The sequence below is a fragment of the Aeromonas diversa CDC 2478-85 genome (genome assembly GCF_000819805.1).
Classification (GTDB): domain Bacteria; phylum Pseudomonadota; class Gammaproteobacteria; order Enterobacterales; family Aeromonadaceae; genus Aeromonas; species Aeromonas diversa.
Window position 1 is genome coordinate 2,833 of the sequence record NZ_CDCE01000029.1, and the last position, 57,239, is coordinate 60,071.

General features: G+C 61.5%; 45 protein-coding genes, 2 tRNA genes and 1 pseudogene. 16 read left to right on the top strand and 32 right to left on the bottom strand.

The window, feature by feature from the left end:
* Nucleotides 1–262 precede the first annotated feature (262 nt).
* Nucleotides 263–559, top strand: coding sequence for a YciI family protein (locus BN1121_RS09435; protein ID WP_005363748.1), 297 nt, complete (start codon nt 263–265; stop codon nt 557–559).
* A gap of 42 nt (nt 560–601) precedes the next feature.
* Here the strand turns inward: BN1121_RS09435 and BN1121_RS09440 are convergent, their stop codons facing one another.
* From BN1121_RS09440 to BN1121_RS09500, 13 genes are all read right to left on the bottom strand, one after another.
* The gene (locus BN1121_RS09440) at nt 602–1,531 is read right to left on the bottom strand and encodes a helix-turn-helix domain-containing protein (RefSeq protein WP_005363746.1); all 930 of its coding nucleotides are present in this window, start codon (nt 1,529–1,531) and stop codon (nt 602–604) included.
* On the bottom strand, nt 1,509–2,366 hold the full coding sequence (locus BN1121_RS09445; RefSeq protein WP_005363744.1) for an oxidoreductase: 858 nt from the start codon (nt 2,364–2,366) through the stop codon (nt 1,509–1,511). Before BN1121_RS09445 ends, BN1121_RS09440 begins: the two co-directional genes overlap by 23 nt.
* A 291-nt stretch (nt 2,367–2,657) precedes the next feature.
* Nucleotides 2,658–3,071 (bottom strand): GNAT family N-acetyltransferase, encoded by a 414-nt coding sequence (locus tag BN1121_RS09450; protein ID WP_005363742.1) that lies wholly within the window; start codon nt 3,069–3,071, stop codon nt 2,658–2,660.
* A gap of 872 nt (nt 3,072–3,943) precedes the next feature.
* On the bottom strand, nt 3,944–6,034 hold the full coding sequence (locus BN1121_RS09460) for a hypothetical protein (RefSeq protein ID WP_005356895.1): 2,091 nt from the start codon (nt 6,032–6,034) through the stop codon (nt 3,944–3,946).
* A 163-nt stretch (nt 6,035–6,197) separates the two neighbouring features.
* Entirely contained in the window at nt 6,198–7,352 is a 1,155-nt protein-coding gene (locus tag BN1121_RS09465; protein WP_005356896.1) for a sodium dependent phosphate pump, read from the bottom strand.
* A gap of 140 nt (nt 7,353–7,492) precedes the next feature.
* The gene (locus BN1121_RS09470; RefSeq protein WP_005356898.1) at nt 7,493–8,629 is read right to left on the bottom strand and encodes a Na/Pi symporter; all 1,137 of its coding nucleotides are present in this window, start codon (nt 8,627–8,629) and stop codon (nt 7,493–7,495) included.
* Between the two features lie 258 nt (nt 8,630–8,887).
* The gene (locus BN1121_RS09475) at nt 8,888–9,217 is read right to left on the bottom strand and encodes a hypothetical protein (RefSeq protein WP_005356900.1); all 330 of its coding nucleotides are present in this window, start codon (nt 9,215–9,217) and stop codon (nt 8,888–8,890) included.
* Nucleotides 9,218–9,499: 282 nt separating this feature from the next.
* Nucleotides 9,500–10,846, bottom strand: coding sequence for an APC family permease (locus tag BN1121_RS09480; RefSeq protein WP_005356901.1), 1,347 nt, complete (start codon nt 10,844–10,846; stop codon nt 9,500–9,502).
* Nucleotides 10,846–10,977: a hypothetical protein gene (locus tag BN1121_RS20265; RefSeq protein ID WP_268744125.1), complete on the bottom strand. Its 132-nt coding sequence runs from the start codon at nt 10,975–10,977 to the stop codon at nt 10,846–10,848. Before BN1121_RS20265 ends, BN1121_RS09480 begins: the two co-directional genes overlap by 1 nt.
* 251 nt (nt 10,978–11,228) lie before the next feature.
* On the bottom strand, nt 11,229–12,578 hold the full coding sequence (locus BN1121_RS09485; RefSeq protein ID WP_005356904.1) for an APC family permease: 1,350 nt from the start codon (nt 12,576–12,578) through the stop codon (nt 11,229–11,231).
* Between the two features lie 365 nt (nt 12,579–12,943).
* Nucleotides 12,944–14,230, bottom strand: a complete 1,287-nt coding sequence (gene gabT / locus BN1121_RS09490) for a 4-aminobutyrate--2-oxoglutarate transaminase (RefSeq protein ID WP_005356906.1) — start codon at nt 14,228–14,230, stop codon at nt 12,944–12,946.
* A gap of 48 nt (nt 14,231–14,278) precedes the next feature.
* Entirely contained in the window at nt 14,279–15,727 is a 1,449-nt protein-coding gene (locus tag BN1121_RS09495) for an NAD-dependent succinate-semialdehyde dehydrogenase (RefSeq protein ID WP_005356907.1), read from the bottom strand.
* A gap of 7 nt (nt 15,728–15,734) precedes the next feature.
* Nucleotides 15,735–17,123 carry a glutamine synthetase family protein gene (locus tag BN1121_RS09500; protein ID WP_043157886.1) on the bottom strand — a complete coding sequence of 463 codons (1,389 nt, stop codon included), beginning with the start codon at nt 17,121–17,123 and terminating at the stop codon, nt 15,735–15,737.
* 235 nt (nt 17,124–17,358) lie between these two features.
* On the opposite strand from BN1121_RS09500, the gene BN1121_RS09505 reads away from it, so the two are divergent.
* The 4 genes from BN1121_RS09505 (at nt 17,359) to BN1121_RS09520 (ending at nt 22,502) form a co-directional block, all read left to right on the top strand.
* Nucleotides 17,359–18,636: an NAD(P)/FAD-dependent oxidoreductase gene (locus BN1121_RS09505; protein ID WP_005356914.1), complete on the top strand. Its 1,278-nt coding sequence runs from the start codon at nt 17,359–17,361 to the stop codon at nt 18,634–18,636.
* 132 nt (nt 18,637–18,768) lie between these two features.
* Nucleotides 18,769–19,692: a Gfo/Idh/MocA family protein gene (locus BN1121_RS09510; protein ID WP_005356916.1), complete on the top strand. Its 924-nt coding sequence runs from the start codon at nt 18,769–18,771 to the stop codon at nt 19,690–19,692.
* A gap of 277 nt (nt 19,693–19,969) precedes the next feature.
* The gene (locus BN1121_RS09515) at nt 19,970–21,706 is read left to right on the top strand and encodes an ABC transporter substrate-binding protein (protein ID WP_082038237.1); all 1,737 of its coding nucleotides are present in this window, start codon (nt 19,970–19,972) and stop codon (nt 21,704–21,706) included.
* Nucleotides 21,707–21,767: 61 nt separating this feature from the next.
* Complete coding sequence (locus BN1121_RS09520) at nt 21,768–22,502, top strand: RNA methyltransferase (RefSeq protein ID WP_005356921.1); 735 nt, start codon at nt 21,768–21,770, stop codon at nt 22,500–22,502.
* 66 nt (nt 22,503–22,568) lie between these two features.
* On the opposite strand, the gene fdxA is transcribed toward BN1121_RS09520, so the two are convergent.
* Nucleotides 22,569–22,892, bottom strand: coding sequence for a ferredoxin FdxA (fdxA, locus tag BN1121_RS09525; RefSeq protein ID WP_005356923.1), 324 nt, complete (start codon nt 22,890–22,892; stop codon nt 22,569–22,571).
* Between the two features lie 310 nt (nt 22,893–23,202).
* Here fdxA and BN1121_RS09530 point away from each other — a divergent pair, with 310 nt between their 5' ends.
* Complete coding sequence (locus BN1121_RS09530) at nt 23,203–24,819, top strand: NAD(P)/FAD-dependent oxidoreductase (protein WP_005356925.1); 1,617 nt, start codon at nt 23,203–23,205, stop codon at nt 24,817–24,819.
* Between the two features lie 56 nt (nt 24,820–24,875).
* On the opposite strand, the gene BN1121_RS09535 is transcribed toward BN1121_RS09530, so the two are convergent.
* The 8 genes from BN1121_RS09535 to cysK all read right to left on the bottom strand — a co-directional run bounded on the left by BN1121_RS09535 (nt 24,876) and on the right by cysK (nt 36,644).
* Entirely contained in the window at nt 24,876–25,664 is a 789-nt protein-coding gene (locus BN1121_RS09535; protein ID WP_005356926.1) for a hypothetical protein, read from the bottom strand.
* Nucleotides 25,665–26,257: 593 nt separating this feature from the next.
* Nucleotides 26,258–27,523, bottom strand: a complete 1,266-nt coding sequence (locus tag BN1121_RS09540) for a RidA family protein (RefSeq protein ID WP_005356929.1) — start codon at nt 27,521–27,523, stop codon at nt 26,258–26,260.
* A gap of 799 nt (nt 27,524–28,322) precedes the next feature.
* Complete coding sequence (locus BN1121_RS09545) at nt 28,323–28,853, bottom strand: SRPBCC family protein (RefSeq protein WP_005356932.1); 531 nt, start codon at nt 28,851–28,853, stop codon at nt 28,323–28,325.
* A 311-nt stretch (nt 28,854–29,164) separates the two neighbouring features.
* A complete protein-coding gene (gene mscK, locus BN1121_RS09550; RefSeq protein WP_005356935.1) occupies nt 29,165–32,482 on the bottom strand; it encodes a mechanosensitive channel MscK in 3,318 nt (1,105 codons plus the stop codon).
* 150 nt (nt 32,483–32,632) lie between these two features.
* A complete protein-coding gene (gene crr / locus BN1121_RS09555; RefSeq protein ID WP_005356937.1) occupies nt 32,633–33,142 on the bottom strand; it encodes a PTS glucose transporter subunit IIA in 510 nt (169 codons plus the stop codon).
* A gap of 44 nt (nt 33,143–33,186) precedes the next feature.
* Nucleotides 33,187–34,914 (bottom strand): phosphoenolpyruvate-protein phosphotransferase PtsI, encoded by a 1,728-nt coding sequence (gene ptsI / locus BN1121_RS09560; RefSeq protein WP_005356940.1) that lies wholly within the window; start codon nt 34,912–34,914, stop codon nt 33,187–33,189.
* A gap of 49 nt (nt 34,915–34,963) precedes the next feature.
* Nucleotides 34,964–35,221 carry an HPr family phosphocarrier protein gene (locus tag BN1121_RS09565; RefSeq protein WP_005356942.1) on the bottom strand — a complete coding sequence of 86 codons (258 nt, stop codon included), beginning with the start codon at nt 35,219–35,221 and terminating at the stop codon, nt 34,964–34,966.
* Nucleotides 35,222–35,675: 454 nt separating this feature from the next.
* On the bottom strand, nt 35,676–36,644 hold the full coding sequence (gene cysK, locus BN1121_RS09570; protein WP_005356945.1) for a cysteine synthase A: 969 nt from the start codon (nt 36,642–36,644) through the stop codon (nt 35,676–35,678).
* Between the two features lie 150 nt (nt 36,645–36,794).
* Here cysK and BN1121_RS09575 point away from each other — a divergent pair, with 150 nt between their 5' ends.
* The 5 genes and pseudogenes from BN1121_RS09575 to BN1121_RS20380 all read left to right on the top strand — a co-directional run bounded on the left by BN1121_RS09575 (nt 36,795) and on the right by BN1121_RS20380 (nt 41,460).
* On the top strand, nt 36,795–37,637 hold the full coding sequence (locus tag BN1121_RS09575; protein WP_005356948.1) for an AAA family ATPase: 843 nt from the start codon (nt 36,795–36,797) through the stop codon (nt 37,635–37,637).
* A gap of 2 nt (nt 37,638–37,639) precedes the next feature.
* Entirely contained in the window at nt 37,640–38,803 is a 1,164-nt protein-coding gene (locus tag BN1121_RS09580; protein WP_005356950.1) for a vWA domain-containing protein, read from the top strand.
* A gap of 35 nt (nt 38,804–38,838) precedes the next feature.
* Entirely contained in the window at nt 38,839–39,975 is a 1,137-nt protein-coding gene (locus BN1121_RS09585; RefSeq protein ID WP_005356953.1) for a beta-ketoacyl-ACP synthase III, read from the top strand.
* A 49-nt stretch (nt 39,976–40,024) separates the two neighbouring features.
* Nucleotides 40,025–40,743 (top strand): annotated as a pseudogene (locus BN1121_RS20375) (hypothetical protein); the annotation flags it as partial.
* Nucleotides 40,744–40,785: 42 nt separating this feature from the next.
* Complete coding sequence (locus BN1121_RS20380; protein ID WP_503487618.1) at nt 40,786–41,460, top strand: HD-GYP domain-containing protein; 675 nt, start codon at nt 40,786–40,788, stop codon at nt 41,458–41,460.
* A 33-nt stretch (nt 41,461–41,493) separates the two neighbouring features.
* On the opposite strand, the gene tsaA is transcribed toward BN1121_RS20380, so the two are convergent.
* The 5 genes from tsaA to cydD form a co-directional block, all read right to left on the bottom strand.
* Nucleotides 41,494–42,201, bottom strand: coding sequence for a tRNA (N6-threonylcarbamoyladenosine(37)-N6)-methyltransferase TrmO (gene tsaA / locus BN1121_RS09595; RefSeq protein WP_005348992.1), 708 nt, complete (start codon nt 42,199–42,201; stop codon nt 41,494–41,496).
* Between the two features lie 58 nt (nt 42,202–42,259).
* On the bottom strand, nt 42,260–42,646 hold the full coding sequence (locus BN1121_RS09600) for a DUF488 domain-containing protein (protein WP_005348994.1): 387 nt from the start codon (nt 42,644–42,646) through the stop codon (nt 42,260–42,262).
* 44 nt (nt 42,647–42,690) lie between these two features.
* Nucleotides 42,691–43,062 carry an Rcs stress response system protein RcsF gene (rcsF, locus tag BN1121_RS09605; RefSeq protein ID WP_005348997.1) on the bottom strand — a complete coding sequence of 124 codons (372 nt, stop codon included), beginning with the start codon at nt 43,060–43,062 and terminating at the stop codon, nt 42,691–42,693.
* An 80-nt stretch (nt 43,063–43,142) separates the two neighbouring features.
* Nucleotides 43,143–44,870 (bottom strand): heme ABC transporter ATP-binding protein/permease CydC, encoded by a 1,728-nt coding sequence (cydC, locus tag BN1121_RS09610; protein ID WP_043597742.1) that lies wholly within the window; start codon nt 44,868–44,870, stop codon nt 43,143–43,145.
* Nucleotides 44,863–46,632: a heme ABC transporter permease/ATP-binding protein CydD gene (gene cydD, locus BN1121_RS09615; protein ID WP_005348999.1), complete on the bottom strand. Its 1,770-nt coding sequence runs from the start codon at nt 46,630–46,632 to the stop codon at nt 44,863–44,865. Before cydD ends, cydC begins: the two co-directional genes overlap by 8 nt.
* A 202-nt stretch (nt 46,633–46,834) precedes the next feature.
* Here cydD and BN1121_RS09620 point away from each other — a divergent pair.
* The 3 genes from BN1121_RS09620 (at nt 46,835) to BN1121_RS09630 (ending at nt 48,481) form a co-directional block, all read left to right on the top strand.
* Nucleotides 46,835–46,908: transfer RNA gene (locus BN1121_RS09620), tRNA-Gly, on the top strand.
* 10 nt (nt 46,909–46,918) lie between these two features.
* Nucleotides 46,919–46,993, top strand: a tRNA-Gly gene (locus BN1121_RS09625).
* A 189-nt stretch (nt 46,994–47,182) separates the two neighbouring features.
* Nucleotides 47,183–48,481 (top strand): methyl-accepting chemotaxis protein, encoded by a 1,299-nt coding sequence (locus BN1121_RS09630; RefSeq protein WP_043597744.1) that lies wholly within the window; start codon nt 47,183–47,185, stop codon nt 48,479–48,481.
* Nucleotides 48,482–48,538: 57 nt separating this feature from the next.
* On the opposite strand, the gene arcA is transcribed toward BN1121_RS09630, so the two are convergent.
* On the bottom strand, nt 48,539–49,258 hold the full coding sequence (arcA, locus tag BN1121_RS09635; protein WP_005349002.1) for a two-component system response regulator ArcA: 720 nt from the start codon (nt 49,256–49,258) through the stop codon (nt 48,539–48,541).
* A 393-nt stretch (nt 49,259–49,651) separates the two neighbouring features.
* Here arcA and BN1121_RS09640 point away from each other — a divergent pair, with 393 nt between their 5' ends.
* Together BN1121_RS09640 and BN1121_RS09645 are read left to right on the top strand one after the other, a co-directional pair.
* Complete coding sequence (locus tag BN1121_RS09640; protein ID WP_005349004.1) at nt 49,652–50,044, top strand: DUF3293 domain-containing protein; 393 nt, start codon at nt 49,652–49,654, stop codon at nt 50,042–50,044.
* Between the two features lie 41 nt (nt 50,045–50,085).
* A complete protein-coding gene (locus BN1121_RS09645) occupies nt 50,086–50,580 on the top strand; it encodes a putative 4-hydroxy-4-methyl-2-oxoglutarate aldolase (RefSeq protein ID WP_005349005.1) in 495 nt (164 codons plus the stop codon).
* Here the strand turns inward: BN1121_RS09645 and BN1121_RS09650 are convergent.
* The 4 genes from BN1121_RS09650 to BN1121_RS09665 form a co-directional block, all read right to left on the bottom strand.
* Nucleotides 50,577–51,050: a hypothetical protein gene (locus BN1121_RS09650; RefSeq protein ID WP_005349007.1), complete on the bottom strand. Its 474-nt coding sequence runs from the start codon at nt 51,048–51,050 to the stop codon at nt 50,577–50,579. The genes BN1121_RS09645 and BN1121_RS09650 overlap by 4 nt on opposite strands.
* Before the next feature lie 131 nt (nt 51,051–51,181).
* Nucleotides 51,182–53,128: an acetate--CoA ligase gene (acs, locus tag BN1121_RS09655; protein WP_005349009.1), complete on the bottom strand. Its 1,947-nt coding sequence runs from the start codon at nt 53,126–53,128 to the stop codon at nt 51,182–51,184.
* Between the two features lie 72 nt (nt 53,129–53,200).
* Nucleotides 53,201–55,645 carry a two-component system response regulator gene (locus BN1121_RS09660; RefSeq protein ID WP_005349011.1) on the bottom strand — a complete coding sequence of 815 codons (2,445 nt, stop codon included), beginning with the start codon at nt 55,643–55,645 and terminating at the stop codon, nt 53,201–53,203.
* An 8-nt stretch (nt 55,646–55,653) separates the two neighbouring features.
* Nucleotides 55,654–57,099: a sensor histidine kinase gene (locus BN1121_RS09665; protein ID WP_081606397.1), complete on the bottom strand. Its 1,446-nt coding sequence runs from the start codon at nt 57,097–57,099 to the stop codon at nt 55,654–55,656.
* Between the last annotated feature and the right edge of the window lie 140 nt (nt 57,100–57,239).

Consider the following 57,239-nt stretch of genomic DNA (forward strand, 5'->3'; position numbering starts at 1 on the left):
TTGGTGACTTTTCTTTGGCCACGCAAAGAAAAGTCACTCGCCACAGCCCGAAGGGCGGGCGAAACCCTTTCGAGGGCAAAGCCCTCGCTCCTCACTCATCCGGTGCCATGGGCCGCACTTATTGCACCCTACCCCTATGCGGCGCAGCCGCATCGAGAGGTCAGTCCGCAGGGCGGGTGACGCCCATCGCTTTCTATGTGGCACCGTCATGTTAAGTTGAGCGGGAGCCCGATCAGGCTGGCGAACTTCTTGGGAGATGGCGATGGCGCACTACCTATATCGACTCACACCGGTCCGGGGCGATCTGCTGGTCACAGGCCCAACCCCGACTGAGGCGGCCCATATCGCCGCCCACTTTACCTATCTGGAGGCGTTGTGCCGGCGCGGCGTGGTACGGCTGGCCGGACGGACACTGGACGAGGGGCCCGACACCTTCGGCCTGGTGATCTTCGACGCTGTCGATGAGTCAGCCGCCAGGGCTGTGATGGAGGGAGACCCGGCTGTGGTGCACGGTGTGATGCAGGCGCGTCTGTGGCCGTTTCGCATCGCCTTGCCATAAGCACCCCCCGCAATCCACTGAGGGGCTGGTCAGGCATGCCTCTTATGTGTCCTTATCGGCGCGCCCGAGTTTTCGGTATTCTCTTGGGCTGACGCCTACCTTGGATTTGAACAGCTTGCTGAAGTGCTGAGGGTAGATAAATCCCAGGTTGTAGGCCACCTCGGTGACCGATTGCCGAGTACCGAGCAAGCTGTTCTTGGCCCGCTCGAGCACGAAGAAATGAATATAATCTGATGCGGTTCTGCCGGTCTCTTTTTTCAGCAGATCGCTCAAGTAGTAGGGGGAGATGCCCATCTCCTTGCCACAGTAGGCGACGGTGGGCAGGCCATGCTCTTCATGCTGATGGCGCAGATAGTATCGATGCAGGACCTGCTCGAAATCACTGGTGATATCTTTATTCAGATTGGTGCGCGTATGAAATTGCCGGTCGTAATAGCGGGTGCAATAGTCCAGCAGTAACTTGATATTGGAAACGATCAGCTCCTGGCTGTGGCGGTCAATATTGGCACTATATTCCGACACTATCTTGTCGATAATATCCTTCAGGCAGGCCTTCTCGGCCTCGGAAACATGCAGTGCCTCGTTGGCCTCGTAATGGAAAAAGGAGTAGGCACCGATGCAGCGGCCCAGCTCCGAGCGGCGGATCAGGTCAGGGTGAAACAGCAGGTTCCAGCTCTGCGAGTGATCCGCCACACCTCCCCCCGCCGTGTATTGCACGACCTGGCCGGGGGCAATAAACACCAGGGTGCCGTCTTGATAGTCATAGGTGTTACGACCGTAGAGGCAGGAGCCCGTCAGGCCCACCTTCAGGCTGATCGAGTAGAGCTCGGAGACGATCGGCGTATCGGCGATCTCGTCAAGCCGTGCCGGGTCAAAGACTCCGACCACCGACACCAGAGGGTGCCGGGGGGGCGCCAGGCCAAATGCCTGATGAACCTGGGCGATGGAGTTAATGAGGCGTGGCGCTTTCATGTTTCTTCAGCTCTTTCTCGTAGGTACTCATGATCACCTGGTCAAAGGCCCGGTCGCTGAGCAGGCACCTTAAAAACAGGATGGTGCGGCTCATGTAGCCCGCCACATAGCGGGTCTTGGGCCGCTTGCTATTCACTATCCTGGCGACCAGTTCACCTATGATGGCCGGGGATGACATGCTCTTGGGGTTGCTGTACAGCGCCCGGTAGGTTCTGGCCACGGCCGCCGATATGGCTTCATATGCCCCGCCCTTGGCGCGTTCAACGAGCGGTTGATACATCACATCACCAAACTCTGAGTTGATCCCGCCCGGCTCAAGCACCACCACATGGATATTAAAAGGTTTCAGCTCGAGGCGCAGGCAGTCACTCCACCCTTCCAGCGCATGCTTGGAGGCGTGGTACCAGGCGCCGAGAGGGGTATAGATCTTTCCGCCTACCGATGAGGTGTTGATAATGGTGCCCGCTGCTTGCTGGCGCATGGTGGGGAGCACCGCCTTGGTCAGTTCGGCGAGTCCAAACAGATTGACCTCAAACTGGCGTTTGGCGTCCTCGCCGGAGACATCCTCCACCGCACCCGTGACCGAGTAACCCGCATTATTCCACAGCACATCGATGCGTCCCTGCTCGGCGATGATCTGTGCCACGGCGCGCTCAATTGAGGCGGTCGAGGTGATATCGGTCTCGATGGCGAACCCGCCGGCCTGCACCAGATCGGCCATCTGCGCCACCCGTCTGGCCAGGCCATACACGATATAGCCCTCTTTCAGCAGCCTGAGCGCCCCCTCTTTCCCCATACCGGAAGAGGCGCCCGTCACCACACATACCTTTTTCATCGCTCGGTTCCTTAACTGGTTCATCGGGTGATTCACGGCATCACCCTGTGTCATCACGTTACCCAAGCAGAGGAGAGGGTACTTATACGGATTGGGGAAAAATGACGCGATTTCCCAAAACTTGGATCAACCCTGGCATAGAAGGGTCTCTAATGGTGCCTTTCTGGTCTTGAATGACACAGCTGTATCAATAACCAGCAGCCCCTGCCTTGGGCAGGTGAGGGGGCTGGGGCTGCACCTCGGGGGCGGGTGCGCGTGTCGATCTGCGGGGCCAAGCCCCCTTGGTATCGGCTAAACCAACTCCTCGGCGCTGGCGATAGTCCAGGCGCTGGGATGGGCGCTAAAGCCTAGCTTGGGGTAATACCCGGTGGCCTGTGGGGCGGCGAGCAGGATCAGCTTGCACCCCTGATGCAGCGCCTCAAGGGTGTGGCGGATCAGCGCCTTGCCGATGCCCTTGGCCTGCACCTCATCGGCGACCGCCAGATCCGACAGGTAGCAGCAGTAGTGAAAGTCCGTCACCGAGCGGGCAACCCCCACCAGCTCTTCTCCCGACCAGGCGGTGACCAGCAGATCGGCGTGCTCCAGCATGCCGGCTATGGTGGCCGCATTCTCGATGGGGCGTCTGGCCCCCAGGCTGGTGCGTTTGAGCAAGGCGACAAATTGCTCGGCCGTGACGGGGTGGTTGATACGGTAGTCAATATCCATGATGTGGGCTCATCCGTGATGGGGTAACAGAGGGCTGATATGCCCACTCTTTGCACCAAAAGGCAAGAGGGAGGCCGCGCCGCTAAGGGGCGAAGATTGGCACCTCCTTTGATTCGCAAAGATGAAGCCATCAGGCCAGGTCGTGAGACAGGGATGTACACCGAATACATCAACCGAGGTTGTGAAGGGGCAGGGTATTGGCTCCCCCTTCAATCCGCCGAGGGGAGGGCGCAAGGTCAGGGACGATCAGTGGCTACATCAATGCATCCAGTATCGGTAAGAGTATCAGTGGGGCACGGTATTGGCTCCCCCTCTGATTCGCCTAGGTGAAGCCATCATGCCAGGTCGCGAGACAGGGATGTACACGAATGCATCAACCGAGGTTGCGAAGGGGCAGGGTATTGGCTCCCCCTCTAATCCGCCGAGGGTAGGGCGCAAGGTCAGGAGCGCCATCAGGGATGATGGCGCAGCCGCAGCGGGGCATGGATGCCCCATCTGCGGCGGTCCGTCCGACCTGGCGACCGAGCCGAGGGCAGCCGCGCAGCGGTCGGATTGGCGGGGGAAGGCCTTCTTGGTGACTTCTTGGGCCAGCAAGAAGTCACTCGCCACAGCCCGTAGGGCGGGCGAAACCCTTTCGAGGGCAGAGCCCTCGCATGCAGGGTGCCCGTCGTAGGCAAGGAGCTCGACTGAGCTCCTCCAGGTGGGCGGGCGAAACCCTTCGAGGAGGAACTCCTCGTGTCCCATGCGGCGCAGCCGCATCGAGAGGCTTGCCGTAGGTAAGGAGCTTGGCCGAGCGCCTCCCGCGTAGCCGTATCAAGAGGCAGAAATAAAAAGGCGCGGTCGATACCGCACCTCCTGGGGCAAGGCGACGCTCAGGCGCCGCTCTTTCTCGGGTTGAGGGAGAGCACTCGGGTCTTGCTGACCTTGTGGCGATAGATCTCGCGCAGGTAGAGGATCGCCTTCTTGACGCATTCGCGGCTGAGGCGAATGTCGTTGATGGAGACATACTTCTCCTTCTCGCGAATCAGCTCCCGGTACTTCTTCTCATACATGGGTTTGATGGCGTACCAGTTGGTGTCGAGGATCTTGGCCGGGTTCTCAAACTCGTTGAGCATGGCGTCCAGGGTCTCGGCGCTCCACTGGTCGTCCTGGATCAGATCGAGGATCGCCTTGTCGAGGTGATCGTCGAAGCGGAAGTGATCCCGGGCGAAGCAGCGCTTGATAAAGGCGACGATCAGGGTAAGGAAGTCATCGCTCAGGCAGGGGCTCTTGACGATCAGCGTGGTCAGAGAGATGTTGGCCGAGGCGCCGATCACCAGGGCGTAACGCTTGAGGGTGGTGTTGGGGAAAAGCCCGTTGAGGTGAGACTTGAGCCGGTTGAGATCCACGTAGGAGAGCTTGTACTCCTTGGGCAGCGAGATGATCGAGACGATGGACGAGCAGTTCTTGAAGAAGTGCAGCTCGTTGAGGCGGGCCGGGTTGTGGCCGCTTTGCACATAGTCGTCCAGATACTCCTGATAGTGCTCCGCCTCGATGGGGAGCAGGCTGATCCCCTCGATGGCCTGGGTGGTCTTGTTGAAGTGGGGCAGCTGGATGGAGCGGGTGAAGAGATCGTCCACGTTCAGCCCACCTTCCCGGTCGAATAGCCCCTCCTCGGGGGAGACCGACTCCGCATAGGCGACGGCGACCGGCCCGGCCAGGCTCATGAAGAGGTCGTTGGCATCGAGGCGGATAGTCTCGCTGATGTCGATGCCGGCGCGGCGGAAGTAGTTCTCGTCGTAGTCGGTGGTGACGGCCTGGGCGGTCAGTATGTTGAAGATCTGCTGGGAGATGTACTGGTTGGCGTACTTCTCCATGGTGTTGACGTCCACATGCTGGATATCCCCGTCATCGCTCTGCTCGGCGTAGCGCATGATGTCGTTGGAGATGAGCATCATGGCGTTCCAGGGGCGGATCCGTTGCAGCATGGTGGCATCCCCCGCCACCTCGTTGTCGAAGTGATAGGAGAAGTCCCACTCCTCGGAGAGGTACTTGCACAGCAGGCGCCCGGCGTTGATATGCAGCGCCTCGGAGATCTCGATGCCCCGATCGCAGATGTTGGGCAGGATGCAGATCCCGCTGGTGAAGATGGGGTCGAACATGAAGTGCTCCCCGAGGGAGAGGGGCTCTTGTTCCTCTGACGGGGGGGAGAAGGTCTTGCTCATGTAGGAGTATTGCTGGGCCAGCCCGAACTCGGAGGCCATGCCCGACCCGGTGCCGCCGCCGGCGCTGAAGATGTAGAAGTAGAGGCGCGACTGGTTCGCCTTGATGCCGCACGAATCCACCAGATAGGTGTGAATGGCCTGCCACTGGGAGTTGGAGAAGTAGTGCGGGCTCTTGTTGAGGATGATCTTGGCCAGGTACTGGCCGAGGATGGGGGCGTTACCGGCTCCCCCCGCATGGATCTCGGAGAGATCCATGACCTGCATCTTGGCGTAATCGCGCAGAAAGCCCCCCTCACCCCCGCGGTTGGAGTGGCGAATTCGGCCGTCGATGTCCTTGTCGAGGTCCCCCAGCATCACCATGGGCTCGATCAGAAAGACCGGGCGGGCACCGTTGTGGGGCAGGCGCAGGTTGCGCCGGATCCAGCGCACCGGGCCAAACTCCTTCTCTCGCTTGCGCTGCTCTTCGCTGTTGAATTCGTTGAGATAGAAGCTGCGCGCGTTGTAGACCAGGGAGGCCACGTCTTGCGCTATGTTGGAGCCGCAGCGCCCCAGGCCGACCAGGCAGACCGAGGGGAAGCTGTGAGGCGTGTGAGTGCCTTCTGCGCCACTCTGTATCGGGGGAAAAACCGTCTGGCGCAGCTGCTCCAGGTTATCGAGAATGCGGGCGAGATCCCCTTCCGTGTAATAGAGATAACGGTTGCCGGCCGTGATCGGTTCAACCGTGCCTTCGCCGGGCAGGTGATCGGTATGCTCTGTCATGAAGTCGCGTCCTTTGCATCTGGTAGTGCATATAAATCAGCAGCTTTGCGCTGCCCACTAACCATAGTCGAAGAATCGTTGCCGCGCCGGACCGACTGCTCACTCCACCCCAAATAAATGGAAACGGCGACCCTGGGGTCGCCGTGGTTCCTCCGCCGGCCGGTTACTTGGCCAGCATCATCATCATGCCCGGCAGGGCGAAGAAGAGCCCCAGCACATAACCCATGGCCAGCAGCTTGTTCTCGCTGCCGACCTCGGCCAGTTTCTCGGCCGCGCGCACCGGCAGGTCGCGCAGGAAGGGGGTGCCATAGATGAAGAGGACGCCGAAGACGTTGAACAGCACGTGCACCAGGGCCACGGTCAGGGCCAGGTAGGCGCCCTCACCCGTGATGGCGGTCGCCGCCAGCAGGGCCGTGATGGTGGTGCCTATATTGGCGCCCAGGGTAAAGGGGTAGAGCTGGCGGGTGGTGAAGACGCCGCCGCCGGCCAGCGGAATCATCAGGCTGGTGGTGGTGGAGGAGGACTGCACCATGATGGTCACCAGGGCGCCGGAGGTGATGCCGGCGATGGGGCCACGGCCCAGGGCCTTGTGCAGCAGATCCTTGGCGCGACCGACCAGCACCGAGTTCAGCACCTTGCCGAGCCAGGTGACGCAGCCGAGGATGAGCAGGATACCGATGGCGATGGTGGCCAGCGCCGGCCCCTTGCCGGGCAGCACGGCGGTCACGGCATCGATGAGATCCATGGCCGGCTCGGTCAGGGGTTTCATGAAGTCCATCCCCTTCATGGAGAGGTTACTGCTGCCCACCAGCAGGTTGGCGAGGGCCTCGGCGCTGCGCGACAGCAGGCCGAAGGCGAGCTCCAGGGGCAGGAAGATGGCCACCGCCATCAGGTTGAAGAAGTCGTGCACCGTCGCGGCGGCGAAGGCGCGGCGGAACTCCTCGCGATGGCGCACATGTCCCATGGAGACGATGGTGTTGGTGATGGTGGTGCCGAGGTTGGCGCCCAGCACCATGGGGATCGCCATGGTCATGGGCAGGCCACCGGCCACCAGGCCGACGATCACCGAGGTGACTGTGCTGGAGGATTGCACCAGGGCGGTGGCCAGGATGCCGAGCAGCAGGGCTACGAAGGGGTTGCTGGCGAAGGCGAAGATCTGGGCCGCCCCTTCGGCGCCGCCTGAGAAGCCTTTGAAGCCATGGGAGACGGCGGCGACGGCGACCAGGATGAGGTAGACCAGGGCAATGACGCTGGCCCAGTTGAGCAGTTGGCCGTAGGAACGGTGCTGGACTTGGGACTGGGTGTGTTCGCTGTGCATGAAGCCTCGTGGGACGGTCGCGCCGTCAGGTAGCTAAGATCGGGCGCATTACAGCAGCGATTTATGACGCTTTTATTACACTGTGACGTTTTTATGATGCTTCGATGACAGAGGGCGCCATGGGGCGCCCTCAATGGGGTTCACTTGGCGATAACCATCATCAAACCGGGCAGGGCGAAGAAGAGACCCAGCACATAGCCGAAGGCGAGCAGCTTGTTCTCGCTGCCGACCTCGGCCAGCTTCTCGGCCGCCCGCACCGGCAGATCGCGCAGGAACGGCAGACCGAAGATCAGGGTGACGCCGAAGACGTTGAACAGCACGTGCACCAGGGCCACGGTCAGGCCCAGGTGGGCGCCTTCACCACTCAGTGCGGTGGCGGCCAGCAGGGCCGTGATGGTGGTGCCTATGTTGGCCCCCAGGGTGAAGGGGTAGAGCTGACGGGTGGTGAAGATGCCACCGCCCGCCAGCGGGATGAGCAGGCTGGTGGTGGTAGAGGAGGATTGCACCATGACGGTCACCAGGGTACCGGAGGCGATGCCGGTGAGCGGGCCACGGCCCAGGGCCTTGTGCAGCATCTCCTTGGCGCTGCCGACCAGCACGGACTTGAGTACCTTGCCGAGCCAGGTCACGCAGATGAGGATGAGCGCAATCCCGATGGCGATGGTGGCAATGGCTGGCCCCTTGCCGGGCAGGAAGGCGGTGGCGGCGTGGATCACCGTCATGGCCGGCTCGGTCAGCGGCTTCATGAAGTCCACACCCTGCATGGAGAGGTTGTTGCCGCCGACCAGCAGGTTGGCGAGAGTCTCGGCGCTGCGCGACAGCACGCCAAACATCAGCTCCAGCGGCATGAAGATGGCCACCGCCATCAGGTTGAAGAAGTCGTGCACGGTGGCGGCGGCGAAGGCGCGGCGAAACTCCTCGCGGTTTCTGATATGTCCCAGGGAGACGATGGTGTTGGTGATGGTGGTGCCGAGGTTGGCGCCGAGCACCATGGGGATCGCCATGGTCATGGGCAGGCCGCCGGCGACCAGGCCGACGATGACCGAGGTCACCGTGCTGGAGGATTGCACCAGCGCGGTCGAGAGAATGCCGAGCAGCAGGGCAACGAAGGGGTTGCTGGCGAAGGCAAAGATCTGGGCAGCTCCCTCGGCGCCGCCGGAGAAGCCCTTGAAGCCCGCAGAGACGGCCGCGACTGCCACCAGGATGAGGTAGATAAGGCCGATGATGGTGGCCCAGTTGAAGAGTCGGGTCAGGGTGCTGGAGTGCGCGTTGTGCATAGTGCCTCGGGTGGCAAAATTGCCGTGGTTGCTGAGATCGCGCGCATTACAGCAGTGATTTATGACGCTTTTATTACATTTTGACGTTTTGATGATGTTTCGATGACGGTCTCGGGTGGCCTGTCAGGACCGCCGCCAAGTGGCAGCTGTCGACCACTGGGGCTGCCGTCACCCAGTGCGGTGAGAGGGAGCGGCTCTCCCTCTCGTCATTGGCGCTCTCTGGTGGGGTATCTTTCCTCTGACATGAGGACCCTGCACTCAGAAGTGATAGTGCTGCACCCCAGCCTCAATCCAGGACTTGAGCGAACCGGGTTCATCTTGGCTCTGCGGTGTCGTCGCCACCTGAAGCATTTCGCTGTTACCGAGCGAGAGTCCCAGCGTGTTGCCATCCTCGAGCCTTAGGTGGTAACCCAGCGGCACGGCCATCGTCATGCCGTTGACGTCGAAGTCTTCACTGACGCGCGTGATCTCAATGACCTTGCGAATAAGGGTGCCGTCGTTGAAAAAGAGAAAATCGACAGGCGATCCATAGCCGGTATCCAGCAGTTTGATGATGTGGCGTGTGGAGTCTGCGGTAAAAACAATCATGATAACTAGCCTGTATCTAACGGAGGTTGGCCCGCCGATGTGGGATCGGCGCTTGGGGCCAGAGCCAGAAAGGGGCGCAAGATAGCAATTCAGGCCGAGTAACTATGTCATCAGGCATCGTTTTTTTATGAAAAAGGGGATGTGGGGCAATCTGACCGCGATGGGGGGTGGGAAGAGCTGGTGGCGATCGTGATGCCTTTCACTCGATTCGTGAGATGGCTGCAGGCTTTACAACAACGGCGACCAGAGGGTCGCCGTTGTTGTATCAGTGAGTTCGGCCCCTTACTGGGCATCTGCCTCTTCGTACTGGCGGAACGGGATACGGAACACCGCCAGACGCAGGAACAGATAGGTGGCACCAATGCCGGCCCAGATCAGCCCCAACTCGAGTGAGCTCTGCTCCAGGTTGATCCAGAGCGCACCTATGGTGGCGGCGCCGAGCAGGGGCAACAGCAGGTAGAGCAGGTGATCTTTCAGGCTCTTGTTGCGCTTCTCGCGCACCCAGAACTGACCGATCACCGACAGGTTGACGAAGGTGAAGGCCACCAGGGCACCGAAGTTCACCAGCGCCAGGGCCATGTCCAGATCGAACGACACCGCGGAGAGGGCCAGGGCCCCCACCATCAGCACGTTGATGGCCGGGGTGCGATATGTGGGGTGGATGTAGCCAAACACCCGCTCGGGCAGCATGCGATCGCGCCCCATCACATAGAGGATGCGCGAGACGCCGGCATGGGCCGCCATGCCGGAGGCCAGCACGGCGACCGTGGTGCACACCAGCACTATGCTCTGGAACAGGGTGCCGCCCACGTAGAGGGCGATCTCGGGCAGCACGGCGTCCGGCTCCTTGAAGCGGGCCAGATCCGGGAAGTAGAGCTGCAGACTGTAGGAGACCACCACGAAGATGACCCCACCGATGAGGGCCGTCAGCACGATCGCCTTGGGGATCACCTTGCCGGCGTTCGGGGTCTCTTCACTGAGCGAACTCAGGCCGTCGAAGCCGAGGAAGGAGAAGCAGAGGATGGTGGCGCCGGTGAACAGCGGCAGCATGCTGGCAGACTCGACGTGGAACGGCCGGGTGCTCATCAGGGTGCCGGCACCCTCACCCTGGCTCAGGCCCCAGGCGATGAGGCCGAGGAAGGTGATGATGATGGCGAGCTGGATAACGACGATGGCGCCGTTGAAGTTGGCCACCAGGTTGATGCCGCGCAGGTTGAGGAAGGTCATCACGGTCACCAGGCCGAAGATGAAGATCCAGGGCTCGACACCGGGGAACATGGCGGTCAGATAGATCTTGGCCAACAGGATGTTGATCATCGGCATGAACATGTAGTCGAGCAGGGAAGACCAGCCGACCATGAAGCCGATATAGGGGTTGAACACCTTCTGGGCATAGGTGTAGGCAGAGCCCGCCGACGGGAAGCGGCGCACCAGGTGGCCATAGCTGAAGGCGGTGAGCAGGATGCCGCCCAGCGCCAACAGATAGGCGGTGGCGACGCGACCGTCGGTGATCTCGCCGACGATGGCAAAGGTATCGAACACGGCCATGGGGGTCAGATAGGCCAGACCCATGACGATCACCTGGATCAGGGTCAGGGTCTTGAGCAGCTTGGCGCCTTGTGCAGCCATTATCGGGTCTCCTCCGTGCTCTCTCCTGTCAGGGAGATGAAACCGGCGCGGCAGGTGGCCGCCTGGAGATCGTGAGCGCCGGGGTGGCGCAGGCCGGCACATTCCGGCACAAAAGCAGTAAAACGCCCCATGTTTTCCTCATCTACAACGGGAGATTGTAGCCAATCTCGATATCACTTCCGGAATCTGTCCGGCCTCTTGTGTGGTGGTTTTGGTCCCGCAAAAGAAAAACCGATGCCGGTGGGGCATCGGTCCTTCGATGGGGCGCATATTGTGCATTTGCGGCTGGGGACAGACAAGAAAAAACGGGCGCCAAATCACATTTTTATCGTCTTCCGGAGGGGGAAAACAACAAGGAGCCCGCGGGCTCCTCGTGATGGGCTTATTGCGCCGGTTCGGCCTCGTCGCGAACCCGGAACGGGATGCGGAACACCGCCAGGCGCAGGAAGAGATAGATGACGCCGAGGGCGGCCCAGATCAGCCCCAGTTCGAAGGAGGCGGGCTCCAGGTTGAGCCAGAGCACCCCGATGCAGGCGGCACCGCACAGGGGCAGCAGCAGGTAGGTCAGATGGTCTTTCATCGTCTTGTTGCGGCCCAGCTTCACATAGAAGTGGGCAATCACCGCCAGGTTGACGAAGGTGAAGGCCACCAGGGCGCCGAAGTTGATGAGGGCCAACGCGATCTCCAGATCGAACGACACGGCGGAGAGGGCGAGCACCCCCACCAGCAACACGTTGCAGGCCGGCGTCTGCCACTTGGGGTGGACGTAGGAGAAGAAGCGGCGCGGCAGGGCGCGGTCACGACCCATCACATAGAGCAGGCGAGAAACACCGGCGTGGGAGGCGAGCCCGGAGGCGAGCACCGCCACCGTGGTGCAGACCAGTACCACTGCCTGGAAGAAGGTGCCACCCACGTAGAGGGCGATCTCCGGCAACACCGCATCCGGCTGCTGGAAGCGGGAGATATCCGGGAAGAACAGCTGCAGGAAGTAGGAGGTGGTGACAAACAGCACGCCGCCGATGAGCGCGGTGAGCACGATGGCGCGCGGGATCACCCGGTCCGCATCCGGGGTCTCTTCGGAGAGGGTGCTGATGGCATCAAACCCGAGGAAGGAGAGGCAGAGGATGGAGGCGCCGGTCAGCAGCGGGCTGATGTGCATCTGCTCGGAGAAGAAGGGACGGCTGCTGGTGACGGTGCCAAGCCCCTCGCCGTTGTAAACGCCCCAGGCGATGAGACCGATGAAGACGGCGATGATGCTGAACTGCATGATGACGATCAGGCTGTTGAAGTTGGCTACCAGCTTGATGCCGCGCAGGTTGAGCACTGTCATCACGGCGGCGAGGGCGAAGATATAGGTCCAGGGCTCAACGCCGGGGAAGAGCGCCTCCAGGTAGATCTTGGCCAGCAGCATGTTGATCATCGGCATGAACATGTAATCGAGCAGGGAGACCCAGCCCACCAGAAAGCCCACATAGGGGTGGAATACCTTCTGGGCGTAGGTATAGGCAGAGCCTGCCGACGGAAACTTGCGCACCAGGTGGCCGTAGCTCAGGGCGGTGAACAACATACCGATCAGGGCAAACAGATAGGCGGTGGGAACGTGCCCCTCGGTGATCTCGGTGACGATGCCGAAGGTATCGAAGACGGCCATGGGGGTCAGATAGGCGAGGCCCATGATCACCACATGCCACAGCTTGAGGGTCTTCTTCAGACCGACCTGTTGGGTCGCCATCATGCTTTCTCCTCGCGAAGGGTCCGCACTGAACCTTTCTCAGACATCACCGGGACGCGGGTCTCGGCATCGGGGGCGCCAGGGTGGCGCAAACCGGCGTGCGCCGGCAGGAAAGCAATGATATGCCCCATGGTGTTCCTCACTAAAAAGCGGGTGTCGTGAGATTGCTGCCAATCTCGCTATCTTTTCCGGTTTGCTCCGGCCTCGTTATGGATTTGTGCGCTGTAAAAAAAAGAACCGGTGTTCGACTCGACACCGGCTCTTTCAGCGGCGGCGCATTGTGCATTCACGATGCCCCCTTGACAAGCACAAAAGGGGGCGAAAATGCATTTTTTTGCAATGGTGAGCGGTCACTTTCACGCTGGTCAGGCCAGCGCGGCCTCCAGGGATTTTTCCAGGATGGCCAGCCCCTCTTCCAGCAGTGCGACAGGGGCCGTCAGGGGGGCCAGAAAACGGATAACATTCGCGCGAACCCCGCATGAAAGCAGGATGAGGCCGCGCTTGCCGGCCTCGGCCACCAGCCGCTTGGTGAGATCGGGATCCGGCTGGCCGGCATCCCCGTTTTTCACCAGCTCCATGGCCACCATGGCGCCGGGGCCGCGAATTTGACCTATGCAGTCGAAACGCTCGGCTATGCGATGCAGGTGGCGCTTGATGAGCTCGCCCTGAGCCTGGGCCTTCTGGTTGAGCTGCTCCTCCTCGATCACGTCGAGCACGGCCAGGGCGGCGGCGCAGGCGATGGGGGAGCCGGCATAGGTGCCGCCGAGGCCGCCCGGCTTGGCGGCATTCATGATGTCGCTCTTGCCCACCACGGCCGAGAGGGGAAAGCCGCCGGCCAGGCTCTTGGCCAGGGTCATGATGTCCGGCTCTATGCCGCTGTACTCGGTCGCGAAGGTCTTGCCGGTACGGCAGAAACCGGTCTGGATCTCGTCGCAGACGAGCAGGATGCCGTGCTGGTCGCAGACCCGGCGCAGGGCCTGCAAGAAGCTCGGTGCGGCGGGATAGAAGCCCCCCTCGCCCTGCACCGGCTCTATGATGATGGCGGCGACCCGGGCCGGCTCGATGTCGGCGGCGAACAGGGCCTCGAGGGCGGTGAGGGTGCTCTCCTCGCTCACGCCCAGATAGTCGGCCGGGAAGGGGAGGTGATAGACCTCACCGGGGAAGGGGCCAAAGCCGACCTTGTAGGGGACCACCTTGCCGGTGAGGGCCATGCCCATCATGGTGCGGCCGTGAAAGCCCCCCTTGAAGGCGATGACGCCGGGGCGGCCGGTGTGGGCGCGGGCGATCTTGATGGCGTTCTCCACCGCCTCGGCCCCGGTCGAGAGAAACAGGGTCCGCTTGGGGGTGGGGCCAGGCACCAGGGCGTTGAGGCGTTCGGCGAGCTCGATATAGCCGGGATAGGGGGTGACCTGGAAGCAGGTGTGGCTGAATTTCTCCAGCTGGTCGCGCACCGCGGCGATCACCTTGGGGTGGTTGTGGCCCGTGTTGAGCACGGCGATGCCGGAGGCGAAGTCGATATAGCGCTTGCCCTCCACATCCCACAGCTCGGCGTTGCTGGCGCGCTCGATAAAGGCGGGCAGCAGGGTACCCACGCCCTGTACCACGGCGGCCTCACGGCGGGCCTGCCACTGCTGGTTGCTCGATTGACTCATGACTCCTCCCTCCGCGGGGGCGCTCGCCCCCGCCATCTAAGTGGTGAATTAGCGGATGCCGCCAAAGCAGAGATATTTGGTTTCCAGATACTCCTCGAGCCCCTCGGCCGCCCCTTCGCGGCCAAGGCCCGACTCCTTGATGCCGCCGAAGGGGGCCAGCTCGGTGGAGATGATCCCCTCATTGATCCCGACCATGCCGTATTCGAGTCGCTCGGCCACCCGCCAGACTCGGGCGATGTCGCGGCCATAGAAGTAGCAGGCCAGGCCATAGGGGGTGTCGTTGGCCAGGGCAATGGCCTCCTCTTCGCGCTCGAAGCGCACCACGGGCGCGACCGGGCCGAAGATCTCCTCATCGAGGATGGGGTTGCCCGGTTGCACCCCGGTCAGCAGGGTCGGGGCATAGAAGAGCGAGCCTGCGTCGTGGCGAGCGCCGCCACAGATGAGGTTGGCTCCGGCGTCCCGTGCCGAGGCGACCAGGCTCTCGACCTTGTTGAGGGCGGCCGGGTTGATGAGGGGGCCTATCTGGGTGCCATCGGCCAGGCCATCGCCCACCTTGAGGGCGGCGATGGCGGCCTGGAAGCGCTCGACAAACTGATCGTGCACCCCGGCCTGGACCAGGATGCGGTTGGCGCAGACGCAGGTCTGGCCGGCGTTGCGGAATTTGGAGGCGATGGCGCCGGCGACGGCGGCGTCGAGGTCGGCATCATCGAAGACGATGAAGGGGGCGTTGCCACCCAGCTCCAGAGAGAGGCGCTTCATGGTGTCGGCGCACTGGCGCATCAGCTGCTTGCCGATGCGGGTGGAGCCGGTGAAAGAGAGCTTGCGCACCAGGGGGTTGGCGGTGAGCTCGCCCCCCACCTCGCTGGCATGACCCGAGGTGACGATGTTGATAACCCCGGCGGGTATGCCGGCCTGCTCGGCCAGGGCCGCCAGCGCCAGGGCGCACAGGGGGGTCTCGGCGGCCGGCTTGATCACTATGGTGCAGCCGGCGGCCAGGGCCGGACCGGCCTTGCGGGTGATCATGGCGATGGGGAAGTTCCAGGGAGTGATGGCGGCGACCACGCCGACCGGCTGCTTGATGGTGGCCAGACGCCGATCCGTGCTAAAGCCCGGAATGGTGCGGCCATAGGCGCGCTTGGCCTCCTCGGCGAACCACTGGATGAAGCTGGCGCCGTAGGCCACCTCGCCACGCGCCTCGGCCAGCGGCTTGCCCTGCTCGCAGGTCATGATGCGGGCCAGCTCCTCGGTGCTTTCTGTGATGGCCTGAAACCAGGCCTGTAGCCGGTTGCCTCGCTCCTTGGCGGTGAGGGCCGCCCAGGGCCCCTGGGCCCGGTGGGCTGCCTCGATGGCGCGGCGGGTATCCTCACCGTTCATGTCGGGCACCTGGGTGATGACGGTGCCGCTGGCCGGGTTGAAGACATCCAGGGTGCGGCCGCTGGCAGCCGGGCACCAGCGGCCGTCGATAAAGGCCTGGGACTTGATGAGTGACTGGGACATGGGGACCTCAGGTGGTTTTCAAAATCCAGTTGAGCTCGAGTTCGGTGACGTGGCGCTCGAACTGGAGCAGCTCGTCATTCTTGCAGACGTAATAGATGTGGCAGAACTCCTCCCCCAGATAGCGCTTGAGCACGTCGCACTCCGCGAAGGCGGTCAGGGCATCGCTCATGCGAAAGGGGAAGCTGTCGCCCTCGACGATGAGGCCGTTGCCCACCACGGGGGGCGGCGGCTGCAGCCGGTTATCGAGGCCGTGTTGCAGGGCAGCCAGCACTGTGGCCACCACCAGATAGGGGTTGGCATCGGCGCCGGCCACCCTGTGCTCGATGCGCCTGTCCTGACGATCGCCGCACGGGATGCGCAGGGCCACGGTGCGGTTGTTGTGGCCCCAGGAGGCGTGTAGGGGCACATACATGCCAGGCTGGAAGCGTCGATAGGAGTTGACGTTGGGGGCGAGCAGGGCGATGGAGGAGGGGAGCAGGTCTATCATGCCCGCCACCGCATGGAGCAGCAGGGGCGAGTCGTCCCCCTCGGCGTCGGAGAAGAGGTTGTTGCCCTGCTCGTCGACGATGCTGATGTGGATGTGCATGCCGCTGCCCGCCTGATCCGGGTAGGGCTTGGCCATGAAGGTGGCTTCCATCTCGTGGCGCTCGGCCACCCCGTGGATGAGACGCTTGAGGGCCAGCGCCTGATCGCAGGCGGCCAGCACGTCGTCGGTGTGGCGCAGGTTAATCTCGAACTGGCCCGGGGCCGCCTCGGCCACGGCGCCGTCGAGGGGCAGCCCCTGCTGCTCGGCCACCGAGTTGACCTCCTGCAGGAAGTCGTCGAAGTCGTTTAAGTTGTCTACCGAGTAGACCTGGGCGCCAATGTCCCGGCGCTGGGTCACCGGTGAGCAGGGGGGCTGGATGCGGCCATCCTCGTCCCGCTCGCGATCGATGAGGTAAAACTCCAGCTCCACCGCTACCACGGGATAGATACCGTGGGCCTTGAGGGCCTCCCACTGGCGCTTAAGGATGTTACGTGGCTCGATGGCCAAGGGGGTTTCGTCGTCATCGAGCATGGTCAGCAGCATCTGGCCGACCCGCTCCGGGTCGCTCGCCGCCGGCATCAGGGTGCCGGAAATGGGCACGCAGCGGTGGTCGGGCTCGCCCAGGTCCTGGCCAAGCCCCGCCTCTTCAACCGTATTGCCGTTGATATCCAGGGCAAACACCGAGACGGGGAAGTAGCAACCCTTCTCGAGTTTTTCCAGGGAACCAATGGGAATGCGCTTGCCGCGGAGTATGCCGTTCATATCGGGGAGCAGCATATCCATATATTGCAGATCCGGGTTGTGCTGGAAGAAGGCGATCGCCTCTTCCATGAACGGACTTCGCACGCCGTCCCTGGTCGTGTCTGTCATAGGTCACCTTCGTCGACTGTCAAAAATAATGAGCACGACTTGACCTTAAGATGGGGTCAAATGTTTTGCAAGTGTTAAATATATTTGAAATGCTGGGAGGCTGCATGCTAGAAATGGGCCTATTCGGGGGCCCTGAGTGGGTAGTACTCTGCCGAGGGTGTGCAGAATACTGAACATTCGGCTCGTTGGATATAGCGAACAAGGGCCGCAGGCTCGGCCCGCAAGGACAAGGGATATGACCGAACATGTGAAGAGCTTCTATGCGGCCAGCGCCAATCCCCATGCGCCCTGGCCCACCCTGAGCGGCGATCAGGAGTGCGATGTCTGTGTGGTAGGGGGGGGCTACACCGGTCTCTCCAGCGCCCTGCACCTGGCCGAGCGGGGTTATCAGGTGGTGCTGCTGGAGGCGGCCCGCATCGGCTTTGGTGCCAGCGGGCGCAACGGGGGCCAGATAGTCAACTCCTACAGTCGCGACATCGACACCATCGAGCGTAACTGCCCGCCGGATCAGGCCCGTCTGCTCGGTAACATGCTGTTCGAGGGGGGGGATATCATCCGCGAGCGGATCGAGCGCTATCAGATCCAGTGCGACTTTCGTCAGGGTGGGGTGTTTGCCGCCGACACCGAGAAGCAGCTGCACGAGCTCAAGGCGCAGAAGGCGCGCTGGGAGCGTTGGGGCAACGATCAGATGGAGCTCCTGGATAAGGAGAGCCTGCGCCGGGTGGTGCAGAGCGATCGCTATGTGGGGGGGGTGCTCGACAAACGAGGTGGTCACATCCACCCCCTCAACCTGGCCCTCGGCGAAGCCGAGGCGATCCGAGGTCTGGGAGGACGCATCTTCGAGCAATCCCCGGTGACCGACATAGTGCCGGGGGAGCGAGTGCAGGTGAAGACGGCCAAGGGGACGGTCAAGGCCCGTTTCGTGGTCGTGGCCGGCAACGCCTACCTGGGGAACCTGGTGCCCGAGCTTGCCGCCAAGTCGATGCCCTGCGGCACCCAGGTGGTGGCGACCGAGGTGCTGGGTGAGCAAAAGGCACGGGAGCTGTTGCCCCAGAACTATTGCGTCGAGGATTGTAACTATCTGCTCGACTACTATCGCACCACAGGGGATCACCGCCTGCTCTACGGCGGTGGTGTTGTCTATGGGGCGCGCGATCCGGCGGATATCGAGCGCCTCATCATGCCCAAGCTGCTCAAGACCTTCCCCCAGCTGGCCGGGGTCAAGGTGGAGTACACCTGGACCGGTAACTTCCTGCTGACCCTGTCGCGCCTGCCCCAGTTTGGCCGCATCGGCAGCAACATCTATTACATGCAGGGTTACAGCGGCCACGGGGTTACCTGTACCCATCTGGCCGGCAAGCTGCTGGCCGAGGCCCTGGCCGGTCAGGCCGAGCGCTTCGACGCCTTCGCCCGCCTGCCCCACTACCCTTTCCCGGGCGGGCGGCTGCTGCGAGTCCCCCTCACCGCCATGGGGGCCGTCTGGTACAGTCTGCGCGATAGCCTGGGGGTCTAGTTCAGGCTGGCGTTAAAGGGGCCACCGGAAGGTGGCCCCTCTCGTTGTGGTGAGCTCGCCCTGACCCAAGAGCATGGGCTGGCGCCGAGGTGGCCGTGTTATGCTGCCCGTTCCCCCCCAGACGGAGTGCTTATGCGTATCGCCTTGATTGGCCTCGGCGACATTGCCCAGAAGGCCTACCTGCCCCTGCTCGCCGCCGACGCTCGGGTTACCCCGCTGCTGTGCACCCGTCATCCCGAGACACTGGCACACCTCGGCCGGCAGTACCGTATCCCCGAGCTGTTTACCGACCTGGACGCCTTGCTGGCCGCCCGTCCCGATGCTGTGATGATCCACGCCGCCACCCGGGCCCACGGCGAGCTAGCGAGGGCCGCTCTGGGGGCTGGGATCCCCACCTTCGTGGACAAGCCCCTGTGCGACAGCGCCGACCAGGCCGAGCGTCTGTGCGAACTGGCCCTGGCCCGCAACTGCCCCCTCTTCGTCGGCTTTAACCGCCGCTACCTGCCGGCCATGGAGGCGGCGCGCCGTCAGCCGCTGACCGAGCTGCACTGGCATAAGCATCGCCACGCCTTGCCGGGGCTGGCGCGAGAATTTATTTTTGACGACTTCATCCATGTGCTCGATGCCCTCTGTCACTTCGGTGGCGTGCCACAAGGAGAGGTTCATACGGTGCTGCGAGCCTCATCCCGGGACCCACACCTGCTGGCCGCGGTGAGCGTCGGTTGGGAGAGCGACGGGCGCGCCATCGGCGGCAGCATGAACCGCAGCGCCGGGGTCACCGAGGAGCGCATCAGCGCCTATGGAGAGGATCTCTCGCTGCATCTTGAGAGCTGTACCCGCGGCACCCTGGCCCGTGACGGGGTGGTGCAGCGGCTTGAGCCGGGCGACTGGCAGCCGGTGCTGGCCCAGCGCGGCTTCGCCCCCATGCTCGAGCACTGGTATCACCAGATAGGGGCCGGGGTCGCCGACTCCGGGCTTATCGACTCCTACCTGCATAGCCATCGGTTGGCCGAGCGGCTGGTGGTCAGGGCAGAGCACCTCCACACCCCCTGCTAGAGAGGGCGCTGCCGGCAGCAGGCGGGCACTGCGGGTCTGGCGCGCCTGAGGAAGAGAGCACGGAGCCTTGCCAGCACCCTGCGTGTCAGGGGAGGCCTGCCGGTGTCTACCACTGTGCAGGGGTGATGACGGGGTCTTAGCCAGTGGCGGTGGGGGTAGATATGATCGTTCATGATGGCGCTCCTGGATGGGATGCCTGCATCTTGGTCGGAAAAAAGGTGTAGTAAAATTGAAGAGGTGGTAAAAGAAACTACACCTTTAATCCGGAGAGGCGACGATGAGTCAGAGGCGGCGTTTGTTGCAGCTGGAGCGCAAGTTGGGTCCACAAGGAGAGGGGGAGATTACCCTCGATGAGTTGGCGCAGGTCTTTAGCTGTTCCCGCCGCAACATCCAGTTGGTACTGGCTTCTCTGATCGACGCAGGGTGGATCCGTTGGTCGCCGGGGCGGGGGAGGGGAAACAGGTCACGAGTCGCGTTACTACGTAGTCACCATCAGCTCACGATGCAGGAGGCCGAAGAGGCGTGTCAGAGGGGACAGCTCGATCTGGCCATGGCCCTGCTCGAGGAGATCGGTGCGCGGGCGGAGTTTGGCAGCCTGCTGAGCCAGATGGTGCAACAGCGCCGCTGTGTGGACGGGATCATCATCCCCATGGCTTGTCCCATCATAGAGTTGGATACGGCCCGAACCAGTAGCAGCAGTGCGCTGCATATCATCGAGCATCTTTACGATGGCTTGCTTGAAGTCTCCCCCTTCGACGGTACTCTGCAACCGGCGTTGGCACACCACTGGGAAGAGCGGGAAGAGGGGCTCTGCTGGCACTTTTGGTTGCGCAGTGGGGTTCGCTTTCACCATGGCCCCCTGCTGGATGCCGATGATGTGGTGCGCACGCTCGAGCGGCTGAGGGATCCTGCGAGTCTCTTTTATCCCCTTTATATGCATATCGTTGAGGTGCGGGCCCTCTCGCCGTTAAAAGTGGAAGTGCGTCTGGCCCACCCCGATCCCTTTTTATTACCACTGCTGGCCAATCCCCATAGCCGGATCATCGCCAGCGAGGGTAGCCACGATGGAGTGGGGCGTTTCACCCCCTTCGGCACGGGCCCTTTCAAGTTGCAGCAACGCAGCGAGCACCACCTTATCTTGCAGCGTCACGAACACTATTGGGGACTCTTGCCACAGCTGGAGCAGATAGAGATCTGGCACCTGCTTCCCTCGCACAGGCAGCCCAGCCTATGGCTGCACACGAACCCCAGTCAGCATCCGCAAGGGGATGCGGTCAACCAGATCCACGAGACGGCAGGCTGTTTCTATCTCATCTTTCATCACCTGAGCCCCCTCTGGCAGACGGAGGCTCGACGTCAGACCCTTTGGCACTATCTGGAGCAGGCGCGCCACACTACCCACGACATGGTGCCGGCCAACTCCATTTTTCCAAGTGGCTATATGCTTCCCCCTCTCAGTCCTGAACTCCTGCCGTGGACGCCCCTGGACCGACCGCTTCGTATCGCCTCTGCCGATAATGAGCGCTGCCAGCGGCAGCGCCACTGGCTAGAGCAGAGTCTCGCGCGGTTGGGGATCGCCTGCGAATGGTTGGCCTTGCCAGAATCGGGCTGTGATATGGGATCACTGGAAGAGGCCGATCTGCTGCTACTGGCCGAGGTACTCGACAGCCAGGAGGAGTGGGGGCTTTTTGAGGTACTCATCGCCAGTACGGGGATCACCATGGGGCTGGGGCAAATGGCGCACAGGCAGATGGCCGAGATGCTGCGCTCGCACCTCGCCCATTGCCGAGCGCAAGAGCGGCTTGCTCTCTTCTTGCAGCAGGAGGCTCAGCTCTGTAGCCAATATCGCTACCTCCCCCTCTTTCGCCTGCAGGAACATGTCATCTTCGATCCGCGTTTGCGGGGCGTCGTGGTCAACCATCAGGGATATTGTTCATTCAAACATCTCTGGCTCGACGAGCCCGAGTTGGGGGTCAATATCTGCGCCCATGAAGAGGCCAGTGGAGCCGGGTGAGCGCCTTTAGTTCACCTGGGCTTTGTTCTATAATCGGCGCGCTTTTATCCGGGACGACACCATGATTTCGAAGAACCAACTCAAATTGCTGCGCGCGTTAGGGCAGAAGAAACAGCGCAAGGCGCTCGGCCTCTTTCTGGTTCAGGGTGAGAAGAACGTTCTGGAGCTGGCCAACAGCGACCTGGTGGTCAAACAGATCTTCGCCACCCCCGAGTTTCTCGCCCAGCATGGTGAGGCCTTGCGCCGCTACGAGTGCATCGACGCCGACCTTGAGGATCTCACCAAGGCCAGCACCCTGGTCAGCAACAATGCGGCGATCGCCGTAGTGGCCATTCCCGAGGTGGCGGTGCCCAAGGCCCGGGGGCTGATGATTGCCCTCGACGGGGTCTCCGATCCTGGCAATCTCGGCACCATCATTCGCCTGGCCGACTGGTATGGCATCCAGCATATCGTCGCCAGCCAGGACAGCGCCGATCCCTACAACCCCAAGACCATCAGCGCCACCATGGGCAGCTTTGGCCGGGTGCAGGTGAGCCAGGTCGACTTGCCCGACTATCTGGCTAAGGCGGGTCTGCCCGTCTATGGCGCCTTCCTGGAAGGGGAGAGCATCCATCGCACCGCCTTCCAGGCCGAAGGGATCCTGCTGATGGGGAGTGAATCCCACGGCATTCGCGAGCAGGCCGCCCGCTGTGTGACCGACAAGATCACCATTCCCGCCTTTGGCGGCGCCGAGTCGCTCAACGTCGCCATGGCAACCGGCATCATCCTCGATAACATGCGCCGCCAGCATGGCTGACGAGTGCCTCAGGGATAAAAAAAGCGTCGGTTCTGCCGACGCTTTTTTTTTGTGAGCTCGCAGCGCTTACTGCTTGAGCATGCCGATCTTGCCCGGCACCCCGTCCCAGCGCTCGGCCTCGTCCATCGCCGGCTTGACCTCGGTCAGGTTGGGCCACAGCTCCGAGAGCTCGGCGTTGAGTTCGATAAAGAGGCGATCGTCGCCCACCAGCTCGTCTTCCTGGAAGATGGCCTGGGCCGTGCATTCCGGCACACACAGACCGCAGTCGATGCACTCGACCGGGTTGATCACCATGAAGTTCGGTCCCTCATGGAATGCATCGGCCGGGCAGACCGCCACACAGTCGGTGTATTTACACTGGATACAGTTCTCGGTGACGACAAACGCCATGACTCTTCGCTCTATTCTGGTTAGCCGCAGCGCACACGCGAAGTACACGCAAAAATGGAGAACGGGGATGATACTGAGCGGCCGCTAAAATTCAACCAAAGCCTTGGCAAGTGTAGCCTCCGGGAGCCGGTTTCCGGTCGCGGGTGTGCAGACAGGCCAGGGATTGGCCCCCTGCCGGCGGGCGTGTCTGCCTCGAGCCCTTATCGACAAGCGAGTATGACAGGAGGGGGGAATTTTCGTAAAATGCGCGCCATTGTGAGCCGCCACCCCGGTGGTGAGGCTAAGACACCCATTATCCACGAGACATCCCATGATACGTTTAACCGAACTTAAGCTGCCGCTCGATCACGAGGAAGGGGCGCTGCACGAGGCGATTGCCGCCAAGCTGGCCATTCCTGCCGGGCAGGTGCTCTCCTTTAGCCTGTTTAAACGTGGCTACGATGCTCGTAAGAAGAACAACATCCAGCTCATCTACACAGTGGATGTGGAGGTGGCCAACCCCGAGCCGCTGCTGGCCAAGTTCAAGAATGACCCCCAGGTGCGCCCGACCCCTGACATGGACTACAAGTTTGTGGCCAAGGCCCCTGACAACCTGCAAGAGCGCCCCCTGGTGATCGGTTTCGGTCCCTGTGGCCTGTTTGCCGGCCTGGTGCTGGCTCAGATGGGCTTTAACCCCATCATCGTCGAGCGCGGCAAGGAGGTGCGTGAGCGCACCAAGGACACCTTCGGTTTCTGGCGCAAGCGCACCCTGAACCCCGAGTCCAACGTGCAGTTTGGCGAGGGCGGGGCGGGCACCTTCTCCGATGGCAAGCTCTACAGCCAGGTCAAGGATCCCAACTTCTATGGCCGCAAGGTGATCACCGAGTTCGTCGAGGCGGGCGCCCCGGAGGAGATCCTCTATGTGAGCAAGCCCCACATCGGCACCTTCAAGCTGGTGACCATGATCGAGAAGATGCGGGCGAAAATCCTCGAGCTGGGCGGCGAGATCCGCTTTAGCACCCGGGTTGACGACATCCACATGGAAGAGGGGCAGATAACCGGGGTAACCCTCTCCAATGGCGAGGAGATCAAGACGCGCCACGTGGTGCTCGCGGTCGGCCACAGCGCCCGTGACACCTTCGAGATGCTCTACGAGCGCGGCGTCTACATGGAGGCCAAGCCCTTCTCGGTCGGTTTTCGTATCGAGCACAAGCAGTCGATGATCGATGCCGCCCGCTTCGGGCCGAGCGCCGGCCACCCGATCCTGGGGGCCGCGGACTACAAGCTGGTGCACCACTGCAAGAATGGCCGCACCGTCTACAGCTTCTGCATGTGCCCGGGCGGCACTGTGGTGGCGGCCACCTCGGAAGAGGGGCGCGTGGTGACCAACGGCATGAGCCAATACTCGCGCGCCGAGCGCAACGCCAACAGCGCCATCGTGGTCGGCATCTCGCCGGAGCAGGACTACCCCGGGGATCCCCTGGCGGGCATTCGTCTGCAGCGCGAGCTGGAGGCCAATGCCTATCGCCTCGGCGGCGAGACCTACGACGCGCCGGCCCAGAAGATCGGCGACTTCCTCAAGGGGCGTAAACCCGGCGAGCTGGGGGACGTGCAGCCCTCCTTCACCCCGGGGATTCATCTGACCGATCTCTCCAAGGCCCTGCCGGCCTTTGCCATCGAGGCGATCCGCGAGGCCATCCCCGCCTTCGATCGCCAGATCAAGGGCTTCGCTTCGGAAGACGGCTTGCTGACCGGGGTCGAGACCCGTACCTCCTCGCCCGTCTGCATCAAGCGCGGCAAGGATTACCAGAGCATCAACCTCAAGGGCTTCTACCCGGCCGGTGAAGGCGCCGGTTACGCGGGAGGCATCCTCTCGGCGGGGATCGACGGCATCAAGGTCGCCGAGGCGGTGGCCCTCGACATGCTGGCCAGCCTGCAGCAGGCGTAAGGCGTCAGGCAAGAAAAAAGAGCTCGTTTGAGCTCTTTTTTATGTGTGTGAAGGGGTCAGGGCGTGCGCGCGTTGAGCGCATCGGCCAGGGGGCGTAGCAGATCCTCATCGTCCCAGTAGTGGGTATGGCTGGCCGGATTCCAGGCGCTGAATACGCCGCCGACATTGATCTCTCTATCGTTGATCCACTCATAACTGCTGCCGAGGGGGCGCAGCGGCCACCCCAGGGGATCGTCCCTGTCGTAGTAGTTATCCCAGATAAGGTCAGAGGGCTGCCGGGTAAAGCAGTGACGCTCCTCCAGGCCGCTGGTGAAAAGAGGGATGTTGCACCCCGTGGTGATGAGTCGCCTCAGAGAGGATAGGGCGCCAAAGGCCTCTTGCGGGGGCATGTGCTCGGGGGCGTTCGCAAACAGATATTGGCGATGCTGGGCGTCCCACAAATAGTTGGAGATCACCTGCGCCCCGAGGGAGTGGGCGAGGATAACCACGGGGCAGGATCTCTGCCCACACGCCTCCCAGGCAGCCAGCAGGGCCTGGTGTAGTCTCCCCTGTACCGCCAGGTAGCTGGCCGGCTCCCGGTGGGCACTGAACTCCAGGCTACCCGCATCGCCGAGATAGTGCAGCAGAAATGTGCGGATCGGTGCGCTATCGAGTGCATAGCGCTGGGTCATCGCCTGCCAGAGGCTATCCTGAGGCGCTTGCAGCAGGGAGGCATAATCGACCGGATGAAACGCCACCCTTGACCAACGCGCCCCCATCAGTTTGCCAAGCCGCGCACCCAGCGCCTCCGCGCCACCCCCGTCACGGCCCATGCCGTGCAGTGTGATGAGGACAATCTCTTTCATGTTCTCTCCTTCGGCGGGTGTCGCACATGCGGTGATACAAAATCGCGTGTCACTGGTATTATCCAGAGGACGGAGGTGTCTTCGGATTGCCGATATGTTGGTATCCGAGTGAATATATACACCCGATAGCATGAACAATATCAAGTCTTAATAAAACGGATTTTAGAATGAGGTGTTGACTAGACACTATCCGTTTATATGTCAGCTTTATTGTGTTTCCGTCTAGCCCCCTTTGCGCAATAAGCTTCGCGATTTATTTATACCTCCCATAACCTGATGACCTGCCACACAAGAGTGGTATATAGCCGCCGTCAAGCGATGAGCCTTTTACTCTTGGATGGGGACATGAGCTTGCTCTTACCGGGGAAACGTACGTAGACGCCAATGTCGATGGTGCCCATCTGGCTTTGCATGCGTCATTATTTTCTCGTGTTTTTAACGAAAATGACAAAGGCGGGCCTCATGGGAAAGACAGTCAATAATTCCGGGTCACAGAAATGGGATTATCGGTGTTGTCGAGGGGGCTTGTTGAGATCGTCTTATTTGCTGCAATAAAAAGACACCGGCGCAAGGCCGGTGTCCGGATGGTGTCCTCAGGCCTGGGGCGGGGTGCTCTCGGCGTTGGAGAGTACCGCATCCATCTGGATCAGGGCGCCTTCCGGCAGCTCGGCGACGCCGATCACGGTGCGAGCCGGCAGGTAGTCGGGGAAGTAGCGGGTATAGATGGCGTTGACCGCCTCCAGATCCTCGATGTTCTTCAGATGGATGTTGATCTTGACGATGTCATCCATCACGTGACCAATGCTCTCGACGATCGCCTTGAGCTGGGTCAGGCACTGGCCGGCCTGCTCCCTGACACACCCTGCCAGCACCTTGCCGGTGGCCGGATCGATGGGCAGTTGGCCGGCGATGTGGTTGTAGTGAGAGAAGGCGACAGTCTGGGTGTAGAGGGCACTGCGCGGCGCCAGATCCGTGTTACGGGGTCTGATCACCAGGCCGTGGCGATCCTCGACCAGTTGGGGCGGCGTGCCATCCCCGTGGGAGACAACCACGTCCATCTGTACCAGGGCATCCATGGGCAGGGCCGAGGTGCTGATGATGGAGCGAGCCGGCATATAAGCGGCGGCACGGGCGATCCCTGAATCGGGGAAGAAGGTGGTGTAGACCTCGTTGACGGCCTCCAGATCGGCGAGGCTTTTGAGGTAGACGTTGACGCGCACGATGTCGTCGAAGGGAACGTCGATGCTCTCCAGGATTGCCTTGATGTTCTTGAGGCACTGGGCTGCCTGGGCCTTGATGCCACCCTCGACCAGTTGGCCAGAGACCGGATCCAGCGGCAGCTGGGCCGAGACGTTGTTGTAGTGGGAGAAGGCCACCGTCTGGGTGGAGAAGGTGCTCTTGGGCGCGCGGTCGCTGTCGCGGGCCAGCTTGATCAGGGCGCAGGGGGCCTGGGGATGAGTCCCTTCGCCGTTGGAAATGATGGCGTCCATCTGTACCCGGGCCCCCAGCGGGAGGGCGGCAACGGCCAGCACGGAGCGGGTCGGCACATAGCCTGGGAAGAACTCGGTATAGACGGCGTTCACCGCCTCCAGATCCCCCATATCGCGCAGGAACAGGGTGATCTTGACCACATCGTCCATCACATGGCCGATGCTCTCGACGATGGCCTTGATATGGGTAAGGCACGCCCTGGCCTGAGCCTGGATATCCCCCTCGATCAGTTTGCCGGTAGCCAGGTCAACCGGCAGCTGGGCCGAGATGTTGTTGTAGTGGGAGAAGGCCACGCTCTGGGTGTAGGGACCCAGGTTCAGGGGAGCCTTGTCGGTATTTCTTGCCGCCTTGATGATAGTGCCACTCATGGGAGTCGACCTCGCTATGGATTATAAGGTTCAGGGTTTCCCTATCGATTCTTATGAGGCCGTCATCGGAGTCATTGATTGCTCAATGGTGACTCTGTGCTGCCGCTTATAGGGGGGGTGATAGGGGATATCGTTTCAGACAGGGGGGATTCTAGGAGTGGCCCGAAGCCGGATGCAAAACCAAAACCTATTTCTATGAGGCGTCTCAACGCTCTGAAATATCGTGCCATTGCTATTGATTTCAGGAGCGCTTGGCTATTTTTTAACGCCGGCAATGATGGGCTGGCCCCAGCGCTGGGCAGCCGTCTTCGGCAAGTGTGAATGCCAGGTTAAAGAGGCATGGGCCAAGATTGGCGATGCATTTAGCCTGCATGGATATCTATTTTCTGGGTACAGGTCACCCCTTCTCAATCGGGGGGAAATATGCTAGCAGCGGCCCGTTGCTGGTCGCCTGGAATGGAAGCTGGAATATCATGCAGCACCACTGCATGTAATAAAGCGGCGAGGGGCTCTGGCCGGGCTAACTGAGGTGCAGTGGCCCGCCTTTATGCAATGAAATTGCAGCGCCGCAGTGGCGAAAGCCAAGCCAGGCTCTGCTTGTGTGTCACAACAGGGCCGCACGCGCTGAAGGGATGGTGTCATTATGATGCTGGCGAGGGCGGCACCCAGGAACAGGTCTATTTGATGGGTGAGCTCTGTTCGGGGCTGTATCGAGGCAGGGCTGGGCCGCGAGTTCCAAGGGGGGGATGGTTTTCGAAGGGGGCTCAGACGTTAACAGAATGGGCCCCCGGCAGTGGCTTCACACAGTGGCGCAGCCAATGACGCAGTAATCGGCACCGCTCGATTGCAATTCGTCACGATCGGGTGGGTTGTGCCAGTCGACCGGGCCGTTGAGGAAAAACCAGCGCAGGCGTGGCAGGAAGAGGTTGAACCACTCGTCCTGAAAGAACTCAAAACCCTGGTTCCACTCCGGATCATCGGCCCAACCGGTTTGGAGGAAGTGCAGCCGGGTGCTCATCCCTTCGGGGACGAAGCGCAGGCAGACCTGGGTCTTCTGGTGGCGGATATGGGGTAGATGGGGAGGGAAATTCCAGCTGAAGCTGAGCAGGTCATAGGGCATCACCGCCATCATGCGACACCCCTCAGTGCCGCGCAGGCCATGGGCGTCATGGGGACGAAAATAGATCTCGAAGGGGCCATTGGGCTCGGCGACGACCAAGCAGTCGGGGGCCAGAAAGCTGCGGATACCTTGCTCCGTGGTCCAGGCATTCCAGACTGCCTCGACCGGGGCAGGGATCAGAATACTTCCTTCCAGCTGCTTGTTTTCCATCACGAACGCCCTCCTGGGTGAATGCCGTCGAGCCAGTATAGCCTCATCTGCCTCCAATGGGGGAGGTTAAATCGTGATCACTCTACTGGTCCGATATCTTTGTCAGTAAGCGTAGTGGCTATGGGGAAGGTGAACCACCTCGACCAGTCACAGCCACCTCTTCGTTTCACCACCGCATATACCGCAATACGCAGAGCTGTTCAGCGGGGCAAGAGGCCGCTTGGTGTCGGTTTGGTTAAGCAACCTCTGGCGCCAGGTTAGCTCGGGGCCAGGATAGGGAAAGGCCCCATAAGGGGCCTTTTAAGACAAGATCAGGACGGGTCGCCCTTGCTCGCGGTGGCGGGGGGCAGGGCCGGGCGTGACTCTATCTTCTGCTCATCCCCCTTCATGTTCTTGATGTAGACATCCATCTGGTTGAAGGCGATCTCGATGCCGTGCTCCTTGAAGAGCAGGTCGATGCGACGGTTCAGCTCATCGATGGCGGGGTTTCTGTCTCCCAGCTCGCTGACGAAGAAGCGCAGCTCGTGATCCAGCGTGCTGGGACCGAAGGTGAGGAAGTAGACCAGAGGCTCTGGCTCCTTGAGCACCCGGCTGTTCTCCTGGGCGGCTTGCAGCAGTAGCTTGCGGGTCATCTCGAGATCCGAACCATAGGCGACACCGACTCGCACAATCACACGGGTCACCGTATCGCTCAGAGACCAGTTGATCAGGCGCTCAGTCATCAACTGCTGGTTCGGGATGATCACCTCCTTGCGGTCGAAGTCGGTCAGGGTGGTGGCCCGGATCCGGATCTTCGAGACGGTGCCCGAGAAGGTACCTATGGTGACGGTATCGCCGATGCGTACCGGACGCTCGAACAGGATGATGATGCCCGAGACGAAGTTCGACACTATCTGCTGCATGCCGAAGCCGATACCGACCGACAGACCGGTGGCGACCCATTGCAGCTTGTCCCATTGCACCCCCATCAGGGAGAGGGAGACCAGCACACCCACGCTAATCAGCACATAGTTGAGCATGGTGGTGATGGCGTAGGCGGTGCCCTGGCCAAGGCGCAGGCGCGAGAGCACCAACACCTCGAGCAGACCCGGCAGGTTGCGGGCCAGCGACCAGGCGCCTCCCAGCATGAACAGACCGACCATGACGTCGCGCAGGCTCACCGGGAAGAGAACGGCATTGGTCCCTGTCCCTTCGCTCTTGTGCCACAGCACGATACCGTCGAGGTAGGAGAAGACCGCCACCAGATCGGACCAAAGCCAGTAGAAGGCAAAACCGAAGATGCCGAGCAGCACGATGCGGGTCAGACGCAGTGACTGCTGGCTCACATCTTCCAGATCCATCGGCTGCTCTTCGACCGTCTCTCCCCCTTCCGCATCTTCGGTCGCCTTGTGCTCGCGTTTGGCCACGGCTCGGCGCCAGGCCAGGCGGCGGGCCGCCAGCTCAAGACCACGCAGGGCGGTGCGGTAGACCAGGCTCCACAGCAGCATCAGGTAGAAAGATTCGATCAGGCGACCGGTCAGCTTGAGCGCCGTGTAGTAGTAGCCTGCCACCACCAGCACGATCAGCGCGACCGGGGCCAACGCCAGGGCCAGGGCCAGCAGATTCTGCCCTAGGCTCGCTTCACCCTTGATGCGGGCACGGCTGATGGGGAAGACCAGGTAAGCGGTCAGCGCCAGCAGGGCGATGGTGAAGGCCTGCCCGATCACGTCGTTGGCCAGGGTGGAGGGCTCTACCGTGCCCTTGGTGGAGAGCATGATGAGGGGCAGCAAGGGGAGCCAGAGGTAGCGCATGCTGGCGTGCTTGGCCTGCAGATCTCGCTTGGGCTGGCGGAAGTGGCTCTCGCCGATACCGCCCGGTTGCATCACGTCGAGATAGAGGCCGAACACCAGGTAGCCGAGGGCCAGGTTCACCGTCATCACGAAGATGAGCTTGGGGCTGAGCAGTCCGCAGTAGGTGAGCAGCAGGCCGACGGCGCCTATGGTCAGGCTGCCGGGCAGGCGGGTGATCAGGGCCCACAGCAGCGCCTTGGGGGTGTGCCACTGGCTGTCCTGGCGGAAGCGGCCGAGGTCTTTGCGGATCTTCTCTTGCTTGTGTTGCAGCAAGGGACGCTTCCAGCGCAGCAGGGCGGCGAGGAGCAGCATGGGCAGGGCCAGCAGGGTCACCGGCAGCAGCATCTCGCCCCATTGGCTCCAGTCGGGGCGAAGAGCCCACTCGCTGGACTGTTTGAAGGCCAGGCCAGGCCAGGCGATGAACCACTTGCCGTCGATGGGCTTGTTGCTGCTCACCCAGAAGATGTGTTGCTGCAGGGTGAACTCGATCTGGCTATAGACGCGCTGGATCTGTTGCTGGGTCAACTGCAGGCTGATGGCGGTGGTCAGCTGCGAATCGAGCTGACGGTTGAGCTGATCGAGCAGGGTAATGCGGGTATCCACCAGCTCACCCAGCTGGGCGCGGTCTTCGTCGGTGACGGGGTCGCCGCTCTGGGCGACCAGATTATCGATGTAGCTGCTCTTCTGGTAGAGCTGATCCCGCTGCTGGCTCAGCTCGAACTGGGCCAGGTGCAGATCGGCTATCTGCTCGGCCAGGTTCTTCACCAGCTGGGTCGGCGCACTCTCCAGCTGTTGGTAGAGCTGGTAGAGGATGCGTGACAACAGCAGGTTGCCCTTGAGCATCTCCACCTGCTCGTTGAGGTTACGCTCCATCTGGGTGCCGCGATCCAGCCAGCTCTTGGCCTGCAGGTTCTTCTGCACCAGTTGGTTGAGGTTGCCGGTGGCGGCGATGAGCTGCTGGCTCAGCTGATGATTGAGCTCCTGCTCACGCTGCACCAGGGGGCTATTGTCGTTGGCGACCAGCTCCCCGGTCTGCTCGGCGGTCTTCTCGGTCGCGCCCAGGCGCTTGGCGCTGATGCGCTCCTGCAGTACCTCCAGCCGTTGTTGTTCGGCGGAGAGTTTCAGGTTGACCAGGTCTCGTTGCTTGGTGGTGAACTCCTGGCGCTCGGTACGGCTGTCGAGCTCCTTTTGCAGTTGGGCAAGCTGTAGTTCGATGAGGGCCTGCTCTGCCTGCAGCTGCAACTTAGTAGCGGCGGAGACGTCGCCCCCGGTGAGCTGACCGCGGATATCCTGGCTGCGCTGGTAATCCCGGCTCATGGTGGCCTGGGCACGCTCCGGCAGGGTCTGCAACGAAGTAAGGCGACTGTTGATGGCGCCGAGCTGTTCCTGCAGGGTCTGCAGATTGGTCAGGGTCTCGCTCTGCAGGGCGTCGAGGCGCTCGAGGGGGAGCTTGTCATACTCCTTGGCCAGCGCTTCACGAGTCTTACCCTTGCCAAGGGCGGCCAGTTCGTTGGTGACGGCCTTGAGTTGTGCCGGCAGCTCGCGCAGCTGCTGGGCACTCTCCTTGGCCTTGCTCTTGGCCTTGGTGATGGCATCGAGAGTACCGAGCGCCTCGTTCAGACGCTTCTGATCCTCTTGCTGGCCCACCGTCAGGGTTTCCTGCTTGGTGAACTCGTCGAGCTGACGCTGGATCTGGTTACGGGTTGGGGGCTCCTGAGCCTGTACCGCGGGCAGCGTCAGTATCAGACTGGTCAGGACCAGCAGCGTGGCCTTGAGCACTCCTTTCTTCATGGTTCGCATAGGGATTCCGGTATTGCCATTGGGGTTGTGGATCGCTTGGGCGCGCGGATTCTATCACCGCCCAAGGGAGCGAGGCAGCGGGAGGACGAAAAAAAACCGGAGCCTCAAGGCTCCGGTTTTCTGCACTCGACAACCGAGGTCGTCAGCGACTTACTTCTTGATGCGGATAACCGGGGTTTCGCCCACGGTCACGGCGCCAGTCAGCTTGGTCAGCTCTTTGATCTCGTCCATGTTGGAGATGACGACCGGAGTCAGAGTTGACTTGGCCTTCTCTTCCAGCAGAGCCAGATCGAACTCGATGATCACGTCACCTTTCTTGACCTGTTGGCCTTCCTGAGCGATACGCTTGAAACCTTCGCCCTTCAGCTCGACGGTGTCGATACCGAAGTGGACGAACAGCTCGATGCCGCTGTCAGATTCCAGAGAGAAGGCGTGGTTGGTCTCGAAAATCTTGCCGATAGTACCGTCGCACGGAGCAACCATCTTGTTGCCAGCCGGCTTGATGGCGATGCCGTCGCCTACGATCTTCTCGGCAAACACGACATCCGGTACATCTTCGATCGGTACGATTTCACCGGACAGAGGGGCAAAGATTTCGATGCCGCCGGTGTCGCTGCTGTCGTCGGAGACCAGTTTCTTCAGTTTGTCGAACAGACCCATAGTTAAAGCTCCTAGAGAAAGATTGTCGCTGTTTGCTGCCGATCTTAGCAGACTGCCTTCTGCTTGATAAAGCTATCGACGCAGGCTTCGATTTCGGCGGCGGTTGCAAAGCTCAGAGCTTGGTCTGCCATCGCCTTCACATCTTCGAAGTTGGTGTTGCGGATGAGCTTCTTGATGCGCGGGATAGAAATGGCGCTCATGGAGAACTCGTCCAGCCCCATGCCGAGCAGCAGCAGGGTAGCACGCTCGTCACCAGCCAGCTCGCCGCACATACCGGTCCACTTGCCTTCGGCGTGGGACGCGTCGATCACCATCTTGATGAGATTCAGGACGGAGGGCGACAGCGGGTTGTACATGGCGGAGATCATCTCGTTGCCACGGTCCACAGCCAGGGTGTACTGGGTCAGATCGTTGGTACCGATGCTGAAGAAGTCCACTTCCTTGGCCAGGTGGTGAGCCATCACGGCGGCAGCCGGTGTCTCGACCATGATACCCACTTCGATGGCTTCATCAAAGGCATGGCCTTCGGCGCGCAGTTCGGCCTTCAGCTGTTCCACGGTGGCCTTGAGGCTGCGGAACTCCTCGACGGAGATGATCATCGGGAACATGATGCGCAGTTTGCCAAAGGCGGAGGCACGCAGGATGGCGCGCAGCTGGGCGTTCATGATGTCGGCACGGTCGAAGAAGATACGCACGGCGCGCCAACCCAGGAACGGGTTCATCTCCTTCGGGAAGTTCATGTAGGGCAGTTCCTTGTCGCCACCGATGTCCATGGTACGGACGATGATCGGCTGGTTCGGCATGGCGGCGGCCACTTCTTTGTACGCCTGGAACTGCTCGTCTTCGCTCGGCAGAGCGTCACGGTCCATAAACAGGAATTCGGTGCGATAGAGACCGACACCTTCGGCGCCGTTGCGGATGGCACCCTCGGTATCCTTGACGGTACCTATGTTGGCGCATACCTCGACCTGATGACCATCGAGGGTGATAGCCGGCAGATCCTTGAGCTTGGCCAGCTCATCTTTCTCGGCCTGATAGCGGCTCTGGGTCTCTTTGAACTGGGCCAGTTCGGCGTCGCTCGGATTGATCACCACTCTGTTGTTGATGGCGTCGAGCAGGAGCATGTCGCCATTCTTGACACGGTTGGTGATGTCGTTGGTGCCCACAATGGCCGGCAGCTCGAGAGAGCGCGCCATGATGGAGGTGTGGGAGGTACGACCACCGATATCGGTGACGAAGCCCAGCACGTATTTCAGGTTGATCTGAGCGGTTTCGGACGGGGTCAGGTCTTTGGCGACCAGGATCACCTCTTCGTCGATGGTGCTCAGGTTGACAACGGGGATGCCCAGGGTGTTCTTGATGAGGCGAGTGCCGATGTCACGGAAGTCGGTGGCTCGTTCGCGCAGATAGGGGTCATCGAGTTCTGCCATCATGCGGGCATACTGCTCGATGACCTCATAGATTGCACGGTCAGCCGAAGCCTGGTTCTCTTTGATGAAGGACTTGATATCGCCTTCCAGCTCCTCATCTTCGAGCAGCATGATGTGGCCTTCGAAGATGGCCTCTTTCTCTTCACCGAAGGTGCGACCGGCCATCTCTTTGATGGCGTCCAGCTGAACAGCTGACTTGGAACGTGCTTCGATGAAGCGACTGATTTCGCTCTCGACCTGGCTCTCTGCAATGGGAGCCTGGTTGATCACGATCTCTTCTTCTTTCAGGAGCAGCGCCTTGCCGAATGCAATGCCGGGGGACGCCAGAATGCCAGATATCATAACCCTATCCTAAATAGAACCTAAGACTGTGGGGGAGGGAAAAGCCGGATTACTCCAGCTCGTCCATCAGGGCGACCAGCTTTTCAACGGCCTTCTGGGCATCCGGACCGTCGGCCTGGATGGTGACCTGAGTGCCCTTGGTCAGACCCAGAGTCTGCAGCTTGAACAGGCTCTTGGCGCTGGCGGACTTGCCGCCGGAGACCACGGTGATCTCGCTCTGGAACTCTTTGGCTTCTTTGACGAACTGAGCTGCCGGACGGGTGTGCAGGCCGTTTTCAGCAGTGATAACTACAGACTTCTCGTACATGGTTTCACCCCATATTATTGATATTTTCACGTCCAGATCGGTACATGTAACCGTTTTCCGAACCGTTTAACTAAGCATATGTTGTAAAGTAACGAAATCGAACTGGCAAAGGCTTAATCCAGGTCAATTTTCTGTGTACTTCTCCGCGAAGAGAGGCATTTTTTTTCGTCATTTCTCTCTGCAGGCCGCATGGCGTCGGGCTTGGAGATTATTTCATAACGAAAAATAACACTATGTTACTTTGTGATACCTTGCAGGCAAAAATGCCTTGACGGGCCATAGAATATGAGATTTATCACAGATTGTCTGCTCTTTTTGTCGCGCCAGAGTATGTTATTTTACCCCTTAAAATAAGGGCTTCGTTCATGTCTGATGTCGAAGAGGCTAGTCAAAGGAGTAACGGCGCTCAAGTGAGCGCCGTTACGGGGAAGGGGGCTGAGGGGAAGGAGATGGCTTACTGCTGTAGCTCCTGCTCGGTGAAGAGACCGGCAAACAGGGCGCTGGAGAGATAGCGCTCCGCGGCACTCGGCAGTATGACCACTATGGTCTTGCCCTCGAACTCCGGCAGCTCGGCCAGGCGATTGGCGGCGACCACGGCAGCGCCTGAGCTGATGCCGGCCAAGATCCCCTCTTCTTCCATCAGGCGGCGCGCCATCTTGATGGCGTCGTCACTGGTGACCTGCTCGACCCGATCGAGCAGCGACAGGTCCAGGTTGCCCGGGATGAAGCCGGCACCGATCCCCTGGATCTTGTGGGGGCCGGGTTTGAGCTCCTCGCCGGCCAGCTTCTGGCTGATGACGGGCGATTCGGCCGGCTCGACGGCGACCGACACCACGGCCTTGCCTTTGGTTTGCTTGAGGTAGCGAGAGACACCTGTGATGGTGCCGCCGGTGCCGACACCGGCCACGAACACGTCAACCTCGCCGTCGGTGGCTTCCCAGATCTCGGGACCCGTGGTCTTTTCGTGGATCTCCGGGTTGGCCGGGTTCTCAAATTGTTGCAGCAGCACATACTTGTCGGGGTCGGAGGCGAGGATCTCGTTGGCCTTGGCGATGGCGCCCTTCATGCCGAGGGGGCCTTCGGTCAACACCAGCTTGGCACCGAGGGCCTTGAGCAGCTTGCGACGCTCCAGACTCATGGTGGCCGGCATGGTGAGGGTGATAGGATAACCACGAGCCGCTGCCACGAAGGCCAGGGCGATGCCGGTATTGCCGCTGGTCGGTTCGATCAGTTCCTTACCGGCTTTGAGGACGCCGCGTTTTTCGGCATCCCAGATCAGATTGGCGCCGATCCGGCACTTGACGCTGAAGCTGGGATTGCGGCTCTCTATCTTGGCCAGGACACGCCCCTTGCTCACGCGATTGAGACGAACGAGCGGGGTATTGCCGATGGTCAGACTGTTGTCCTCGTAGATCTTGCTCATGGTACAGGTCCCTGTGGTGTCGGTCGAATATGGGTTAAGAGTAACGCCTCGAGTCTGAATGAGAAGTGACGAATTGTTATAACCATATGTTATTAGAACCTATGTAGCTTATGCTGTGGTTCTCCACCTCGAGCGCAAGGAGTGACGAGGATGCAATTTCAGGGAAGTGGGCAGTACCTCGCCTCCGAGGCGTTGCAGATGGCGGTCAATGCCGCCGTAGTGCTGGAGAAGCCGCTGCTCATCAAGGGTGAGCCCGGCACCGGCAAGACCATGCTGGCGGAGGCGGTGGCCGAGGCGTTCGGCTGTGAGCTCATCGCCTGGCACATCAAGTCGACCACCAAGGCCCAGCAGGGACTCTATGAGTACGACGCGGTCGCGCGCCTGCGCGACTCCCAGCTCGGCGATCCGCGTGTCGCCGACATCCAGCACTACATCCGCCGCGGCAAGCTGTGGCAGGCCTTCACCGCCGATCAGCGCCCGGTGCTGCTGATCGACGAGATCGACAAGGCCGACATCGAGTTCCCCAACGATCTGCTGCTCGAGCTCGATCGCATGATGTTCGACGTCTACGAGACCGGCGAGCGGGTGACGGCCCGCCAGCGCCCCATCGTCATCATCACCTCCAACAACGAAAAAGAGTTGCCGGACGCCTTCTTGCGCCGCTGCTTCTTCCACTACATCCGCTTCCCCGAGAAAGAGGAGATGGCGGCCATCGTCCGTATGCACTATCCGCACCTCAAAGAGGAGCTGCTGGGTGAGGCGCTCGAGCTCTTCTTCGAGCTGCGCGAGGTGCCGGGCCTGCGCAAGCGCCCCTCCACCTCAGAGCTGCTCGACTGGGTACGCCTGCTGCTGGCCGACGAGATCGATGCCGACCTGATGCGCGCCCGTGAGCCGGGCAAGCTGATCCCGCCCCTCTACGGCGCCTTGCTCAAGACCGAGCAAGACCTGCACCTGTTCGAGAAACTGGCCTTCCTGGCCCGTCGGGGCGAGTAGCCATGCTGCTCGATTTCTTCGCCTGCCTGCGCCGTCACCGGCTGCCGGTGAGCCTGCGCGAGCTGCTCGACTTGCACGGGGCGCTGGCGGCGCGGCTGGTGTCGGTCGACATGGAGGCCTTCTACCAGTTGGCGCGCTGCGTGCTGGTCAAGGACGAGGGCCACTACGATCGCTTCGATCGCGCCTTTGGCGAGTATTACGACGGGTTGCAAAGTGCCCCCCTGTTGCCCGAGAGCCTGCCGGACGACTGGTTGCGCCAGGAGTTCGAGCGGCTGCTGAGCCCGGAGGAGAAGGCGCTGCTGGCCTCCCTCGGTGGGCTCGACAAGCTGCTCGAGCGGCTCAATGAGCGGCTGGCCGAGCAGCAGGAGCGCCACGCCGGCGGCAACAAGTGGGTCGGCACCGGTGGCAGCAGCCCGTTTGGGCATGGCGGTTACCACCCCGAAGGGGTGAGGATGGGAGGGCAGTCGCGCCATGGCCGCGCCGCCAAGGTATGGGAGGCGCGTGTTTACCGCAACCTCACCGATGAGGAGCCCCTCGGCCAGCGCGCCATGCAGCTGGCCCTGCGCCGGCTGCGGCGCTGGGTGCGCCGCGGCAGCCCGAGCGAGCTCGATCTTGACGAGACCATCCGCCGCACCGCCCGTCAGGGGTGGCTCGACGTGCAGCTGCGCCCCGAGCGCCACAACGGGGTAAAGCTGCTGGTCTTCTTCGACGTGGGGGGCTCTATGGATGCCCACGTGGCCCAGGTGCAGCGGCTCTTCTCGGCCCTGCGCCACGAGTTCAAGCACCTGGAGTATTTCTACTTTCATAACTGCCTGTACGAGTCGGTGTGGAAGGACAACGCGCGGCGCCATGAGGAGCGCCTCGAGACCTGGCGCTTGCTGCATACCTACGGCAGCGACTACCGGGTGATCCTGGTGGGAGACGCCACCATGGGGCCGTACGAGATCACCTGGCCGGGTGGCTCGGTCGAGCAGTGGAACGAGGAGCCGGGGCAGGTGTGGATGGAACGGCTGCAGGCCCATTTTCCCAAGCTGGTATGGCTCAATCCCACGCCACGCCGGGAGTGGCTGTGGCACCCCTCTATCAAACTGATGGGTTCGCTGATCGGCGAGCGCATGTACCCGCTGACTCTGGCAGGTCTTGCCGAGGCAGTGGAGCAACTATAAGCGAGGCTGCCAAGCGGCCCACCCAAGGAGCTGAAATGACATCTAATGCGACGACCGCCATCGTGATCAGTGGCAGCGGCCTTTATACCCCTCCCCATGCCGTCTCCAATGAGGCGCTGGTTGAGGCCTTCAATCGCTGGGTCGATCTCTACAACGACGAGAACGCCTCGGCCATCGACGCCGGCCAGATCCCGGCCAAGCAGTACTCGAGCTGCGACTTCATCGAGAAGGCGTCGGGGATCAAGAGCCGCTACCTGGTGAGCAAGGAGGGGGTGCTCGACCCCGAGGTGATGCAGCCTCTCATTCCCGAGCGTGCCGACGACAAGCCCTCCCTCATGGTGGAGATGGCTGTGGCGGCGGCCGAGGAGGCGCTGCGAGAGGCCGGCCGCGAGCCGAGCGAGATCGATCTGGTCATCGTCGGGGCCTCCAACATGCCGCGTCCCTACCCGGCGCTGGCCATCGAGCTGCAACACTATCTGGGGGCCACCGGGGCGGCGTTTGACATGAACGTGGCCTGCTCTTCGGCCACCTTTGCCATCAAGACCGCCGCCGATCTGCTGCGCGCCGGTACCGCCCGGCTGGCCCTGGTGGTCAATCCCGAGATCTGCTCGGGTCACCTCAACTTTCGCGATCGCGACAGCCACTTCATCTTCGGCGACGCCTGCACCGCCGTGCTGCTGGAGCGCGCGGAAACGAGCCACAACCCGCACCCCTGGGAGCTGGTCGACGCGCGTCTGGTGACGCAGTTCTCCAACAACATCCGCAACAACTTCGGCTTCCTCAACCGCTGCAGCCCCGACACCCGCTACGGCGACGACAAGCTGTTCGTGCAGCAGGGGCGCAAGGTGTTCAAGGAGGTGCTGCCCATGGTGAGCGAGATCATCACGACCCAGCTCGGCAGCGCCGGGTGGGGCAGCGAGACCCTCAACCGCCTGTGGTTGCACCAGGCCAACCTCACCATGAACCAGTTCATCGCGCGCAAGGTGCTCGGCCACGATGCCAGCACCGAGGAGGCGCCGGTGATTCTGGACCGCTATGCCAATACCAGCTCGGCGGGTTCCATCATCGCGTTTCATCTGTACAATCGCGACCTTCCCGTCGGCGCCCGGGGCGTTCTCTGCTCGTTTGGCGCCGGCTATTCTGTCGGTAGCCTGTTGCTCCGGCGCCGCTAGGTGGGTCAGACTCACCGAGAATAACCACACAACGCGTTCAGGTGGGTCTATGTATCCCATTTATCGAAGGGCTGCCCTTCACTACGTGGTCAGCCTGCAGCTTATCCTGCTCTACGGGATCCAGGTTTGCCCCTTTCTGGAGGGGCTCACTCTGATCCAGTTGGGCACGCCTGTACTGATCATCTTTGTCGCCATGTATGGCCTGCGAAGCCGTCTGCTAGTGAGAGGGGGGACCACCGCAATGGCTTTTTTGTTGAGTTGAGTCTCTTCCTGCTCGGTGGCGTGCTCTGGTCCCTTTATAACGGTCTCTTGTATGACTTTCCCATGGAGAGCCACCTCAAGATCCTGCTGGGCATGTTGACCCTGGGATTTCTGGTGGCGGCCGAGCTGTCGCTGCAGCGGGAATGGTTACAAGCCAGGGAGTGTGAAGCCAAGGCCGTGTTCGAGCTGAGCGGTCCGATAGGCATGCCACTGACGCGCAAGTTCTCCCTCTTCACCCTGGCAACCTTGGCGCTGCTGGGGGCCGTCTTTTTCCTGGTTTTTAACAAGGACATCGAGTGGCTGGCGGCGAATGAACTGCCTCTGCCCAGGCAGACGGCCCAGGCGCTCATCCTGTTTGAGGTTGCCTTCGTGATGGCGACGGCCTTCGCCTATCTCTGGTTCATTATTCGTGCCTATGGGCGCAATTTGACCCTTACACTGGGTTATCAAACCCGGACCATGGCCAGGGTGCGGGTCGGGGATCTCGACGCTCGGGTTCCGGTCGCCCGGGATGACGAATTTGGCCTCATCGCCGCCGGGACCAACCAGATGATTAGCGAGCTCAAGGCGCGCCGCGACGAGCTGAACTTGACCCGTGACGTGGCCATACTTGGGCTCGCTTCTCTGGCGGAAACGCGGGACAACGAAACCGGGGCGCATATCATCCGAACCCAGCACTATGTGAAGGTGTTGGCCGACTATCTGAGGCATCTCGATTGGGATCGCTACCCCCTCGACGATGACACCCTCGATCTCCTGTTTAAGTCCGCCCCTTTGCACGATGTGGGGAAGGTGGGGATCCCCGACGCCATCTTGCTCAAGCCGGGCAAGCTGACCGACGAGGAGTTCACCATCATGAAGCGCCATCCGCAGATCGGGGCCGATGCCCTGGCCAGCGCGGAGGCGCAGCTTGGCTCCAACTCTTTCCTGCGTCTGGCGCGGGATATCGCCCTCACCCACCACGAGAAGTGGGACGGTAGTGGCTACCCTGCCGGGTTGGTCGGGGAGGCGATTCCCCTGTCGGGGCGCCTGATGGCGATTGCCGACGTCTATGACGCCCTCATCTCGGCACGGGTCTACAAGCCTGCCTTCAGCCAAGAAGAGGCGCGGGAGATCATAGTCCGGGGGCGGGGCAGCCACTTCGACCCGGCTCTGGTCGATGCCTTCCTCGCCTGTGAGGACCAGTTTTGCGACATCGCCAGCCGCCATCGGGACAGCCATTGATACAAGAAGGCGCCACCCCAGGGTGGCGCCTTCTCATTGGGCGGGATCCAGCGAGATGACCTCGCACTCCGGCTCGCGGATGCGAAAGCGTACGTTGAGATCGAAGAGGCGAACCCCGTACTCCTTCTCGTCGGTTTTTCCCTTCTTGTAGGCAGGCCTCGGATCTTGGGCCAGCACCTCGCCAATGAATTGCCTCAGTTGAGGCAGCGCTCGCTGGTGATGGGCTAGCGCCGCCTCGGCCTCGGGGCTGAAGTGCACCGTCAGCAGATCGCCGGGCGGCTCGGGAGCAAAGCCACCACGAGCCTGGGGCAGGCTGTCGGCATAGGGGATATAGGGTTTGATGTCGACGATGGGCGTGCCGTCGAGCAGGTCCACGGCGCCGAGCTCGAGCCAGACGCCTCCTCGCTCCAGGGTCACTCCGAGCAGGGGGACTACCGAGAGACCGAGGGGATTGGGGCGGAAGGTTGAGCGGGTGGCGAACACCCCGACCCGCTCGTTACCGCCGAGGCGCGGTGGACGTACCGTGGGGTGCCACCCCTGATCCATAGTCTGATGGAAGACGAAGCTGAGCCAGAGGTGGGAGAACTGCTCCAGACCGCGCACCGCATCCGCCTGGTTATAGGGAGGCAACAGCTCGAGGCGGGCGGTGGAGGAGGTCACCAGGCCCGGTTGGCGCGGGATGGCAAATTTCTCCTTGTAGGGGGAGTGGATCAGCCCCAGGGTGTCGAGCTCAAACTTCATGGCAATTCCATCGGTAAAAAACCGGGGCAATCTAGCACAGTCGGAGCGGCCTCGCCATTTAGGCGAGGGCGGCGCCCAGAGCCAGCAGCACCTCGCGCAGCACGCTGCGATGGCAGCGTGACTCATGTTCGCAGTAGCAGCCGATGGCGAGGTTGCCGCTATGGGAGAGGGCGGCGAGCAGGGCCAGGTTGTGGCGCGCCTCGGGCGTGTTGAGCTCGGCCTTGTAGCGGCGCACGAACAACTGCCAGCTCTTCTCGTCCTCGGCCCCTTGACCGAGCTTCATCGTCTCGCTGCTGGGGGCCAGGTTGGGGTACCAGACATCGAACCAGTTGCCGCTGGCGTAGTCGCTCTTGGGGACACCGCGCGGAGGCCGGCGCACTATGCCAATGCGCAGCCCCTCGTCCGGCTGGCGGGACGTGCCGAGACGTATGATGGAGAGGGTCATGATGACTCCTTGCCGATGCAAAACGGGCCCCTAGGCCCGTTTCATCATTTGGATTCGGCCACCTTGATGGCCTGACCGTAGCAGACGATCTGCTTGAGGCAACCCGGGGTATCGCTGCGCTCACTGCATTTGTCGAGTACCAGGCCATTCCCCCCCAGATCGGCGGCGCGGGTACGAGCCTCGGTGCGGGCATTGGCGGCGCTCGGCACCGGCTGGTTGCTCCCCTCCTGACAGGATTGACCCTCGACGGTGCCGAGATAGAGGTAGTTGAGATCGGCCAGTTGATCCTGCTGGTAGATCTCGACGCCACTGGGCTTGAAGTACTCGTCAAAGTTCTTCTTGTCGAGGTTGCTGTTGAAGGCGTAGTTGGCACAGCCACTGGCCAGCAGGGGCATCATCAGGATCAGGCGTTTCATGGTTGCATCTTGTTGTCGGGGTCGGAGTGGCCATTATAGGGGCGGGCGGCCTGCGCCGACCAGCCCCGCATGGTGCATGCTTAGGCCGGCGCGAGCCGTTGGTGCAGACGGCGATAGTGATCGTCCGCGACGAGCAGCTCGGCATGCGGCGAGCAGCAAAGGATCTTGCCCTCTTCCATCAGGGCGATGCGATCCATCTGTGCCAATCCGGTCAGTCGATGGGTGATCAGCAGCACGCTGCGTTCGCGACACACCTCATGAAGCAGCTGCATGATGGCTTGCTCGGTCTGACGATCCAGCCCCTCGGTGGGTTCGTCGAGTAGCCAGAGCGGGGCGTCGTGGAGCAGGGCGCGGGCGATGCCGATGCGCCGCAGCTCGCCGCCGGAGAGCGCGCGCCCCCCCTCACCGAGCCAGGCGTCGAGACCGTCGTCATCCAGTAGCTGGCCGAGCCCGACCCGGGTCAGCACCTCGGTGAGACGCGCGTCCGAGGCCTCAGGCGCCGCCAGCAAGAGATTGGCCCGCAGGGTGTCGCTAAACAGGTGCACCCGCTGGCTCACCACCGTCATGGCGCCGCGCAGCGCCGCCTCGCTGTAGCCGGCCAGGGGGAGCCCTCCCAGGGTGAGGGTGCCTGCCGTCGGTTCCCATTCTCGGGTGATGAGCGAGAGCAGGGTCGACTTGCCGCAGCCGGTTTGGCCGAGCAAGGCTATCTTCTCTCCTACCGCCAGGGTCAATGAGACGCTGTGCAGCACGGGTGCATCGCCGCCCGGGTAGGTGAACTGGAGGTCGCTCACCACCAGTTCCCCCAGGGCCTGAGTGTCTTGGCTGCCGAAGTGGGCCGGCTCTGCCTGCTGTAGCACCTGATTGAGTCGGCGCGCCGCCGTCATACTGCTGGTGAGATGCAGGAATGCCCCCGAGAGCGGTTGCAGGGCCTCGAAGCTGGCCAGGGTGGCGAACACCATGAGGGCCGTGATGGGATCCGGCGCCTGACCCGCGACACCATGGCCGGCGAGCCACAGCATCAGTACCAGGCTCCAGCCGCTGATAAGACCCATCAGGGCGCTCGAGAGGCCGGTGATGCGCGCCATCGTCGCCTGGGCCTGGATGAGGGCGGCTTCCTCCTGACGCAGGGCCGACAGTTGGGGCTGGGCTGCGGCAAACATCTGCAGCTCGGCCTGGGCGCCCAGATAATCGAGCAGCCGGGTCCGCAGGCGAGAGCGCTGCTCCACCAGGGCGCTTCCGGGACGCTTGCCCAAGAAATAGAAGAGGATAGGCAGCAACATCATGCTGACCAACAGGATGGCGCCCAGAGTCAGTGCCAGGGTCGGGTCGAACAGGCTGAGGAAACCGACCATGGCGAGCGACCCGAGCAGGGCCACTCCGATGGGGGTGATCAGGCGCAGGTAGACATGATCGAGGGCATCGATGTCGGCCACCAGACGGTTGAGCAGATCGGCCTGACGGAACTGGCTGCGGCTACCGGTCGAGAGGGGGGCGAGCCGCTGCCAGAACCATACCCGCAGGCGAGTCAGTACCTTGAAGGTGGCATCGTGGCTGACGACGCGTTCACCCCAGCGGCCGGCGGTCCGGATGATAGAGAAAAAACGCACTCCACCGGCCGGGGTCATGTAGTTGAAGGCGTGGCTGGTGGCCACGGTGAGCCCCGCCACGGCGGCGGCACTGAGAAACCATCCCGACAAAGAGAGTAGCCCCATACCGGCAATGAGGGTCACCATGGCCAGCAGCAGGCCCAGGCTGAGGCTCAGCCAGTGCTGACGGTAGAGGCGCAGGAAAGGGAGCAGATCACGCATCGATATCTCCTTCGTCACGGTTGGCCAGCAGAGTCGCAAAGGGGCCTTGGGTACGGGTCAGGGTGCGCCAGTCCCCTTGCTCGACCAGATGGCCGCGCTCGAGCACCAGGATCTGATCCATTCCCTCGAGCTGCTCGATGCGGTGAGTGATCATCACCAGGGTCTGGTGACAGATCACCTCGGCCAGGGTTGCCATGATGGCGCGTTCCGAGTGGCGATCCAGGCTGGCGGTCGGCTCGTCGAGCACCATCAGCCAGGTGGATTTGAGCAGGGTACGGGCGAGGGCGATGCGCTGGGCCTGGCCGACCGAGAGGCCGCTGGCCCCGTCACCGAGCCGGTAATCGAGCCCCTTGGCGGCGACAAACTCCCAGGCCTGGGCGCGGCGCAGGGCCTGCTCCAGAGTTGCATCATCGGCATGCGGGGCCGCCAGTTGCAGGTTGTCACGCACCGAGCTGGTCAGCAGTTGAGGATTTTGCGACAACCAGCCCACCTGATGGCGCCACTGAACCATGTCGAGCTCACGTAGCTCCTGCCCATTGACTCTGAGGCTGCCCCGATATGGCATGAAGCCGAGCAGGGCGTTGATGAGTGAGCTCTTGCCGGCGCCACTGACGCCGACCAGGGCGACCTGATGGCCGGCCGGGATGGTAAAGGAGAGGGGACCGACCAGCACCTTGCCTTCGGCGCTTAACACCTCGAGCTCGCAGGCCTCAATGGCAATGGGAGCCTCGGCCATGAAGGCGTGTCGTCCCGAGGCGGGTTCGGCAACATCGGCGTCGAGGAAGTCGAGCAGCTGTTCGGCGGCACCGATGGCTTGGGCCTTGGCGTGGTAGTGAGCGCCCAGCTCGCGCAGGGGGGCGTAGAATTCGGGGGCCAGAAAGAGCACAAACAGGCCGGTGAAGAGGGTCACCTCGGCCCCATAGTGGCCAAAGTCCAGGTGATCGAGGTAGGTGAAGCCAAAATAGACCGCGACCAGTGCCACCGAGATGGCGGCGAAGAACTCCAGCACGGCGGTGCTGAGGAAGGCGAGTCGCAGCACCTCCATGGTGCGGGAGCGAAACTCTTCCGAGGCGCGCTCGATGGCCTTCCCCTCTTCATTGGCGCGCAGGAACAGCTGCAGGGTGCGCAGGCCACGCAGACGATCGAGAAAGTGGCCGGAGAGGCGGGCCAGGGACTGAAAGTTGCGACGGTTGGCATCCGCCGCGCCGACCCCGACCAGGATCATGAAGAGCGGGATCAGCGGTGCCGTGCCGAGCAAGATGAGTCCGGCAGCCCAGTTGACCGGAAAGACGGCGACCAGGATCACCAGAGGAATGAAGACGGCGATGGCCATCTGAGGGAGATAGCGAGAGAAAAACTCCTGCATGTTTTCCACCTGCTCGAGCAGCAGGCTGGCCCAGCTTCCGGCCGGGCGGCGCTGGATATAGGCCGGCCCCAGCTGGGTGAGGCGTGTCAGTACCAGATCGCGAATCGTTTGGCGCACGGCTGCGCCGGCATGAAAACTGGTGACTTCACGGCCATAGGCCGCCGCCGCCTTGAGCGCCGTGGTGAGTAGCAGTGCCATGAAATAGGAAGGCATGTCAGCCGGTGCTTGGTTGAGCATGATGAAGCCGTGCAACAGGGTTGCCAGCAGCCAGGCCTGCGCCACCATCAAGACGCCTTGGGTGAGGCCAAAGGCAATACTCATGCCGATCCAGCGTTTGCCATGTGCCGATTGCTTGCGCAGCCAACCGTACAGGCGTTTTTGTGTCTGTTTGTCCATGCCACCTCCATTTGCTCGGGGTGGCGCAAGACTATCTGCGGTATCTCCCCTTGGCAACCGCCAGGAGTATCAGAATGAAGTCGTTTGGATTGAAAAAACAGCGACTTGGTTAAATGGTGGGCAAACGAACCGGGGGGGTGCAAAAAAGTGTATCAATGACGTTGCGCTTATCCTGAAAAAACATATAGTGGGTGCACACCAAGCGGGTGTAGTTCAATGGTAGAACGGGAGCTTCCCAAGCTCTTAGCGTGGGTTCGATTCCCATCACCCGCTCCATACAATGCGTGCGGGCATCGTATAATGGCTATTACCTCAGCCTTCCAAGCTGATGATGCGGGTTCGATTCCCGCTGCCCGCTCCAGACCGCCATCAGGCGGTTTTTTTGTACCTCTCTCTTGTATCCCCGCTTTCCTTCTTAATGCCTTCTCTCCCGATGACCGGCAGGGTTTGTTCCTCTGATGCATACTGAATTGGCGCCGTTTCGCGGTGGCTGACGCCAGGCGAACGCCACCATGCAGGGCGATCGTGCAACTCCAATGAGGGTGATGACATGTTCAATAGCAAGCTAAAAGGAGAGCTCGAGCAGATGCGCTCCGAGCTTGCCCGTCAGAAGGCATTTGTCGAGGCGCTCAACCAGAGTATGGCCCGCATCACCTTCACGCCACAGGGAGAGGTGGTCGATGCCAATGAACTGTTTCTCAAGACGATGGGGTATACCCTGCCGGAGATAGTGGGCCGCCATCACGCCATGTTCTGCGACGACGGGGATAAAGACGCACCAGAATATCGCCACTTCTGGCAGGATCTGGCCCAGGGGCGGGTTAAGTCAGGCACCTTTCAGCGACGCAATCGACAGGGGGGGCTCCTCTGGTTGGAGGCAACCTACTTCCCGGTCCGGGTCGATGGGAAGGTGACCCAGGTGATCAAGATAGCGCTCGACGTGACGGCGCAGCAGGAGCAGAGACTTACCCAGGAAGCCCTCTTTCAGGCCCTGGATTGCTCCATGGCGATCATCGAGTTTACCCCCCAGGGCGATATCCTCAGCGCCAACAAGAACTTTCTCGACACCCTGGGGTACCGCCTCGACGAGATCAAGGGGCGGCATCACCGCATGTTCTGTGATGAGAGTTTCTACCGGGAGCAGCCTCACTTCTGGGATGACCTGGCACAGGGGCGTTTCAAGTCGGGACAGTTTCTCCGCCGTGGCCCCCATGGGGAAGAGGTCTGGATAGAGGCGACCTATAACCCTATCTTCGGGGCGGATGGCCAGGTCATCAAGGTGATCAAGTTTGCCTCTGACATCACGTCCCAGATCACCCGAGCCCACGCGGTGCAGGAGGTGGCCGAGGTCGCCAGAACCACCTCGGCTGACACCGAAGAGTCGGCCCGCAAGGGTGCCAACTTGTTGGCCGGAGTGGTGGGTACATCGGCCAGCATAGCGTTGCAAATGGAGGAGGCCAGCGACTACATGAACAAGCTCAATGCCCAGTCCCAGAGCATTGCGTCCATCGTCTCGACCATCAGCGGGATCGCCGATCAAACCAATCTGCTGGCCTTGAACGCCGCCATCGAGGCGGCCAGAGCCGGCGATCAGGGGAGGGGATTTGCCGTGGTGGCCGACGAGGTTCGCCAGTTGGCGGCCCGAACCTCTCTGTCGACCGGAGAGATAGCCCAGGTAGTGCGAAAGAATCGGGAGTTGACCGGTCAGGTCAGCGCCCAGATGGGGGCCGTTTCCTCGAGTGCTCAACAAGGACAGCGGCAGATTGGCGAAGTTGCGGCCGTGATGGAGGAGATCCGTCGTGGGGCTGAGCACGTATCGGTGACGATTGCGGGCCTTCCTCACTCCTAATAGGAAGGGCCATAACGACAAAGGGCGCCGAGGCGCCCTTTGTATTGAGTCAATCGCTTATTCCACTTCCAGCTCGCCGCAGAAGCGATAGCCTTCACCGTGGATGGTGGCGATGATCTCGGGCGTATCGGTCACACTCTCGAAGTGCTTGCGAATACGGCGGATGGTGACGTCGACGGTGCGATCGTGGGGCTTGAGCTCGCGGCCTGTCATCTTCTTGAGCAGCTCGGCACGGGTCTGGATCTGACCCGGATTCTCGCAGAAGTGCAGCATGGCGCGGAATTCGGAGCGCGGCAGCTTGAAGACGTCGCCGGTCGGGCTGACCAGGGCACGGCTATTGATATCCAGCGCCCAGCCGTTGAAGGTGTAACGCTCGACCAGTTTCTTCTCATCGCCGGCGCCGTTGGCATTCATGGTACGGCTCAGCAGATTGCGGGCACGAATGGTCAGCTCACGGGGGTTGAAGGGCTTGGTTATGTAGTCATCGGCGCCGATTTCGAGGCCGAGGATCTTGTCTACTTCGTTATCACGACCGGTCAGGAACATCAGGGCGATGTTGTCATGCTCGCGCAATTCGCGTGCCAGCAACAGGCCGTTCTTGCCCGGCAGGTTGATGTCCATGATGACCAGATTGATGGCGTGGCTGGTCAGGGCCTGGTGCATCTCATCGCCATTATTGGCTTCGAGCACTGTGTAGCCTTCGGCCTCGAAGATGCTCTTGAGGGTATTGCGGGTGACGAGTTCGTCTTCGACGATCAGAATGTGTGGTGTTTGCATGAATGTTCCCGGATTCGTAGCAACTGATTATTAAAATTTAACACTGTCGGTTTAGCCTGACCCTGATTCTGGTGTCCTGAAAAAGAATTACGTCATCCTGGGGTTGCAGTTCAGATCGGCAGACCTGTAAGTCGGCATCGGCCCACTCCGTGGCCTTGTGCTGGCGTCGTTAGAAGCTTGTCACGCCATGTTCTAGAGGGTAGTCCATTACGATGGTCGTCGCATTTTATCAGTTAACAGAGACATAACAACACTCTTTGGTGTTGGATAGCAACTATTTAACTCCGGTTTGATATAGGTCAAACCGGCAGTAATGGCCCCACAACTGGGTTGTGGGCTGCAGGTCTGAGGGGCCGGGTGTAGGCGGTTTGTTACATTTCACAGGCATCAAACATGTGGGAAAACTACAAACAAATTCGTTTTCTGGCCGAGGCTAAGGTGCCTGACTGGCCATGTTTCGCCATCATCACCGCCTGGAATCCGGCGAGTCAGCCGTTGACCAGAGAGGAGAATGAGCAGCGCCATCTCTGCCTGTTGGCGCGGTTGTGTGACTATCCCTATCTGGGTGTGTGGGGGTGTTCGCCTGATCTGGGGTGGCATGAGTACAGCCTGGCGGTGGCGTGCCCACTCGGCGTCGCCATGGGATTGGCGGCCGAGCATGGCCAGAACGGCCTCTACTGGGTCGAAGCGGGGCGCCTCTCACTGGTGCCCGTCTTACTCGATGAGCAGGTGGTGGTGTTGGGCGAGCTGGCCTCTTACTGGATTGCGCCGGGGCGCACTCGTTGAAATAATGAGCGGCGGTGCCATCAAGGATGAAGGAGTTCACTATGTTACTAGCCCCTCAGGATCTGCTGCCGGATCTGTGTGACAACCATGCCGAGCGGCTGCAAGTCGCCATCACCCCTTTCCACGATTATGGTGGCCGCGCCACCTTCTATGGGCGTGCCGTGACCCTCTCTTGTTTCGAAGATAACAGCCTGGTGCGTGAACTGGTGGCCCAGAATGGGCAGGGAAGGGTGTTGGTGGTCGATGGTCAGGGGTCACTGCGCCGGGCACTGCTTGGTGATCTGCTGGCTCAGAAGGCGCTCGACAATGGTTGGGAAGGGGTGCTGATCAACGGCGCCGTGCGCGATGTGGTGACCCTGGGAACGTTGTCACTCGGGATCAAGGCGCTGGGGGCCTGCCCTATCAAGACGGAAAAGCTGGGTCTGGGTGAGCGCGATGCGGTGCTGCAGTTTGCCGGGCTGACCATACATCCTGGCGACTACATCTATGCCGACCCCAATGGTGTGGCGGTGAGTGCAGATCGCCTCTTGGACTAAAACTGGTAACCGATCCCCAGAGTCAGGCTCGATTCGTGGCTGACGCCCAGATCGGCTTTTAACGAGAACGATGAGGGGAGCAGGAGAGAGCCGCTCAGTTGTAATTCGGTGTGCGCCGACCCGAAGTTGAGTTGTCTGAGCTGGCCACCCACAGTGAGTGAGGGAAGCAGCTGATAGCGCACCCCGGACCCCAGGGTATGCCCAGCCACGCTTTGTTGGCCAGCCAGGGCCGAGCCGGCCTCAACAAACCAGCTCCACCCATCGCCCAGGCGCTGGCGATAGCCTGTGCTGATGAGCCAGAGGTCAAAATGTTCCTGCGTGCTGGCGCCACGCTGTCCGAGCAATACCCCTGAATAGCCGCTGGTGTAGAGGGCATTCTCTTTCTCTTCGAGCACCTTGTCCCAGATGCTGGCTTGCGCCTGACCCAGCATCCCGCAGATGACGCCCACCACTGCCAGAATCTTGACCATGTGCCCCCCTCCTGTGGATGCCGGAAGTACAAGCATGGCACATGCCATTCATCAGCAACTGGCTTTTTTATCCTCAGGAAGGCAATGAAAAAAGCCGGCTGGGAGCCGGCTTCGTCAAGGCACATCGGGGGTTAGGCCGCTTCACTCTTCTCGCGGATCAGCTTGTCGACCACGCCCGGATCGGCCAGGGTCGAGATGTCCCCCAGGCTATCGGTCTCGCCGGTAGCAATCTTGCGCAGAATGCGACGCATAATCTTGCCGGAGCGGGTCTTGGGTAGTCCCTCGGCCCAGTGGATCACGTCCGGTGTGGCGATGGCGCCGATCTCTTTACGCACCCACTCCTTGACCTCCTTGTGCAGCTCGCGGCTTGGCTCTTCCCCGGCGATCAGGGTGACGTAGGCATAGATGCCCTGACCCTTGATCTCATGGGGCACGCCGACCACGGCTGCCTCGGCAATCTTGGGATGGGCCACCAGAGCCGACTCGATCTCGGCGGTGCCCATGCGGTGTCCCGAGACGTTGAGCACGTCGTCCACCCGGCCGGTGATCCAGTAGTAGCCATCCTCGTCGCGGCGGGCACCGTCACCGGTGAAGTAGCGGCCGGGGAAGGTGGAGAAGTAGGTCTGCTCAAACCGCTCGTGATCGCCGAATACGGTGCGCATCTGGCCCGGCCAGGAGTCGGTGATCACCAGGTTGCCTTCGGTGGCCCCTTCCAGCGGCTCGCCTAGATTGTCGACCAGGGCCGGCTGAACCCCGAAGAAGGGGCGGGTGGCCGAGCCCGGCTTGAGGTCGGTGACACCGGGCAGCGGAGTGATGAGGATGCCGCCGGTCTCGGTCTGCCACCAGGTGTCGACGATGGGGCAACGCTCGTCGCCTATGGTGCGGTAGTACCACTCCCAGGCTTCCGGGTTGATGGGTTCACCCACCGATCCCATGATGCGCAGGCTCGAACGCGAGGTGTCGGCCACTGCCTCATTGCCCTTGGCCATCAGGGCGCGGATAGCGGTCGGGGCTGTGTAGAGAATGGTGACCTGATGCTTGTCGACCACCTGGCTCATGCGGTTGGTGGCCGGGTAGTTGGGCACCCCTTCGAACATGATGGTGGTGGCGCCGTTGGCGAGCGGCCCATAGACCAGATAGGAGTGGCCGGTGACCCAACCCACGTCGGCGGTACACCAGTAGATGTCTTCCTCGTGGTAGTCGAAGACGTACTTGAAGGTCATGGCGGCGTACACCAGGTAGCCGCCGGTGGTGTGCAGCACCCCCTTGGGCTTGCCGGTAGAGCCTGAGGTGTAGAGGATGAACAGCGGGTCTTCGGCGCCCATCGCCTCGGGCGCACAGTCGCTGCTGACGGCAGCCGTTGCCTCATGCCACCACAGATCGCGGTGGTTGTGCCAGGCGACATCGCCGCCGGTACGTTTGAGCACGATCACCTTCTCGACTCTGGCCTCGGGGTTGGTTAGGGCCTCGTCGACGTTTTTCTTGAGGGGAACGGCACGCCCGCCGCGCAGCCCCTCATCGGCGGTGATCACCACTCGGGAGCCGGAGTCGATGATGCGCCCGGCCAGGGCTTCGGGGGAGAAACCGCCGAAGACCACGGAGTGGACGGCACCGATACGGGTACAGGCCAGCATGGCGATGGCCGCCTCCGGCACCATGGGCATGTAGAGGCAGACCACGTCGCCCTTGTGGACACCCTGAGCCTTGAGTACGTTGGCAAACTTGCACACCTCGGTGTGCAGCTCGCGATAGGTGAGCTTGCGATCCTCGGTAGGGTTGTCCCCTTCCCAGATGATGGCGACCTTGTCGCCGCGCTCGCTCAGATGGCGATCCAGGCAGTTGGCCGAGACGTTGAGCAGGCCGTCTTCATACCACTTGATGGAGACGTGGCCGGGATCGTAGGAGCTGTTCTTGACCCTGGTATAGGGTTTCATCCAGTTGACAATCTTGCCGTATTCACCCCAGAAGGCATCGGGATTCTCCACCGAGGCTCGGTACATGGCTTCATAGCCGGCCCTGTCGATGTGGGCGTGCTGGGCAATCTGTGACTTGACCGGGTAGACCTTGCTCTCGCTCATTTTGCGGCTCCTTGGCAACACATCCTTTTAATAGTCTTGTAACAACTTATACCTTTGTCCGGGGAGGACAAATTAGACTTTTGGATAGCCTTGCCACGAGCGCTGTTGGAACTGCGACCAATAGCTGAGAAATTGTGTCGTCTCCATCGGTGGGTTGAACAGATAGCCCTGACCATTCTCACATCCCAAGCTTTGTAAGAAGGTCAGCTGCTCTGGGGTTTCGATCCCCTCAGCGGTGACGGTCAAGTCCAGGTTGTGGGCCAGGGTGATGATAGTTCGGCAAAGCTCACAACTGTGGCGGTCATGAGGAATGGGCTGCACGAAGCTCCTGTCTATCTTGATCCTGTCGATCGGCAGGGACTTGAGCAGGCTTAGGGAAGAGAAACCGGTGCCGAAGTCATCGATGGCGATGGTGACCCCCAGTTGCTTGAGTTCGGCGAACTTGCGCAGGCTCTGATCCACCTGCTGCATGATGCTCTCTGTCACTTCCAACTCCAGCAGATGCGGCGGGAAGCCGGTCTGCTTGAGGATGGCCGCGACCTGGGCGGCATAGTCGTGGGCTCTCAGCTCACGCACCGACACGTTGACCGCCAGCCGCGACAGGGGTAATCCCTGGTCAAGCCAGCGGGCACCTTGCTCGCAGGCTTCACGCATCACCCACTGGCCGATTGGTTCGATGAGCCCACTCTCTTCGGCGATGGGGATGAATTGATCCGGCGCTATGATGCCACGCTCGGGGTGGCGCCAGCGTAGCAGTGCCTCGACACCGGGGGGCTGGGACTGCTGCAGGGAGTGGATCGGTTGATAGTGTAACTCCAGCTCGCTGCGATCCAGCGCCTGAGCCAGTCCCTGCTCGAGTCGCAACTTGTTCATCGAGCGCTGTGCCATGTCCGGAGAGTAGAGCAGGGAGCGGTTGCGTCCCTGGCTCTTGGCCTCGTACATGGCGCTGTCGGCCGCCTGAAGCAGTGCCTCCGGGGTACTGGCATCGTCGGGGAATAACGCAATGCCGATGCTGGCCGAGATGGAGACCGGCTCCGGGCTCAGCGGGATCGGAGGCCGAATGGTTTGCAGCACCTTCTCTGCCAGGGTGAGCAATTCCTGAGGTTGCTGCACCTGAGGGACCAGGATGAGGAACTCATCTCCTCCCTGGCGGGTCAGCAAGTCGTTGCTGCGGATGGCGCTGCGCAGCCGGTCGGCGAGCAGTCGCAGTAACTGGTCACCGGCGCTGTGCCCCAGGGTATCGTTGATCAGCTTGAAGCCGTCGAGATCGATAAAGAGCAGGCCAAGCCGATGTTGATGGAGATGGGCCGTCTGCAGCTCTATGGTCAGCCTGTCTTGCAGTTGGTTACGATTGCCCAGCCCGGTGAGGGGGTCGTGATAGGCCAAATGGTTGAGCTGGGCTTCGGCCTGACGGATGGCACTGATGTCTGAAAACGCGATGACGTAGTGAGACGCGGTATTGCCGCTACCGTGGCCATGGACGATGCTGACATGCTGCCAGGAGGTGAAATGCGTTCCATCTTTTCGCACAAACAGCATCTCGCCGTGCCAGGCGGGCTCTTGCTTGCCCAGGTGACTCCACGGGGTGACGCTGTCCCCCTGGCGACGTTGATGCATCAGGTGGTCCGGAGTCTGGCCGAGTACCTCTTCTTGTCGATAGCCGGTCAGCCGGGTGAAGGCCGGGTTGGTAGAGATGATGCGATGGTGCTCATCCATGATGATGATCCCCTCGGCCGCCGTGTCGAATACCACGTTGGCCTGAGGCAACTGCTCTTCGCGTCGACAGCGCTCGGTCACATTGAGGAAAACCCCGATCATCTGGCTGCTGGGGCCCTCCTCCTGATTGCGAAAATCGGCGTAGAAATCGATCCAGGTGAGATCCCCGTTGGGAATGACATAGCCCAGTGTCAGGTTGAAGGCGCCCCCGTTGGCGATCGCCTGGCGCAACTTGTTTTGTGAGGGGATGAGGAAGCGCTCGATGAAGCGCTCTATGCCATCGCACTCTCCGTTTTCGAAGCTGAGTGTGAGCGCATCGTTGCCGCTTAAATGCAGCTTGTCCTGATTGCGATTCCATTCCCACAGGCCCAGATCTGCGGCCTTGATGGCCAAACGCAGGCGCGCTTCGCTCTCTTGCAGCCCCAGTTCAGTGTTGCGCCGCGCCATGGCCATCTGCAAGGTGGCCTTGAGTTCGCGCAGATCGAACGGTTTGAGCAGATAACCATAGGGAAGGCTCTCCTCGGCCCGCGCCAACGTCTTCTCTTCGGCATAGGCGGTGAGGAAGATGACCGGCAGTTGCCAGCGCTGGAAGATGGCTCGCGCCGCCTCGGTGCCGTCGATGTCGTCCTCCAGATTGATGTCCATCAGTATGATGTCCGGTTGGAGCGTGCCGGCCAGGGCAATGGCATCGCCGCCTCGTGATGCCATGCCGACGACCTCATAACCCAGGTGCGTGAGACTGTTCTTAAGGTCGAGGGCGACGATGCGCTCATCTTCGACAATCATGATGCGTTGATTCATAAGGCTCCTCATACCTGAACGGGCAGAATGATGTCGAAACGGCAACCCGTCGTGGTGGGCGGCTGTAGCAGTGCCCCGCCGGCTTGCTCGATGAGCAGGGGAAGCAGCTGAAAGCCCAACGTTTGAGTCTCACCCAGGCGAATATCAGGAGGAATGCCGACGCCATCATCCTGTACCGTGATGCGAGTGCCCTGAGCATCTTGCCCCAGGGTGATGGTGATGACGCCTGGGCGGCCGTCGGGAAAGGCGTGCTTGAAGGCATTCGAGACCAGCTCGTTCACCAGTAGCCCACAGGGCACCGCATGTTGCAGGTCCAGCGTAATAGGGGTGTCGGGCTGATTGAGCTGCATGCGTATCCGCCCGCTCTGTGCGAGATAGGTTTCCGACTGCAGGCGAGCCAGGCGTTGCAGGTAGAGGCCGAGTTCGACCTTGGCATAGTCGTTGCGCTCGTAGAGCAGTTGGTGGATGAGGGCGATGGCCTTGACTCTACCCTGGCTCTCGCTCAGTAGCTGGCTCGCCTCTGGGCTTGCTTGACGCGTCTGCAGGCTGAGCAGGCTGGAGACCACCTGCAGGTTGTTTTTGACTCTGTGATGCACCTCGTTAAGCAGGGCGGTTTTCTCCACCAGCGCCTTCTCCAGCATGGCCTGATCCGCTTTGCGATTGGTCACATCCTGAATGGTGGCGAGCACGTGCAGGCGATGCTCGGCCCGCAGGGGATTGAGGCCTATCTCCACCGGAAACTCGCTGCCGTCACGGCGCATGGCGTAGAGCTCCTTGCGCCCTGCCATGTCACGCGCCTCGGGGGTCTTCAGGTAGTGGTCGCGGCGACGCACGTGCTCGCCCCGGTAGCGGGGAGACATCAGAAACTCGATGGTCTGGCCGATCAGCTCCTCTCTGCGATAGCCGAACATCTGCTCCAACCCGGCATTGACCAGCACCAGCTGGCCGCGGTCATCGACCATGGCCAGCCCGTCGGGGGCCGCCTCCACCACCTGGCGAAAACGCTCTTCCGAGCGGCCCAGCGCATCGCGGTCCTGCTGCTGAGCAGTAATATCCTGCACGATGGCGAGCACTCCGATGGGGGTGCCCCGCTCATCGACCAGGGGGGAGTAGGTGGCGAGCCAGTGGCGATGAGTGCCGCCGTGTGCGGCGGTGAAGCCCTGCACCGGCATTTCGATGAAGGGCTCGCCGAGGTCAAGCACCCGGCGCAGCAGTGGCTCCACCGTCGGGGCGAGCGTGGGGATAACCTCGCTGATATGGCGTCCACGGTGCTGCTCGATAGGGCAGCCATTAATGTCCGCGAGTCGTTGGTTGACTTCGCAGTAGTTGAGATGGCGATCGAAGATGCCTAAACCCAGGGGGGCATCGGCAAAAAGCTGCAGTAATAGACGATGATCGCTGAAGCCGCTACCGGCCAGGCTCTGGGGCGCACTGAACAATCCTGTACTTGCCATTGCATCTCTTCCTGAGAATGTACTCAGGAGAGTATGGAGGTTCCGTGTGGATGTGCCAGAAAGTCGGTGATATCAACCCATTATCTCGGATTCGGCAGAAAGAATGGTCGGTTCCGCTCGAAGTGAGGTCGTTGTTATTA

What these genes read in the sequence shown, in the direction of transcription:
- BN1121_RS09435 (WP_005363748.1), top strand. Translation starts at nt 263, where the DNA reads ATGGCGCACTACCTATATCGACTCACACCGGTCCGGGGCGATCTGCTG.
- BN1121_RS09440 (WP_005363746.1), bottom strand. Translation starts at nt 1,531, where the DNA reads ATGAAAGCGCCACGCCTCATTAACTCCATCGCCCAGGTTCATCAGGCA.
- BN1121_RS09445 (WP_005363744.1), bottom strand. Translation starts at nt 2,366, where the DNA reads ATGAAAAAGGTATGTGTGGTGACGGGCGCCTCTTCCGGTATGGGGAAA.
- BN1121_RS09450 (WP_005363742.1), bottom strand. Translation starts at nt 3,071, where the DNA reads ATGGATATTGACTACCGTATCAACCACCCCGTCACGGCCGAGCAATTT.
- BN1121_RS09460 (WP_005356895.1), bottom strand. Translation starts at nt 6,034, where the DNA reads ATGACAGAGCATACCGATCACCTGCCCGGCGAAGGCACGGTTGAACCG.
- BN1121_RS09465 (WP_005356896.1), bottom strand. Translation starts at nt 7,352, where the DNA reads ATGCACAGCGAACACACCCAGTCCCAAGTCCAGCACCGTTCCTACGGC.
- BN1121_RS09470 (WP_005356898.1), bottom strand. Translation starts at nt 8,629, where the DNA reads ATGCACAACGCGCACTCCAGCACCCTGACCCGACTCTTCAACTGGGCC.
- BN1121_RS09475 (WP_005356900.1), bottom strand. Translation starts at nt 9,217, where the DNA reads ATGATTGTTTTTACCGCAGACTCCACACGCCACATCATCAAACTGCTG.
- BN1121_RS09480 (WP_005356901.1), bottom strand. Translation starts at nt 10,846, where the DNA reads ATGGCTGCACAAGGCGCCAAGCTGCTCAAGACCCTGACCCTGATCCAG.
- BN1121_RS20265 (WP_268744125.1), bottom strand. Translation starts at nt 10,977, where the DNA reads ATGGGGCGTTTTACTGCTTTTGTGCCGGAATGTGCCGGCCTGCGCCAC.
- BN1121_RS09485 (WP_005356904.1), bottom strand. Translation starts at nt 12,578, where the DNA reads ATGGCGACCCAACAGGTCGGTCTGAAGAAGACCCTCAAGCTGTGGCAT.
- gabT (WP_005356906.1), bottom strand. Translation starts at nt 14,230, where the DNA reads ATGAGTCAATCGAGCAACCAGCAGTGGCAGGCCCGCCGTGAGGCCGCC.
- BN1121_RS09495 (WP_005356907.1), bottom strand. Translation starts at nt 15,727, where the DNA reads ATGTCCCAGTCACTCATCAAGTCCCAGGCCTTTATCGACGGCCGCTGG.
- BN1121_RS09500 (WP_043157886.1), bottom strand. Translation starts at nt 17,123, where the DNA reads ATGACAGACACGACCAGGGACGGCGTGCGAAGTCCGTTCATGGAAGAG.
- BN1121_RS09505 (WP_005356914.1), top strand. Translation starts at nt 17,359, where the DNA reads ATGACCGAACATGTGAAGAGCTTCTATGCGGCCAGCGCCAATCCCCAT.
- BN1121_RS09510 (WP_005356916.1), top strand. Translation starts at nt 18,769, where the DNA reads ATGCGTATCGCCTTGATTGGCCTCGGCGACATTGCCCAGAAGGCCTAC.
- BN1121_RS09515 (WP_082038237.1), top strand. Translation starts at nt 19,970, where the DNA reads ATGAGTCAGAGGCGGCGTTTGTTGCAGCTGGAGCGCAAGTTGGGTCCA.
- BN1121_RS09520 (WP_005356921.1), top strand. Translation starts at nt 21,768, where the DNA reads ATGATTTCGAAGAACCAACTCAAATTGCTGCGCGCGTTAGGGCAGAAG.
- fdxA (WP_005356923.1), bottom strand. Translation starts at nt 22,892, where the DNA reads ATGGCGTTTGTCGTCACCGAGAACTGTATCCAGTGTAAATACACCGAC.
- BN1121_RS09530 (WP_005356925.1), top strand. Translation starts at nt 23,203, where the DNA reads ATGATACGTTTAACCGAACTTAAGCTGCCGCTCGATCACGAGGAAGGG.
- BN1121_RS09535 (WP_005356926.1), bottom strand. Translation starts at nt 25,664, where the DNA reads ATGAAAGAGATTGTCCTCATCACACTGCACGGCATGGGCCGTGACGGG.
- BN1121_RS09540 (WP_005356929.1), bottom strand. Translation starts at nt 27,523, where the DNA reads ATGAGTGGCACTATCATCAAGGCGGCAAGAAATACCGACAAGGCTCCC.
- BN1121_RS09545 (WP_005356932.1), bottom strand. Translation starts at nt 28,853, where the DNA reads ATGGAAAACAAGCAGCTGGAAGGAAGTATTCTGATCCCTGCCCCGGTC.
- mscK (WP_005356935.1), bottom strand. Translation starts at nt 32,482, where the DNA reads ATGCGAACCATGAAGAAAGGAGTGCTCAAGGCCACGCTGCTGGTCCTG.
- crr (WP_005356937.1), bottom strand. Translation starts at nt 33,142, where the DNA reads ATGGGTCTGTTCGACAAACTGAAGAAACTGGTCTCCGACGACAGCAGC.
- ptsI (WP_005356940.1), bottom strand. Translation starts at nt 34,914, where the DNA reads ATGATATCTGGCATTCTGGCGTCCCCCGGCATTGCATTCGGCAAGGCG.
- BN1121_RS09565 (WP_005356942.1), bottom strand. Translation starts at nt 35,221, where the DNA reads ATGTACGAGAAGTCTGTAGTTATCACTGCTGAAAACGGCCTGCACACC.
- cysK (WP_005356945.1), bottom strand. Translation starts at nt 36,644, where the DNA reads ATGAGCAAGATCTACGAGGACAACAGTCTGACCATCGGCAATACCCCG.
- BN1121_RS09575 (WP_005356948.1), top strand. Translation starts at nt 36,795, where the DNA reads ATGCAATTTCAGGGAAGTGGGCAGTACCTCGCCTCCGAGGCGTTGCAG.
- BN1121_RS09580 (WP_005356950.1), top strand. Translation starts at nt 37,640, where the DNA reads ATGCTGCTCGATTTCTTCGCCTGCCTGCGCCGTCACCGGCTGCCGGTG.
- BN1121_RS09585 (WP_005356953.1), top strand. Translation starts at nt 38,839, where the DNA reads ATGACATCTAATGCGACGACCGCCATCGTGATCAGTGGCAGCGGCCTT.
- BN1121_RS20380 (WP_503487618.1), top strand. Translation starts at nt 40,786, where the DNA reads ATGATTAGCGAGCTCAAGGCGCGCCGCGACGAGCTGAACTTGACCCGT.
- tsaA (WP_005348992.1), bottom strand. Translation starts at nt 42,201, where the DNA reads ATGAAGTTTGAGCTCGACACCCTGGGGCTGATCCACTCCCCCTACAAG.
- BN1121_RS09600 (WP_005348994.1), bottom strand. Translation starts at nt 42,646, where the DNA reads ATGACCCTCTCCATCATACGTCTCGGCACGTCCCGCCAGCCGGACGAG.
- rcsF (WP_005348997.1), bottom strand. Translation starts at nt 43,062, where the DNA reads ATGAAACGCCTGATCCTGATGATGCCCCTGCTGGCCAGTGGCTGTGCC.
- cydC (WP_043597742.1), bottom strand. Translation starts at nt 44,870, where the DNA reads ATGCGTGATCTGCTCCCTTTCCTGCGCCTCTACCGTCAGCACTGGCTG.
- cydD (WP_005348999.1), bottom strand. Translation starts at nt 46,632, where the DNA reads ATGGACAAACAGACACAAAAACGCCTGTACGGTTGGCTGCGCAAGCAA.
- BN1121_RS09630 (WP_043597744.1), top strand. Translation starts at nt 47,183, where the DNA reads ATGTTCAATAGCAAGCTAAAAGGAGAGCTCGAGCAGATGCGCTCCGAG.
- arcA (WP_005349002.1), bottom strand. Translation starts at nt 49,258, where the DNA reads ATGCAAACACCACACATTCTGATCGTCGAAGACGAACTCGTCACCCGC.
- BN1121_RS09640 (WP_005349004.1), top strand. Translation starts at nt 49,652, where the DNA reads ATGTGGGAAAACTACAAACAAATTCGTTTTCTGGCCGAGGCTAAGGTG.
- BN1121_RS09645 (WP_005349005.1), top strand. Translation starts at nt 50,086, where the DNA reads ATGTTACTAGCCCCTCAGGATCTGCTGCCGGATCTGTGTGACAACCAT.
- BN1121_RS09650 (WP_005349007.1), bottom strand. Translation starts at nt 51,050, where the DNA reads ATGGTCAAGATTCTGGCAGTGGTGGGCGTCATCTGCGGGATGCTGGGT.
- acs (WP_005349009.1), bottom strand. Translation starts at nt 53,128, where the DNA reads ATGAGCGAGAGCAAGGTCTACCCGGTCAAGTCACAGATTGCCCAGCAC.
- BN1121_RS09660 (WP_005349011.1), bottom strand. Translation starts at nt 55,645, where the DNA reads ATGAATCAACGCATCATGATTGTCGAAGATGAGCGCATCGTCGCCCTC.
- BN1121_RS09665 (WP_081606397.1), bottom strand. Translation starts at nt 57,099, where the DNA reads ATGGCAAGTACAGGATTGTTCAGTGCGCCCCAGAGCCTGGCCGGTAGC.